The organism is Microcoleus sp. MON1_C5 (assembly GCF_036701875.1).
GTDB lineage: Bacteria > Cyanobacteriota > Cyanobacteriia > Cyanobacteriales > Microcoleaceae > Microcoleus.
Genome location: NZ_JAUBRN010000019.1, coordinates 57,672 through 105,162 on the forward strand (window position 1 = coordinate 57,672; position 47,491 = coordinate 105,162).

The window sequence follows — 47,491 nt, forward strand, 5'->3', positions numbered from 1 at the left end:
ACCGCCCACAGAACGGCCGTAAAGAATAATTTGGTTTGCAGGTACTCCCAACTGTTGCGTTAAATAATTGTAAGCAGCATCAATATCACGATAAGTATTATACTCAGAAGGCTTTCCCTGACTCGTGCCGTAACCTTGATAATCATAGCCAAACACAGCAAACCCGCTATCTCGAATCTCTCTGAGTAGCCACCAAATGCCGTCCAAGTCTTCCGCATTTCCGTGACTGTAAAGTATGGTATATTTAGCTTGCGGGTTAGGAAAATGAACAGTAGAAATTTTCACGCCATTAGCTGAGCTAACTTTGATAACTTCCCTGCTCTCACTCTGACTAGATGGGGGAGGTTGAAAAATTAGTCGTTCTGAAAAAAAGAAACCGTAAAAACACAGAAATGCGTAAATAAAAATTATAGATCGCATCAGTCGTTTGACAGAAAATTCTCCAAAAAGCAAGCGTTTAATATTTTTTTTGTTCCACTTAGTCATTACTAAAGGCTCATAGTTGAATAAGATTTAACTAATACTTTTTTATTGTGAGAAAAGACATGGCACTAACATACCCCGATGACCTGAAATACCTAGACACTCACGAATACATACGACTCGAAGGCGAAATTGCCACGATCGGCATTAGTGCTTTTGCAGTTGACCAACTCGGCGATATCGTGTTTCTAGATTTGCCCGAAGTGGGTGCAGGGTTGGAAAAGGGCGAAGCTTTCGGTACAGTCGAGTCAGTGAAAGCGGTTGAAGACTTGAAAGCACCAGTTACCGGTACAGTCGTAGAACGCAATGATGACATTATAGAGTCTCCCGAAAATTTGGCCGAAGACCCCTATGGCGCTGGGTGGCTGCTGAAAGTGCGCGTTGACAACACCAGCGATGCAGACGAGGCTTTCTCGGCCCCGGAGTATCGCAAAATGGTGGAAGGGGAGTAGTTATGAGTTTTGGGTTTTGAGTTGGAATTTGGGGCTAGGGTTCCTTGATTCCTGCACCATCCGCTAGGGGTTGAAACCGACGGGGCTTTTAGCACAAGTCGTCTAAAGATGACTGAAATACTAAGCTGTGGCGCGGGGAGTTGCGATAAGTGCAGCTTAATCTAAAGTTGTCTGAAGACGACTTTAGCTGTGAGACAGGGATTTCAACCCCTGGCGGACTTTGATAGACGCAGAAAATCTTCCTTGTTTTCTTAGCAAAATGTTACAAACAAAGAAGAAAAGTCAATTCAGGAGAATCCGCCTTGGTACTCTACAGCCCTCAACTTGAGCCCAACCAGCAGCAAAACCTTTCATCCATTGATGGTTTTGCGGGCCGGCACATTGGCCCGACACCCAGCGAAATCCAGCAAATGCTGGAGGTTTTGGGCCTTTCGGGCCTCGATGACTTGATTGACAAAACGGTTCCTGCGGCGATTCGCATTTCTGCACCCCTACAACTTCCTGCAGCGCAAAGCGAGTACAGCGCTTTGGCAGAATTGAAAGAAATTGCTGCAAAAAATCAGGTATTTCGATCGTACATCGGCACTGGATATCACGACTGCATAACTCCCCCCGTCATCCAGCGGAATATCCTAGAAAATCCCGGCTGGTATACAGCTTACACTCCCTACCAAGCCGAAATTGCTCAAGGGCGATTGGAAGCTTTGCTGAACTTCCAAACCATGATAATTGACCTCACGGGTTTGGAAATTGCCAACGCTTCTTTGCTGGATGAAGGGACAGCGGCGGCGGAAGCGATGGCGGTGAGTTACGGCGCCAGCAAAAATAAGGCAAAAGCGTTTTTTGTTTCCCAAGATTGCCACCCTCAAACTATTGAAGTTGTGCAAACTCGCGCTAAGCCGCTGGGAATTGAGGTAATTGTCGGCGACCATCACAGCTTTGAGTTCGATCGTACAATCTTCGGCGCTCTCGTGCAATACCCCGCCACAGACGGCGCAATTTACGACTATACCGATTTTATTCGATCGGCACACGAAGTCGGCGCATTAGTCACAGTTGCCGCCGACATTTTGAGCCTTTGCTTGCTCAAACCCCCCGGCGAATTCGGCGCGGATATAGCCGTAGGAAGCACTCAGCGCTTCGGAGTGCCGATGGGATTCGGAGGGCCCCACGCAGCCTATTTCGCCACGCGAGAAGAGTTTAAACGGCAAGTTCCGGGGAGAATCGTCGGCGTTTCTAAAGATGCTAACGGCAAATCTGCTTTGCGTTTGGCTTTGCAAACTCGCGAACAGCACATCCGCCGCGAAAAAGCAACCAGCAATATTTGTACTGCTCAAGTTTTGCTGGCAGTGATGGCTAGTATGTATGCTGTTTATCACGGCCCGTCTGGACTGAATGACATTGCTGAGAAAGTATGGAATTTAACTGCACTTTTGGCATCCGGTTTAAGAAGTTTCGGATACAAAATTTGTTCTCAACATTTCTTCGATACTTTGCGGGTAGAATTGGGAGACAAACCGCTGTCAGAAATTCTAGAAGCTGCTAAAGTTCGGAAAATAAATCTCCGAGTTTTCGATAACTCGACAGTAGGAATTAGTTTGGATGAAACTGTAACCGTTGAAGATGTGCAAGAGTTGTGGAAAATTTTTGCTCAGGATAAGGATTATATCAGGGCTGACGGGCAGAATTCTCTCAACATTGCGCTGGATGCAGAGGCATTGAGTTCATATTTGACATTACCAGATTTTTGCGATCGCACCAGCAGCTATCTCGCCCATCCAGTTTTCAACAGCTATCATTCAGAAACTGAACTTTTGCGCTATTTGCACCGTTTAGAAGCCAAGGATTTATCGCTGAACACATCGATGATCCCATTGGGTTCTTGCACAATGAAATTGAATGCAACAGCAGAGATGATGCCGGTGACTTGGGGGGAATTTGGCAAGATACATCCCTTTGCACCGCGCGATCAAACTCGCGGCTATCAAATGATGTTTGTGCAACTAGAACAGTGGCTGGCTGAAATCACAGGTTTTGCGGGAATTTCTTTGCAGCCAAACGCTGGTTCCCAAGGCGAATACGCGGGTTTGTTAGTTATTCGTCAATACCACGAACACCAAGGCGAATCTCACCGAAATATCTGTTTGATTCCCCAGTCAGCCCACGGTACAAATCCGGCTAGCGCGGTGATGGCGGGGATGAAAGTAGTTCCAGTCGAGTGCGATTCTCAGGGCAATATTGATGTAACTGACTTACATAAAAAAGCCGAAAAACACAAAAATGAACTGGCGGCTTTGATGGTGACATATCCATCAACGCACGGCGTTTTTGAGGAAGAAATTAAAGAGATTTGCGAGATTGTCCACAACTGCGGCGGACAAGTTTATATGGACGGCGCAAATATGAATGCTCAAGTTGGTTTGTGCCGCCCCGGTGATTTTGGTGCTGATGTTTGTCACTTGAATCTGCACAAAACTTTTTGTATTCCTCACGGCGGCGGCGGGCCGGGAATGGGGCCGATTGGGGTAATGTCTCATTTAGTAGAATTTTTGCCCAGTCATTCTATTCTTAACAGTCAACAGTCAACAGCGAACAGTCAACAGTCAACAGTCAACAGTCAACAAACATCAGTTGGTGCTGTTTCCGCAGCGCCTTGGGGAAGTGCTAGCATTTTGCCTATTTCTTGGATCTACATTCGGATGATGGGAGGAGTGGGTTTAACTGAGGCAACAAAAGTAGCAATTCTTAATGCTAATTACATCGCAAAACGCTTAGAATCTTATTATCCGGTTTTGTACAAAGGGAAAGCGGGTTTAGTGGCGCACGAGTGTATTCTAGATTTGCGATCGCTCAAAAAATCTGCGGCTATTGAAGTTGAAGATATTGCTAAACGGTTGATGGATTACGGCTATCACGCGCCGACGGTTTCTTGGCCAGTTGCTGGTACGGTAATGGTGGAACCGACGGAAAGCGAATCGAAGCAGGAATTAGACCGTTTTTGCGATGCGATGATTGCAATTCGAGCTGAAATTGCGGAAATTGAAAAAGGTAATGTTGACGCCCAAAATAACGTCTTGAAAAATGCGCCGCATACCGCAGAATCTCTGATGGTTGATGAGTGGAATCGTCCTTATACTCGCGCGCAAGCGGCTTATCCGGCACCTTGGACTCGCGAACATAAGTTTTGGCCGGCGGTGGGGCGGATAGATAATGCGTTTGGCGATCGCAATTTTGTCTGTTCTTGTTTGCCAATGGAGGCTTACAGTCAAGGTTAAATAAGTCTCTCCGGGTGGGCAATGGGCACCTTACACATATACTCTTGTGGGGTGCTTCTAGCCCGCCCAAACAATAAAATTTAAATGTATATCGGAACCGGGGGCTTAGGCTTTCCGAATGTACATGAATTACGACGGAAAAGGCGGTAAGTATGGCGATACTTGGGTGCGATCGCTTAGCAAAGATCAGGGACTTTTGTCAATCTACGGAGCCGATCGTACCAGTGATGGTACTCTGACGCTGGTAATTATTAATAAAACCAGCCAAAATTTGACCAGCAACTTGAGTTTGAAAGGATTTAACCCAGCCGCAAAAGCTCAAGTTTACAGTTATAGCGATGCGAATTTGGGGGCGATCGTCCGTCAGAGCGATTTAGGTGTCAGTGAGACTGGATTTCAGGCAACTTACCCGGCTAATTCTATGACTTTGGTTGCGATTCCCAAAGCGTAATACAAAATCCCTCTTATTCTTAGTCCGCGTAGGCGGACTTTGTGTGTGTAGTAGCGGTTTCAACCGCCGAGTATCTATTAAGCATCGACCATCCAAGCAATACACTTTTGCATTTGCTCGCGCATTGTTTCTCGCTCAGCATAATACCTGCGGCCGTGTCCCGGCAACACCCATTCAAAGCCATAATTAGCCAAATTCTCCATAGATTTGATTTGTTCCGGCCAAGAATACCAACAGACTTCGCGAAACCCAACTAGCTGCTGCAAACTTTCCGACCAAGCAAGATGATCGCCGCTGAACAAAAACTTGTTATTGTAAAGCAAAACTGTGTGACCTTTCGTGTGACCGGGAACAGGTATAATCAACAAATCATCTGCGATTTGATGCGGTTCACTGCCCGACAATTGAATTTCTACACTGCGAGTACCTGCGTTAATTTCGTCAGCATGAAGGATGCGATCGCACGCAAAATGATCGTGGTATTGTTGATGATCTGCCACATCGTCGCGGTGAGTCAAGTACAGATAGCGAATGCCACCCATTGCTTCTATTTTTTTGACTAGCGGCGGCACAAAACGGGGAGAATCAACCAAAATGTTTCCTTCTGGGCGGACTATTAAATAGCTGGCGGCGGCGTAGGATTTCTCTGAATGGTAGCCGCAGTGGTAAACATTTTCTGCTACGAGGGCGGGCAAATTTTTCTGAACTTCTTTGATGCTTTTGGGTTTTTCAACAGTGCCTATCGAACTTGTGGGACAAGACAAAAGAGCCGCGAGTGCTCGCCTTTCTTCCATCTCGTTAGTTGGCTGGTGGTAAACCGCAGACTGTTCTCCCTCTTGAGTAAATACTTCAGGTGCCATCCACCGACAAGTATCACAGTCAATGCAGGTACTGTCTACATAAAAATTACCGTTAATATTTTCAGTCCGCCTACGATTAATGTTAGCCATTTTTCTACCTCTTAATAACACATATAAGTTATGGTAACTTACTATAACGAGTACCCCCCACATCCCGCCGGGGTTTAAACCCCCGTCTCACAGCACAAGTCGGTTAAAACTTAAATCTTGCACCATTGTCAAGAACGGGCAAGATCCCCGTTCCACAAAAGATAAATTTTCTTGTGGAACAGGCATCTTCCCTGTTCATAAAAGGCTAATTGAGAATGGTGCAACATATGAGTTAAAACTCACCTCTTGCACCATTCTCAAGAACGGGCAAGATGCCCGTTCCACAAGAGATAAATTTTCTTGTGGAACAGGCATCTTGGCTGTTCATAAAAGGATTATTAACAATGGTGCAAGATATAAGTTTCAATCAACAATTCTACCGCTGCTGGTTTGCTGGAAAAGCACCCGCTTTCACGGCCACAGTGACAGGTTGTCCGCCGCGGCTTAATTCAAGCTGCAGATCGCTGCCCACTGTACTTTTTTCTACAATTTGTTGTACGCTGCCCGCATCGCTGACTTCTGTACCGTTGATTTTCTTGATGACATCGGCAAGGCGAACTCCAGCTTGTGCCGCCGGAGAATCTTTCGCAACTCCCAAAACTAACACGCCTTTATCTTCAGTCAGCCTCAATTTGGTGTTGGGATTTTGATTAAATTCTCTCTTGATTTCGGGAGTAATGCTCAACATCCGAACGCCGAGATAAGGATGTTCGGCTTTTCCTGCTGTTACTAATTGGTCGGCAATTTGTTGTGCTCGATCGATCGGAATAGCAAAACCCAATCCTTGAGCGCCTTGAATAATCGCCGTATTCATGCCGATAACTTGACCGCGCTGGTTCAGCAGCGGGCCGCCGGAATTGCCGGGATTGATCGCAGCGTCGGTTTGAATAAAGCTGACGCGCTTGTCAGGAACACCGACATCGGCGCTAGAACGGCCTGTAGCGCTAATAATGCCCACAGTCACAGTATTGTCCAAACCGAGGGGATTGCCGATCGCGATCGCCCATTCTCCCGGCTCTAATTCTTCAGATTTGCCCAAACTCACCACAGGCAAATTAGTAGCTTCAATTTTAACAACAGCCACATCAGTAACTGTATCTACGCCTAAAACTTTGCCGACAAATTCGCGGCCATCCTTCAGTTTTACCGTCACCGTATCCGCGCGGTCAACGACGTGAGCGTTAGTCAAAATGCGACCGTCAGAACCAAAAATAAAACCCGAACCAGAACCCCGTTCTACTCGATTTCCCGGTTGAATGGGAGATTCCGAACCGAAGAAGCGCCGGAATTGCTCGGGTATCTCATCTGGAACTTGGTTCGTCACCGTGCGAGAAGAATTGATCCGCACCACCGCCGGGCCGACTTCCTGCACAACTTTAGTGACAAAATTAGAGTCTTGAGAGGGCAGTATATTCGCGGGCAATGCTGAGATTGGCGCTGTAGTTGAAGGTTCAGCTTGAATGGCGTTAGAACTTCCAGGAACTTGAGAAGTTATGGCGTTGCACCCAACAGTTGCGGTGGAACCGAGCAAAATGAGGGATAAAAAAGCAAGTTTTTTCGGCAAATAAAAACGGCGAGAACGCACAGTTGTAGCCGGCATATTTTTGGTTGACATAGTATTGATTTGGTGATAGTTAGAGCGAGAGTTATAATTATGGTTTTGCATTTTTAGCACCTACTGTAATTAAATTAGAACTAAAGGTTCTTTAATTTTAATTCAAGCATTGATGAGCTCTGCTTGACTGGTGGGGTTTACCCTACAAGCTGGGGTAGAAACCAGACAGTCGCTGGCAAATTGTTTGTGAAATCGAGCTTTTGAGTGCGATCGAACTGGGTCGGCACTGGCGAATTGCTGTCTGAGCGCGATAATACAAACTACGCTAGCCAGGTCGCATATTCCGCATTTCCGGCAAACTTTTCACAGGATTGATATCCGAAGTCAACAACAATCCTGCACTCAAAAAAGCCAGGTTTCTACGCAAAATATTCGTTGTGAGCGATCGACGTTAACCTACAAACGGGGTTTTTGATCCCGCCTGCATCCAGGAAGGATAGCAGCTAAAGCACCGGAAAGCCTCACCCTAAAGCAGGAAGTAAAAAACCTCTAAAGCCTCAAGCTAAAGTACCAACTAAACCCTAGTCAAAATAGCCTGCAAAAACTCTCTTCTAATCTAAAATTTGAACCTATGGAGGAATTTTACTGCTCCATAGGTTCAATGGAACTAACCGAATCGACTTCCCTCGACTTGTTCCTCGAAATTTCCAAAACATCAACAGTATTCTTAATAAAACCAGCCATCGGCACAGCAACTAACAAACCTGCTACTCCTGCCACCTTAACCCCCACCAGCAGCGCCACTAAAATCCACACAGGATTGAGACCGATAAAACCGCCTAATAACCGAGGAGCAACCCCGCTTTCAATTATTTGCTCAATTACTGTAGCCACAGCTAAAACTGTGACGCCGAGCCAAAAGTTGTTTAATGTGATCAGCAAACTGACAATGCAAATACTGAAAGGTGCCCCGAAGGGAATCATAGTCATTACACCCACGCCCAAACCGAACAGAAGTCCGAAGGGAACTCGCAAAATTAAAAAAGTAACAGTGATAGACAGTCCCATCAAACCAGCCAAAGTTGCTTGGCCGACGAAGTAGTTGTGGAAGCTTCGCGCCAGCAACTCTCGCAATTGAAGGCTCAGCTTGGAGGGAAACCATTTAAATAAGCCTTCCCACACGCGATCGCCGTGCAAGAGCAAGTAGAATGTCACGACTATTGTGAGCAGGAAATTCAAAAGACTGTCTGCCGCACCCAAGCCAAATTTGAGAATTTCGCCAGTGAGAGACTGCAACTGAGCTGAAAGCCGATCGCTCAATTTGGTAGTCAAACCGCTAACATCAATGCGGAGATTGCGATTTTCCGCCCACTTGTTGAACGCTTCAATCTGTTCTGTGCCAGAAACTATCCAAGTCGGCAGTCGGGTGGCAAGTTCAGTAATTTGGTTTAGCAGAATGGGGGCTAGAGTCAGACCTAAAACCACCAATAGCAGTAAAGTCAAAAACAATACCGACAAAACTGCTCGATCGCGCTTCAAGCCGTATCTGTGCAGAAAGCGCACTGGATAATCTAGCAAAAAAGACAGCACTGTAGCCACTACCAAAACTGTAATCAGGGCGCGGAAATATTCAAAGACTAGGAGGGCTAACCAGCAGTTGAGTACCGCTAGGGGAAATACCAGTCCGTAAGTCCACCACTGCGGCAGTTGAGTGAAACGTCTCATCTAAGTTAACCGAGTTAAATTTTGAGATGCAAGATGTGAGATTGACGCTGCTATTCGCCGTTCTCGCTTAAACATTTTATGGTGCATTTAATTTATACCCCACTGCTGAAGATTCCCAGTCGATCGACCAGCAGCGAAAATTTGGTTGCTGGCAGGCACTGCCTGCCACAACCATGTTATATCGTTTCCGCTGGTATGGATATATCACCCGCGAAAAAAATATTTGTTGCTGTTGGCAAGGCAGCAGTTTGCAGCGCACGATTCAACCTTTTTCCCCGTGCCTTTCGAGAGCTAATTGAATTAAACGGTCTACTAATTCCGGGAAAGAAATGCCGTCCGCTGCCCACATTTGCGGATACATACTGGTAGCTGTAAAGCCGGGAAAAGTGTTGATTTCGTTAATCAAAACTTCTCCGGTGGATTCAATGTAGAAAAAGTCTACTCGCGCTAAACCTGCCGCGTCTATAGCCAAAAATGCTTGCACTGCCATTTCTTGGATTTTGGAGACGATCGCACCGCTGACTTTTGCCGGGATTGAGCAGTCGGCTTGTCCCTGGGTGTATTTAGTTTCGTAGTCGTAGAAATCGCTTTGGAAAGTAATTTCTCCCACCGTTGAAGCTTGGGGGTTGTCGTTGCCCAAAACTGCACATTCTAATTCTCTAGCAACCACACCCGCTTCGACAATTATCCGCCTGTCGTAGCTGGCGGCGCTGTCGAGAGCTGCTTCTAATTCAGCGCGCGATCGAGCTTTAGAAATTCCCACAGACGATCCCAAATTAGCGGGTTTTACAAAGCAAGGATAGCCCAAATCAGCTTCAATTTTGTCGCACAGTTTGGGGAAAACGCAAGGATTAGACCAGATTTCTGAACGGTTGACAGCGATGTACTTTACCTGCGGCAAACCAGCCTGAGCAAAAGCCATTTTCATGGCAATTTTATCCATTCCCAGCGCCGAACCTAAAACCCCGGAACCGACAAAAGGAACTTGCATTAATTTCAGCAATCCTTGCACCGTACCATCTTCGCCGTTTGGCCCGTGCAAAACAGGGAACCAAACATCTACGGCATTAAAATTAGGAAACTGTCCAGCGGGAGAGTCGTTTTTTCCTGGTTCTTGCTCTATTTCCAGAGGTTTTCCGCTGGCTAAGACTTGTTGAGGTAATGTTCCCGACAGCCAACGGCCGTTTTTTTGGATGTAAAAGGGCAGAACTTCGTATTTAGAGGCATTTTCGTCAGCAGCGAGGGCACGGGCGATCGCCCGCGCTGAACTAATTGAGACTTCGTGTTCGCCCGATCGCCCCCCGAACAATAGCCCGATCCGCATCGTTGTCATTTTTCACCACTCCTAGGACTTTTCGACAAATATACACGCAGTTAGCGCAGCTAACGCAGAGACGAACCGCTTTAAGACTATTTATCTCCTCTGTTCCACTCTTCCTCTCTCTCCTCTGCGCTCTCTGCGGTTAAAATCCCCCTCCCGCCTGTGAAAAGCCTCAATTACCCCCCCGGCCATTTTCAGTTAAACCGTCCCCAGAATCCACAGCAAACAGCCACATTTAATCGAAAATTGCATCATTTCCCTCCGCATTCGATTCCGGTTTCTTGCCCTGGCTTGAAACAGTTTATTTCCTTCCTCGTCTTTTCGCGCACTTAGATATTCCCGGAGTTCAATACTCCAGTCATGCTTATTTTTAAGAAGAGTTGTTGGCAGCAAAATGCGAATTACTTTCAGCATAATTTGCTGCTGATGTTAAATTACTTCTTCCCACAAATCTAGTTGCGATTTAACACCCTACACTTTATGTTTTGAGTATTGAGTTGGCAAACATTATTTTTGGTTCAACCCAAAACTCAAAACTCCAAACTATTCCACCATTTCTCCCGTCAAACTAAAAGCGCGAATATCTGTAATTTTAACGCGCACAATTTTACCCGCCAATTCAGCAATATCGCCCTTAAAAAATGTGAGACGATTGCCGCGAGTGCGTCCCATCACCTGAGTTGAATCTTTGAGATTTTGGACTTCCACCAAAACCTCTTCAGTGCGTCCGAAATAGCGCTGCGATCGTTCCATCGCCGTTGTTGTGACTACATGATTGATTCGTTGCAGGCGATCGGCTTTCACCTCCTCACTCAACTGATTTTCCCACAAAGCCGCCGGCGTTCCCGGGCGCGGCGAATAAGCAGCAGTATTCACCAAATCGAAACCAACATCTTCGATTAACTTCAAAGTCTTCTCAAACTGGGCTTCCGTCTCCCCAGGAAAACCCACAATCGCATCTGCAGTAATCGAAGCATCCGGCATATAATGGCGAATTGTATCAATAATCCGGCGGTATTTCTCCTGAGTATAACCCCGCGACATCGCCTTCAAAATATCATTATCCCCGGACTGAAAAGGAATGTGAAAATGTTCGCAAACCTGCGGTAATTCCGCACAAGCCTTAATCAATCTTTCTGTAAAATAGCGCGGGTGGCTAGTAGCAAATCTGAGGCGCTCGACACCAGGCACATCCTGCACAAAATAAAGCAAATCCGTCAAAGTATGCTGGTTGCTGCCGTCCGCTTTTGTCCCCGGCAAATCGCGTCCGTAAGCATCAATATTTTGCCCCAACAACGTTACTTCCTTGTAACCTTGACGGCCCAAATCCTCCATTTCCGCCCGAATCGCCTCCGGCATCCGCGACTGTTCAACCCCGCGAACATTCGGCACAACACAATAAGTGCAGCGTTCATTGCAGCCGTAAATTACATTCACCCAAGCAGTCACCTTGCTGTCGCGGCGCGGCTTAGTAATATCCTCCATAATCTCAACCGCTTCAGTCGCCACAACTTGATTGCCCTCAAAAACTTGTTCCAGCAAATCTTCAAGTCGGTTAGCGTGTTGCGGCCCCATTACTAAGTCTAATTCCGGTACTCTCCGCAGCAGCGCTTCACCTTCCTGCTGCGCCACGCATCCAGCTACAATTAAAGTTAAACCCGGTTCTTGGCGTTTGCGATGAGCTTGCCTTCCGAGGTTAGAATAAACTCTTTGTTCGGCATTGTCGCGAATTGTGCAAGTATTGTAGAGAATCAAGCTAGCTTCGTTCGGGTCTTCCGAGAACTCAAAGCCCATATTTTCCAGAATGCCGGCCATCCGTTCCGAGTCGGCTTTATTCATCTGGCATCCGAAAGTAGTGATGTGATAGCGGCGGGGTTTAACGGTCATGGCGAATTGCAGGCAATAAAAAATATAGGTTTTCAACCTTAACCAACTATTATATAACAAGTCTAAACCCTTTGTGAACTTTTATTTTTCTCCGTCTTTTCTCTTTCTCAGCACCCTCTGCTGTTTATTAGACTTATTGCATAAATCTTTAATGGATAGGGGAAACAGCAGATAAACGCAAATGCCCTTGAAGATAGTTTGCGAAGCCATACAATCTTGTCTCTTAAAAAAACTACTTTCACAAATCTGTAGGATGTGTGAGGCGCGGCTAGTAACTTGCGCCACCGACAATCAATCTTAAACCGCGCGTCAGGCACAAAAATGTAGTTGGGGCCGTGGGTGAGTGTTAAAAATCTCACAACAGTTTGAATTCAAAAATTCCTCGCCCTCACGCACCACAGCGAAAGTCGTGATGCTAAGGTTTATTTGGGCGTATTTATCTATTTATTTTGTCTGTAAAAACTGTAAAATTGTTTTGGCAATACCTTGTGCAGCCAAATAAGGAACCCCATTGCCAACAGTTTTAAACATATTAGTCAACGTCATCTTTGCCGGCAGTGCAAAATCTTTTGGCAGTGACTGAATAGCCAGTGTTTCTGCAACAGAAAGCCGACGAAGTTTGTAAGGGTGCAAGTGAACTTCGTTATTGCCGTAACAAGCTGTTGGCGAATAACGCCATCGGTGCAATCGCTTGAAAGATTTTTTTGAATCATCTCCTTCATCAACGGAAGCAAACCGCTTAAGGCCTGCTTTGGGTTGGAAATAGTGTTTGGCATTGGGATGGTTGAGAACGTCATTTTTTTGGAACCAAAATTCTACCGTTAAATCTTGGGGAATGCCATCAGGACAAGGCACGAAACCATCATCTGCAAAGGCTGTTCTATCAGGCCAAGGATGAGAAAAAATTTCTGATGTGGGATATAATACCTGACTTTGCCAAGGAAATAAACTTTCGCCTAACATTTGGCTTTTTTCCTCTAGGGAAATGCCCAGATTTTTGACAAGGTTTTTTCTAAATCCAATCAAAATAATTCTCTCCCTATCTTGCGGGACACCGTATTCTATCGCATTAATTAAACGTTCCGCAAAAACGTATCCCGAATCCGCCAACTGGTTTTTGAGTGCGTCATAAAAAATTTTATGTTGTTTGGTTCTCCACAAACCTTTGACGTTTTCAAACAAAAAGAAATCTGGCTGCTGCTGACAAATCAATTCAATGTAGGAAGCTGAAAGTTTGCCTTTATCTCCTTCCCCACCTCGGTTTTTGCCACCAATAGAAAAGTCAGGACAAGGCGGCCCCGCGATAAACCCCACTATATCGTGATGCTTGCGCGCATCCTGCATCAGTTCCCGCAGGCGAGAAGCTGGTTCTCCCCCTACAAGTCGAGTTACATCTGCTTCCTCTCCTTCGCAATATCCGTATTCTGGTAGCGGCAAATTCAGGCACTGCCGAGAATAGCGGTATGCTTGCATGAAAGGTGGGAAAATTTCATTGACATACGCTACATTAAAGCCGATCGACTCAAAACCCAGATCGAGCAAGCCAGAACCTGAAAAAAATGAGAAAATACAAGGAGGACGGTGCATTGAAGGATCGCAGCAATTTTGAGTTGAGCTTACTATAAATTATGTTGGGTGCCCCGGGCTCGGTACACCCGACTAGAAATTATATTGGGAATTGGGAATTGGTAGAATAGCCGGGGCGGGTTTATTAGATTATTGGTTTGAGGCGATTATTGTGGGTAAAAACCGCCCCTACAGGTATTATTACCACCATTGCCCGCCTCGGAAACGCCAGTGGGGAAACAAAATCCGCATCAGTGTTTGGGATGCCAGATAAATAGCCAGCCACACTAAACTATAATGCAAAGCAAAAGCTCCCAAGTCAAAATCTTGTGCAGGTATCCCCGGCAAACCGATAATTTTGATTAAAAATAGCACAAAAAGTGCTTCCCAAATTCCAGCGAGTAATTGAAACGCGCCGGGCCAATCTCGATCCCAGCGGAACTGCTGGATGTATATATATAAAGCATCCCAGCCGATGCCAAAAATCGCTACATACCCTAAAATCCAGAAAAAGATTGAGCCTGATTGGGAGGTAATTAAACCCAGAAAAAATGGCAGCGTTACTAAAACGCCTACGGTGGCAAATAACAGTAACCGAGTTTGCCAACGGCCGAATAAGGTGGGAGTCATGCGATTTTAGATTTTAGATTGAATGGGAAGGATGTTCGATTTTAGATTTTAGATTTTAGATTTTAGATTGAATGGAAACCTCGTTTAAATCAGTTAAATATGACATTTTTTTTTACCATTTTCAATAACAGGCAAGATGCCTGTTCCACAAATAGTGAGTTTTATTGTGAGGTAGGCATCCGGCCCGCCCGTAAAAAAACTATTGAAATAGTGCAATATCTCAGTTAAATCTATTAAATCTGAGATGTTGCACCATTCTCGCTTAACAGGCAAGATGCCTGTTCCACAATAAAATTCATCTCTTGTGGAACAGGCCGGAAAGCCTGTTCCTAAACAAGTAATTGACAATAGTGCAATATCTCAGTTAAATCCATTAAATCCTGTACATTGCTTGTTGCCGAACTTCGTCCTTCAAGTTAGTCGGGAGATTTATTTAAAATCCACTTCAACCACTGCACGAACGATCGCCAAACGCTCAATTTCCGCACACCAGCAACTCGGTTGGCGGCCAGACTTTCAACCGAACGCAAGGCGGCGTATTGCAAGCCCAAAAAACTGTCTACCGGCGCGTAAGGCCCTCCCAAAGTAATCGCGCCTGCTGCGTATACCCGGCCTTCTGTGTTGCTAGCAGAAGAATTCCGCAATTCGGGTACTTCAAAATCGTTGTTAACACTCAGCCGGCCCAAACCGTTGAGGGGAAGATTGTATTGAACTACCAAATCGTTTAACAGGGGACTGGTTTTTACCTTAGCGTCCAAACCCGTAGCATCAATAATAAAATCAGCTTCTAACTTAATTTGCCCCTTGAGTTCCTTCTCCTGAATGTACGTCACCGTGCGGTTTTGACTGTCGCGCTCGACTCGCTCGACTTCACCGAAGGTAATTTGATACCATCCTTGACTTAAACCTTCTTTGACAATCCGCCGCCAGTCGCTGCGCTGGGCTGTAGTAGTTCCACCCCAGTCTGTGAGCAACTGCGGCCGCAATTCCGGGGCGGCTTGTTCCAAAAGTACGCGGAGTTCCCCGCCCCAGCAAGCTTTTGGCCAGTTGAAAGGTTGAAATTCGTAGTGATTTTCGACTCTTCGCTGAGCGAGTTTAAATTTGTTACCTTGAGGTTTGGGTGATCGCATCAAATGCAATACTTGAATGTTGCGGTTCCGCTGTCGCGCTTCGTAAATTCGCTGCACCACCCGCGAAGCCACAATTCCCCGGCCTCTAATTAACACGCTGCCGCCGCTGGCCTCCAATTTTTCGTAAACGCCGTCGTGGCTTTCATAAGCGTTGACAACCGACTCAAAATCCTGGGTTTTTTCGCGATAAGCTTGCAAGTCGGGCAGAAATTGAATGGCGGGATAGCCGGTGGCTAAGTGTACGTATTTGGCGATTAAAAAAGCGTGGTCGCGCTGATCAGCATTCGATCGAGAATAAGCGATCGCGTACCTGCCGTCATCTGTTTTGCGAATTCCCCGCACTCTACCGTAGCGAAACATCTGATTCCACCCAATTCGATCGACTTCCCTGTCAATAGAATCAAACACATTCCCCGCGCGAGGCGTATAAGTTTCGGCAAAAGTCGGTTCAGCAAACACCTGCCACATCAACTTCAACGACATCCCCAAACGCCCTTTCCGCAATTCCTGCCAAGCTTCCCGCAAAGCATAGGGAGGCCACCCCCAAATGTTGTCTGGACATGAGTCAGAATTCGATCTTAGGCGTTCCCGCAGGGGAATTTGAGAATTCAGGCACAAACGCAGATAGCGGGCGTAAGGCTGCTTTTCCATGCCCAAAACCGCAATTCGATCGATTTTCACGCCGCAAATTCTCAGCAAATCCACCCAAATAAAGCTGCCCAAACCACCGCCAACAGCAGCCCAATCAACTTCTGCCACAGGGAGTCCCCTAGATTCGACCGATCGCATTGACACTTGAGAAGCTTGCAAAAATGCGATCGGCGGAAATTCTCCCCTACTACCTGTTTGAGGAAGCTGCTGCACGATTTGTGGCTTCAATGCGGGGTCTGGCCCATTGGTTTGCGGGTTAAAGAAAATGTGAAAATTGACCGACGGCGTTTCAGGGGAATTCACAGCAAAAGAAATGCCGATCGCGTAGGGCCCAACTTGCAGCATATCCCCGTTTGCCAGCACGCAGCGGGTTTGGCGAATGCCGTTAACAAAAGTACCGTTGCGGCTGCCCGTGTCAGTAAGTAGAATACTGTTGCCTTCGGTGCCAATCACTGCGTGAAAGCGAGAAACTTGACTGCTGCTGAGGGCAATTCGAGAAACTCGTTCCCCGTTGATTGTAGGGGGCATAGCTTCAAAAATTCGTCCCAAAGCGATGGGTAAGTCGAGTATCGGGGCTCGACAATCCCCCGTAGCTGTATCTGTCCAAGTCAGTCGCAGGCGCAAGGGTTGAGAATTCATGATTTTTTAAACATCAGCCGTCGGCTTTGAGCTTTCTGCAAAAAAGATTTTTGAAGTTGAGAGTGTTTAGCGGATAGCCCGATTTTCCCTTTTTCAAACTCTCACGGAGAGATCATCACACTCGCCGCCGCCGCCAAAGAAGTACCGCACCACGGACACCCCGCATTCAACTGCGCGTAAGGCGAAATTCGGCTGCATTTGGGACACTGCAAACCGTATTTTGAAGGCCCCGTCGGCTGAAAGTTACCAGGTGCGGGAGGCCCAGACAGCAAAACTGTCTGCGGCGCGGCTACCTGCACCTCCGTCACATTCACCACCTCGATTTGCACTTGCCCTAAATGGATGTGGCTTCCCGAGTTCAATTTTGCTTCGCCTCGGACGAGAATTTGTCCGTCTACCAGCGGCGGATTGCTTTCCCGCAAATTCCGCACTGCATACTCCTGCAATTCCTGATTAAAAAATATTTCAACGTGCAGCCCCGATACGCTGGGATGCGAAAATACTATATCGCACTTCGCCGGATCGCGCCCTAGTCTCACGGTTCCCGGACTTTTGCTCGGCTGTCCGTTTTCAATTGTCTGAGTTTGACGCACCCCAGCTTCTGTCCATGCTAAAGTTAGCTGGTTTGTCATGATTTTATAGTTAACTCAAAAATATAAAAAAATATTAGCTGATTTATTTTGAGGACGGACTTCCTCACCAAAAAACTTAATTAGAATTATTGACGCCGACTCGATCGAAGTTCTGAAAATATTATCTGCAGCTAAACAAAAAAGCCCTGAGTTCGGGGCTTTTAGTGTTCGTATTGGCTTTTTTTGAGAGACTGAATCGCGCTTGCCAGCTTTTCTTTCCCGCAAAATTATGGACCCCTGTGCAGCTTTGTTAAAAAATTGCCGTTAAAGATTTGCCAGCGATTGCTAAAAACTAATTGCTGTGGGGTTTTCAAATTTGCAAAGCTGTGGGGCGCTAGTTACAAATTTTGGAGGTTGGGCGATCGAACTACCTTGGTAACTTCGATCGCCCCACCTCCTCAAACGTTCACTGTCCTAGTGCTATCTCTCACGCTGCAACTGTGCAATCTTTCATTACAGGGCCAGCCTTGAGAGACTTAAGCTTCGCTCTTGCGGCTTTTCCGACCGCCTTCGCGACCAATTTGAGCCATGTGTTCGCGATTTCTGCTGACAGCTTCCCCACCTTTTTGACCAGCTTGTCTGGCTTCTTCAGGGGTGAATTCGTGTGCAGTTCCTTTCTCGTGTGCAGCTTTTCCGCCCTTGCTAGCAATTGCGCGCTGTTTTTCTGCATCCATAGAAGCGAATCCGCGTTTGCTTTTCTCAGCCATGACTGTCTCCTTGTTTGTTTCTGATTTTTTAGCTCGATCGCGCCTTCGCCTCCCACTGTCGTGGTTACTCCCAGTCAGTGGTGAGATATCCGACGGTAAATTATGAAACCTCATCAGACGAATCTAAGCTTTTGGTTGAACTCGCAGGATGACTCTTTCATAATTTACAAATGTGAACTAAAAATAGTTCACGCCCGGGCACTATAGTTAGAGCCGCCAATGTTTTAAGCTGGTTACTGTCTTTCAATCATTCTATAAACCTCCCCAACTTTTATACCTCTTTCTCAGGTATAGTCATTCTTTAGTTCGCTGGAAGGATGGAAGCGAAAGCTGATTGGCAGTAGACTCAGAGGATTTTTTGAATCGGGCGGCGCCACCTCAAAAATTAAAAGTCCAAAGACGGATGCTTTTTTGGTCTTTTTACTTTTTTTTTGATGCCTTCGGCCCTTGCCACTTATCCCGATGTTAGTTGGTCTGCCGATCGAGTTGTTTCTGGTAAGCGATATTTTGGGGCGCAGCGCAGGACGTACTCGATCGCACTTATCAAGTTTACCTTATGACCTATCGAAACATAAATCGGCTTTACCCCTGTTTGCGTCCTCAGCGCTGCTCCTACTGTTGATCCCTCCAGCACCAAGGGTTCCCAACTGCCCCGGTCGAGTCCGACTTCTGAATGTTCTCCAATAAATCGATTTTTGGCAACTCCGATCGTGGCAATCCCTGTCAAAACCCCCAAATGGCACGCAAGACCGAATCTGCGGGGGTGGGCTAGTCCTTGACCGTCGCACAATATCAAGTCTGGTCTCAAACTGATATTTTCCAAAGCTTCGAGAACTGCCGGCACTTCTCGAAAAGACAGGAAACCCGGAATATAAGGAAAAGTTGTAGGACTGCGAACCACAGCTTGCTGCTGCAACTGTAAGTCGGGAAAGCTCAGAACTGTTACAGCGGCCCGCGATACATCGTTTGCACTGTCGTAGCCGACATCTACACCGGCGACGTAGCGAACTGTCTCCAGTTGATTGGCGGTAATTACCTCTGACCGAAGCTGTTCTTGAATGGCGATCGCCTCTTCAACTGTCTGCGGCCAAGGGTGTCGCTGCAACATTTTGATTTTTCTTTAACCGTTCTCATCTAAGCTTAACTTATTTTCGGGCATTTTTAAACTCAGATTTTTATCGTTTGTAGCTATAAATTCCTAGCTTGCCCAAGGAGTCTTTTTTTCTACTCAGGTGGGTTGAGCAAGGCGGGCCGATGCCAATTCTACAAATAGAGTCTGTAGGTCGGAGAGTGAAATTCTATCTTTCGCTTGTGCTTGAACCAACCCCCAAAGGTTTTAGCGGCAAGCACCTCCAATCTTCTACTCAAAATTTATAAAAAATACCTATTCGAGCCTGATTTTCTAGCTTTCTAGAAAGCTTGCTCTTTCCGATCGCCCTTTTATCGCTTGTCGCAGAGCGATCGAGCTATCTATTTACTTCTGCTTTATCTAAAAAAATCCTCTTTGTCAAGATGATTGAAACATTTATTCATCAATAATCTCAGCCAGCTATAGCAATCCTAAATCATTTGTGTATTTCTTACTCCCTTCCCTTACCAAGGGGAGGGTTGGGGTGGGGTAAAAATTTACGACTCCTGCAAGGATTGCTATACAAGTGCCATTGTTCATCGCCGCTCATCGAGCTAAGAGGTTCCCAGACCCTCGCAAATCTATGACTTTTATGAAAAAAAATCAATGAATTTATGAGTTGTTGCACCCTTAACATGAAGTTATAATCTTAGATAAGATCAATATAAAACTAACATCAAGTAACACAACATAGGTGAATCAACATATGAAAACCATGCAAAGTGTTCAGTACAACCTAGCTCTCTACATCGTCGGTGGCATCGTCTTCATCATCGCCGCCTTAATTTTAAGACCTTTTGCCCTCGTCGGCGCAGGGGAACGCGGCGTCATGATGCGCTTCGGCAAAGTTCAAGACGCGATCTTAGATGAAGGCATCCACCCAATTTTACCGATCGTCACCTCTGTAAAAACTATCAGCGTGCGGGTACAAAAAACAGATTTGAAAGCAGATGCAGCATCCAAAGATTTGCAAAGCATTACTACAGATTTGGCAGTCAACTGGAATGTTGACCCTGCCAAAGTAAATCAAGTTTTCCAACAAGTGGGAGACGAAGAACAAATTGTTACCAGCATTCTGAGTCCGGCAATTTCTGAAGTTCTCAAAGCAGCAACTTCTAAAAAAACCGCAGAAGAAATTATTACTAAGCGCACGGAACTAAAAAACGAAATAGACAACAGCCTCAAAAAGCGCTTGGAACCTTACGGGGTCATTGTCAGAGATGTTTCGTTAATAAATTTTGGCTTTTCTCCAGAATTTAGCAAAGCCATCGAAGCCAAACAAATAGCAGAACAAGAAGCTAAACAGGCAGAATTTACAGTTAAAAAAGCAACCCAAGACGCTCAAGCCCAAATAAACCGCGCTAAAGGTCAGGCAGAAGCTCAACGCTTGCAGCGACAAACTTTAACAGCCGAAATTTTGCAGCAGCAAGCAATTGAAAAATGGAACGGTCAGTTTCCGACAGTAATGGGAGGAGGCGGAACTTTGCCATTAATTAATATTGCGCCGCCGAGTTCTCAAGCTGCAACTCCTGCTAAATAAGCTGCTGCAGATCGTGATTGCCAGGGCGTGGGGAGAGAGTCCGAGGGGGAGAGAGTCTGAGGGGGAGAAGAATTCAGGGTTTTGCACTGCGGAAGTGAAGACGTGCTTTTTTAAATGCCCAACAGCAAGGGTAGAAAATACAACTAACCACAAAGGTGAAATCCCGCTTACTTAAATGCGGAGATACAATTTACGTTGCGCGAGTCGTGAAAAACGTTAGAGTAAGAAACAATTCGGAAATTGTAAAGGTTTGCTTGAAAGTTCGGCTGATGGGAGATCGGGAGAACCAGTCAATTTCTAATTTAGGTGGAGTGGGGGGTGTAGGCGATCGCCATACTGCGTCAGAAGCCCTGTGGCTGCGCGATCGAGCTTTGGCTGCTACTAGCAGCGGCATTGTGATTGCTGACGCCAAGGCACCCGACTGTCCGATAATTTATTGCAATCCGGCCTTTGAACGGATGACGGGTTACTGCGCCCGTGAAATCTTGGGGCGTAATTGCCGATTTTTGCAAGGCCCGGATACCGATCGAACTACTGTAGCTAAGATCCGCGACGCCTTGCGCCAAGGTCTAGAAATCCAGACACCAATCAAAAATTACCGCAAAGACGGCACTCCATTTTGGGCCAAATTATCGCTATCTCCCGTGCGAGACGATAACGCTAATTTGACTCACTTCGTAGGAGTTCAATCTGACTTGTCGGAACCACTCTGTGAAGTGCAGCAAGCATTGCAGCAAGCTAACGACCAACTGCAAACGATTTTGGAAGCAGTTCCGGGAACAGTATCTTGGATTAGCTCGGATTTGCGATATTTGGGGGTTAACCAGCACTTAGCCAAACTGCATGGTTTGCGGCCGTCGGCTTTTGTCGGTCAAGATATTGGTTTTCTGGGCGCTAGCTCGGATTTTAACTCTTTTGTGGTGGAGTTTTTTGCCGGCGACGCTACGGAAGCGGTTAAAGAACTCAACGTTAAGGTACAAACCGACGGGGGAGAGTCGGAGGGGTACTATTTGATTGTGGCTCAAAAGTACGATCGGGGCAAAGCAGCTTGTCTGGTAGGGATTGACATTACCGAGCGCAAGCGGGCAGAAGAAGCTCTGGTGCTGACTCGCAAGGCGGTGGAAAGTTCGAGTGACGCGATCGGCATCAGCGATGCGAACGGCACTCACATTTATCAAAATCAAGCGTTTTCTCAGCTATTTGAATGGGACACGGCAGAGGAATGTAAACTAGCCGGAGGTATATCGGCAGTTTTTGCTGACCCCGCAGTCGCCCGGGAGGTACTCGACACGATCGCCCAGGGTTATTCTTGGTTTGGTGAAATTACCAAGCGCACTAAAAGCGGTAAAACTTTGCAAGTGTTGCTGCGGGCCGATGCTATTAAAGACCGCACGGGGAAAATTGTCGGTCTGATTTACATGAATACCGATATTACCGACCAAAAGCGCACCGAACAAGAGCTGCGGCAAAGCGAGAAGCGCTTTCGATCGTTGATTGAAAATGCTAGAGACATTATTGTGATTCTCGACGAGAAAGGCTTTTGCCGCTATGTATCTCCTTCCCTAGAGCGGATTTTGGGCTACCCGACGGCGGAAGTCCTGGGCCGGTCTATATTTGACTTGATTCACCCTGACGAATTGCTGATAGTGGATCAAGTGTTCAAAGGTGTCATGCAAATGCCGAGAGTTAGCCAGGGAATGGCGGAATACCGAGTGCAGCACAAGGATGGTTCCTGGTGCGTGTTGGAAGCGGTGGCGACGAATTTGCTCAACGAACCTTCGGTGCGGGGAATTGTGGTCAACTGTCACGACGTGACTGAGCGCAAGATGGCTGAAGAACAATTGTTGCACGATGCTTTGCACGATGCGCTGACAGAGTTGCCGAACCGTGCTTTGTTGACTGACAGGTTGGGGCAAGCTTTTGCCCGCGCCCAACGGCATCCGAGCTATCAGTTTGCGGTGCTGTTTCTCGATTTGGACAGGTTTAAGGTGATTAATGACAGTCAGGGACACCGCACGGGCGATCGCCTGTTGGTGGCTGTGGCTCGCCGTCTCTTGACTTGTTTGCGGCCGGGGGATACGGTGGCTCGTCTGGGAGGAGATGAGTTTGTGATTTTGCTGGATGAAATTCACGGTGTTGATGAGGCGATCGCCCAAGCAAAGGAAATTCTCAAAACGATCGAACGACCGCTTTATTTGGAAGGTAATAAAGTTTTAATTACTGCTAGCATCGGCATTGCTTTGAGTACCGACAAATATCAGTGGCCGGGAGATATTTTGCGCGATGCTGATATTGCGATGTACCGCGCCAAGGCTCTCGGTAAAGCTCGCTACGAAGTTTTTACCAGTGCGATGCACACTCGGGCTGTGGCTTTGATGCACTTGGAACACGATTTGCGGGAGTCGGTTGAAGAACTAAATTTCAAATATCCCATAGTGGATTTCGCCTGTGGGGCGGCCGAAAACTCGCCGATGAGTGAAATCGATCGGAGATTGGAGCGTCCTAAGTCGCAATTGACTACTTTAAAATTGGAATGTCCTTTTACTGTTTATTATCAGCCGATCGTTTGTTTAAAAAGCGGATCGGTTATCGGATTTGAGGCGCTGGTGCGCTGGCTGCACCCGGAAAGGGGTTTAGTTTCCCCGATGGAATTTATTGCGATGGCGGAGGAAACAGGGTTAATTACGCCTTTGGGTTTGTGGGTTTTGAACGAAAGCTGTCGCCAAATTATTAAGTGGCAGAGTTTGAATTTATCTGTGGAAAATTCGCCGCTGACAGTCGCAGTAAATCTTTCCGGGAGGCAGTTTGCGGAACCCGAGTCGATCGAGCAAATTAAGCAAGTTTTGCTGGAAACAGGTGTTGACGCTCGCTGTTTGAAGTTGGAGATTACTGAAAGTGTGGTGATGGAGGATGGAGAAGCGGCCGCGGCGATGCTTTCGCATTTGAGAGACTTGGGTATCGGGCTGTGTATTGATGATTTCGGCACTGGTTATTCGTCTCTGAGTTATTTGCACAAGTTCCCGATTAATATTTTGAAGGTCGATCGCTCTTTTGTTACCCGCATCGGGGAAAGGGGCGAAAATTTGGAAATCGTGCGGGCGATCGTCATGCTGGCCCGCAGTTTGGGGATGGAGGTAGTAGCAGAAGGGGTCGAAACCGCCACCCAATTGGCTCAAATGCGGGCGATCGGCTGCGAGTACGGTCAGGGGTACTTTTTCTCTAAACCTCTCGACAGTGAGGCAGCTACAGCCTTGTTGAGGCGATCGCCCAAATGGTAAACAGAACCAAATATTTAATTTGTATTTTGAAAAATATTAAAACTATGGCGAGGTGCCCTTATTGGAAAGTCAATAAGGGCGATCGATCTTTTAGTAATCGATGTCTTGAGTGTTAAAATTACAATTGAGTATAATAGCAAACTATAGAGATAGGTAAAAATATATGTCTCAATCTATTGTGCCAGCAGTCGCAGAAAAAGAGTTCGATACTTCGCCCACATTAACTTTTGAAGAATACCGAATTTATCAAGGAGAATCTGATGTAAAATATGAACTGTACAAAGGCAAATTAATCCCGATGCCAACAGCCACAGTTTTACACATCAAAATTTGCGAATATTTAGTTTACCAGTTGCAGCGTTACCTAGCCGCTCACAATCTCGACTTAGTAGTAAAAACTGGCTTGGGAGTGAGAACCGATGAAGATAAGTCTCGGATTCCCGATGTAGTTGTCTGCACTCAAAGTCTTTTGGAACAAGCTGCGGCTAGACCAGGTGCAGGCATCCTCGAATTTGATGAAAAGCCGCTGTTAGTGGTAGAAGTAGTTAGCGAAAATCGCCGCGAAGATTACGTGATTAAACGCGGAGAATACGAATTAGCTAATGTGCCGGAATATTGCATAGTTGACCCTAAAGCTGGTAAGCAAAAAATCAGGCTTTTTGCATTGATTGAAGGTGAAGATGGTTACACGTATACAGATTTCTTGCCTGGTGAGGAAATGGTGTCTGTAGTATTTTCCGATCTGGTTTTATCGGTGGATGAAATACTAAACCCGCCATTGGTAGAGGAGTTAGTTAAGGCAGACAACGCTCAATTGCGGCAACTTGAACAGGAAGCTGCAATGGAACGTCAACGCGCCCAAGAGCAGGGTCAACGTGCCCAAGAGGAGCATCAACGCGCTGAAAGGTTGGCGGCGAGGTTACGGGAGTTGGGCGTAGATCCTGATGCTGTGTAGGAAATTGGATAAAGTGCGCGCGGCGAAGCTATACCGTAGGGAATCGCCCTTGACGTATCTCAATCATCTAGCGGCAAATCGCGCAGGAAATAAAAGCGATCGCGCCCTAAATTCTCGCCTTTCACTCGCCCTGCATAACCTGTCAGCGGAGAAGAAAGTTCCACTAACATTTCGTGCAACTCTTCGCGGGACAACTTCTTGGGTGGGTTAGACATTGAATACGCACCGCTAAGAGCATCCACACTTGCTTGTTCAGAACCAGAATTTTCGTGATACTTTTTCAGAATTGAAAGAACGTGCGATCGCACTTTAATTTCTTGTTCCACTTGCTCAATATATTTAGCAACTTCATCATCAGATTGCCCCGGTTTTAAGTATTCTTTCAGTTTAAATAAGTCCACCGAGTTAGGATATTTGCTTTGAAGTTGAACCAGTTTTTCCAGCGTCTCAGGGTTCATAATTGCCATACCGTGTACTTTTGCTGCATCCATAAGTTGAGGAGTTGGAACGCCAGGACCAATAATCAACTTAGTTGCTTTTGCGAGTGTTTCTTTATCTTTGAGCCGTAGCGTTCCTAAATTCAGCAATTGAACTGCTGTATCGTTAGGGATTTTTTTACCGGCTTTGCACTCACCAACTAAGGGGTAAGGTTTGGAGCATAATAAATCTAAGCCACCAGCACCACCTTTGTGAGCATAATCTATGGTAAATCCCAAAAACTCAAGGCTATCGCGCACTACAATTTCAAAGTCGGTTCCTGCTTGATAGTTGCTTTTGTCTTTATCTAGTTCTTTGGTGCGATTTCCCAAAGCTGCTATAGTCTTTATCCAAGCTAAATCCGGTTTGATTGGTTTTACAGGCTTATCGCTACTCCCACCTAGAAATATATTGATTTCGGCCTCTAGTTGTTTGGCTTTTGGGTTGGTGGTGGATAAATGCACTAATGCACTTTGCAACTCTTCCAATTCTGGATGTTCAGGAGGCTCAAATGTTTTCAGCTTGTGACTGCGTTTAGCAAAGATAGACTCGCTCAACACAGGCGTTGAATCAGTAACAGTTAGAGATTTTGGCAAAGATACAAAATTGCCGCTGGGATGCACAGGCATTTCCAGCGGCTGAGGTAGCATATAAACGCGAAGATGAGTTACAAAAATATAACGTCGTTGCAGGAGAGTTTGCTGTAATCCCTCTGTTGTCCAGACTGTTAATTGGGACAAAGCCTCTAATGATTCTGGCTCGTTTAGTATTTGGCAGAATTCGCACTTAGCCCAAGCTTTTATCAAAATCGTCTCAGAACTTAACTGAGAAAATGAGGTTTTAGCAATTGGTAAAAAACTCGATCGGTAGTATTGCTCATGGGGGAGCAAATTAATCGAGATATTAGCTGGATATAGGGCAAATGACCTACCAGGCTCGATGAAAATTCGAGGCATGGCTGCAATCACTCGCCCTTCGATTAAGGCTTCCACATCTGGGGCAGGTAACTGCAAAGCCGTATCAACAAAAACAGAATAACTCATCCACTTATTGACCTAATAATTTATCAAGTGCTTCGTCGAGGTTGTTAATTTCCGTTGTATCAGGTATGAAGGTACTTTCAGCTATCTCATTTTCATCAACCAGCCCATCAGGAATCTGACCCGACGGCTCGCTAAGAATGTCACAAATTAGAGGATTTTCAGCCGCGAGCTTTTTCTGAACAATAAACTCCAGTATTTGGTCTTCGGTTACCTCGTAATCTGTGCGAGCATTGTTGACAAAATAAATAGCTAAGAGAGGCTTGATATCTTCACTTGCAAGCTTGACAAATTCTCCACCTAGTTCTTGAGAACGAAGTTGATCCAAACACTGTTTTCCTACTGTCTTCGGTTTAACATCTTTAGAACGAACTAAACAACCACGAGTCATATCAAACTTTTGATAATCAATTAATCGCTTTAATGCAGCACTGACAAACTTTGCCCCAGATTCTTGAACAACTGCTACTACTATCTTGACAGACCTTCCATCTTCTTTGCCTCGAATTCTAAAGTGGAGATAACCTTTGTCTGCAGCTTTAGTTTGTACCTTTTCAATCTCCTCAACTTGCACTCGTTCCACAGTCTCCCCTTTGACTGCAAGGAAGGCGAAATATAGAGCCTCGGCTAAAATATTGCTATCGTCAAAATATTTCTCGATTGTTTCCTCAAGTGCATTCAGTTCGTTGTTAAAAGCAAGTTCAACTTGATGGAGTGGATCGGCTGCTGTTGGCGGTGGAGTAGGATCGTCAGGTACTTTCCAATTCTTAGCACACTCTTCTAAAACCTTTCTGACAATTAATTTTTCTTTTCCCAGTTCTCTTAATTCACCTTCATCGAAAGGATAAACGGGATAAGGGGGAGTTAAACCTTTACTGTCATAAAATTCTTTGAGCCATTGAGAAACTAGAGTCACTACATCATCAGCATTCAGATACTTTAAATCAAAAACCTTTTCACCCATTCTAGCTGTGACTGACTCGGCCTGGGGTAATGCTCTAATTTGAAATTGCCAAGTTTCATCAAACATAGCTGTCATTAAGACACCTCGTTTAATTTTACCGTACAGGTCTTTTACTAAGAGCGCGACGACCTGCGCCCTGCTGAAACCAGCTTCATTCCGATCTACACTCTCTAACTCATCAAAGCCAATTACTAGAGTTCTGTAATCACCGATTAAGTCTAAAATTTGGCAGACAGTCTGAAAGGCTTCACCTTCTTTATCCTCTTCTGTAGAATTTGGTAAACCCATGGCATCAGCTTGTGCCTGTGCCAAGGCTTTTCCAGACAGCCAGTTGGTTGCAAAGCTCACTTTATCTGAAGAAAGTGTCCACAGAATAGCCTGGATTAAATAAGGATTTTCGATGTTTGACTTCAGTTGAAGCACTTTTTCAGTTAAGCGATCGACTAATTTAGGATTTTCAGCTAATGCCCCCGAAAATTGCTTGATTAAATTTTGAGGTATGTAAGTTTTCCCGAATGTCTTATTGATCAAAGCAGTTGCTAATTCTTGCCACTGCATTACGCCTTCGTTACCAATCTGTTTCAGGCTTAAAGACAAAGTGTTTAGAAAGTTAGCGTGGACTCGGTTTAAGTTTCCATAGTCTACTTCGCTCATATAAACAAAGAAAGAACCACCTTCATCTAGAAGGCGGCTGCGAATCCGACTGATTAGGTGGCTTTTCCCTAGACCTTTTTCAGCTTTGATCGTGATGCCATTAACTGTACGATACCCGGCGCGGATTTGCTCGATCGCCTGAAACACAGCATCAGAGGCATGAGCATTGATAGAAGGAACGTCAGGAAAACTTGGCTTCCAAATATCATTGCTCCTGACTATTAACGATCTGTCAAAAGGGTTTTGACTTGCAATAGCTTTATTGAGGTCGGCGATTGAGGAGTGAAAGTCATTCATCGTTTTGTGTGCGTGTGAAGATAAAGGAGCGAATGCACTACTAACTCAAATCAATTAGGTTAAACGCTTGACATAACAGCGCAAACCGTTCACTTTTGTGGTGATAGAATCTTCGATTTTGTCGGGGGCGCTGTCTTCTACACTGCCACCTATAAGTTGGAGAATATCTTGAGCCTGCATTTCCAACAGCCACTCATTGAACTCCGATCGCCCTACCATTTCCCCGATCGCCCGACGCATCCGATAAATCGGCACTAAATCGTCTAAGTTATAATCCCGGTTCAAGGTGTCATACACATCAAGCGCCACAGCCTTAAAATCGTCATAGGATGCGATCGTCCCTACATCCGCCTTCCCCTTCTCAACCGCAACACTCGCCGCACTATCCTGATGTCGAATCCACTTCAACAAAGAATTTCCCAGACGAGTACCAATTTGAGAACCATCAAACTCAAACAAAGAATCCTTACTTTTGAGCCCCTGCGCTAAAACTTCTTTCCCTTTAGCGCTCAATTCCACCAGCGTCACCCGATTTACCAGCGAATACTCGATCGCCCCAGTCGCCTGCAACTCGCCGAGCACTTCCACATATCTCTGACTCGTCTCATTAGTCCGCACAATCCGCTTAGTCAAATCCCCCTTTTTCACCTTCATCCTGCCGCCGCCCAAATCCCACAAATTCAGCAGTACCCGAACTTTTGCCTTCGCATCCCACACCGCTTGCTCTTCCGGAGTCAAAGTGTTAGACACCGGAATTTCATCTTTCTCAGACATATTCAGACCTTTAAATACTTGTTCTTAGTATCAAATTTTATCATAAATCTTGCTGCCAAACCTCTCCACTTTTCCGTAAAATCCCGCGCGAGGCTGTACGCAACTTCGACCAATTTCATTTCAAAATAATTGTGATTGACTAAAAGGAAATCGTTTGATAAAATACCTAATCTAACGAGCGATCGCACTTCAAATTCTCCACAGCAAATGCGATCGAACAATCTGAAGCACAGCCCGCTTTTCTCCAGCAAACTCAACAAATCTAGCGATCCCAACCGCAGCTAACAACCTGTAACCCAGCTTAACTGCGACTTTAGTTCAATGCCAGGTTCAGCCTTTAGAAAGACGAATTCAACCTCAACCTCTTGTTACATTGCAATGGCAATCAAAACATTGAACAACCTTTTACCCATGAAAAATATTCCCGACCAAATTTCCGACATCAAAGAAAAACTTCCAGATTTGACTCCCACCCCTCCTGGTTTGAAAGCTCAAGCATCTAGCCACGACCTCAAAGCCCGTTTAGATTGGGGCGAACCCGGACTCACAATCATCGACGCTCGTGATTTTGAAAGCTTCACCAAAAGCCACATTACCGGCGCGGTAATGATGCCAATGGACGAATTAGTCGGTCGAGCACAATCGAGTTTAGAACCCATCCGCGATATCTACATCTACGGCGAAAACGACCAACAAACCGCCGAAGCGGCCAATCTTCTCCGCGCAGCAGGCTTTCAAAAAGTGGCCGAACTAAAAGGCGGGATTCCTGCTTGGAAAGCCATTGACGGCCCCATGGACGGCTCTGGCGAACACGATACTCCTGGCCCCGACGCCTACAACGTTTTTTCTCGCTTGCAACACCACGCCGAAGCTCAGAAAACGAACAAATAACCTCAGATTGGCGGCAGGATTCGCCCACAGAATCTGACACTTAATAAACCCGGTATCGCAAAAGTTACCGGGTTTTTCAATCAGAACTTATACCCCAATACGCTTGGGTTAAAACTGTTTATTCCCCGGAGATCCCCCTAAATCCCCCTTAAGAAGGGGGACTTTGAGTAACTTCTTGTCCCCCCCTTATTAAGGGGGGCTAGGGGGGATCGGGCTTAACTGAACCATATTGACTTATACCAAATCCTGCCTCAATTTTCTTAGTCTCTTACAGAGTGACTTCCTTTGTATAGCCTCGCTTTCAACCGCCGACTCTTAAATTTCTGCCATCCAAATATGCCTTAACTTCGCCAAACATGAGGCGGTTTGCATCAAAAGTAATCCGTTTAACAGCTTCATCAAAAGAAAGCCAAGCAGAATTTTGAACTTCCTCCTCTTGCAAAACAACTTCCATCGAATTGACAAAACCTAAAAAATAAGTGACAGTTTTTTCAATCGGCTCCCCATCTTTCACAAAAGAATAGTGTTCCGTAAAACTCGGCTCATCCAGCATTTCAAAATCCGATATACCTGTTTCCTCCTCAAATTCCCGCCTTGCAGTTTCCGCAGGAGATTCCCCGGGGTTCGCGTGACCTTTCGGAAACGCCCAATGTCCCGCTTGATGTTGAATCAACAAAAACAAAGCATCAGCTTCTTTTCCAAAAATCGGCACAATCCCAAAACATTCATCTTTCATTTTTCTGATATTTCCTATTAACTATTATGTTTTTTTAGTCCGCGTAAGCGAACTAAATTTGGAGAGATGCAGTTTCATATCAAATCCGTTAGCATCGGAATAGTAAATTCGAGTTCACTGTTGACGGTTGACTGTTGACTGTTGACGCCGTGAACAGTCAACCGTCAACCGTCAACATCATTCCGGTGTAACCGGAAATGATATCAATCGCCGAGTCTCTGAAATTCCCACCCTAACCGAGTCTGCTGTTCGTAAACCCGCTTCAAAGTATTAACATCCCTCGCTGAAATAGGCGGAGGATTTCTCACCTGAGAAAAATAAAGCACATCAGTTTCCATCAAACTGTGACCCCAAATTCCCAAAGCGTGGCCCAACTCGTGCCGCGCCGTCGCCGGAATATACTTACCCACTTGATTCGGATTCAAATAAACCGAAAACCGATGAGATAACACAGTTTTATCCCCATCCCGACGGGCGTACAATTCATAGGTAGCCTCTCCAGAGCGCGATCGCAAAACCCCTTGACGCAAAGGCGGAGCCCGACGTAAAATCCTAATATCAGCCACCTCCGAACTATCCACCACTTCCAAAGGCAAATAAACCCCCCATTCCCGCACCACATCCAACACAGCCGCCACCCATTCTTCAGACTTATTAGCATCAACTGGACGCTCAACATAAACCTGAATCGGAAACTTAGACCACAACAAATGACCGAAATTCGGTGGCTTAACCTGGTCAAAATAATCACCACTATTTGTGGAATCTTGCCAATTTGCTAGCGTTGGCGGCAAAGGGTGAACCTGTGGATTCGGCAAACTATTCGGGAGAGAAGAAAGAGTCGCCGCCGGAGTATTAACCTGAGTAAAAATTATGAAGCTAAAACAACATAAAGCCAATCCCAAACCAGACAGCAATCGAGGTTTTACTGTCACTTTCCACAACCGCATTTTTCTGACTGCACTTAAATTTCATTTTTAGGGCGGGCTAGAAGCCCACCCCACAATAATTTATTTATGTGGCACGGGCGTCTCGCCCGTGAGCTATCTGCGGTTAAAAATCCAAATCTTATAACTTAGGCGCCAACCAACCAGCACTCAAAATCACAGTCAAACCCATAAAAACAATAGACAGACCCCAAGTAATCCGGTTCAGACTCGTTTCTGCACTCTTGGCGCTGGTAAACAATTGAGCTTGTCCGCCAATCCCTCCAATACCATCGCCTTTAGGACTGTGCAGCAACACAAAAATCACAAGTCCTAAAGCAGACAAAGACCAGATAACTTGTAACACAGAAACAATATTCATAATCAGGAGTAATTGGTAATTAGTAATCGGTAATTTATTATCCTATCAAATTCGGTCGATCGCACACAATTTATGCAGAGACACTCCCCGAGCCCACTGGTGTCAACTTAACGTCAAACCCGCAGTCCGGCAGGGAATGAATTCCCTCCCTCAAAGCGAAAGTCCTCTTAAGAGGACTGAAAAGAAGAATTTTTGCTACTGCTGAATCCAAGTATGATTTGGCCTGATGGGGTAATTCTAAGTGCTTACCCTGTCAGCGCTGGGGCAACCACGGGGGGATTGCCCCTACAAATTTCCTACCCCAATTCAGCAACGCCGAATTTTTAAACTCATTAGTCCTCTTGAGAGGACTTTCGCTATTAGACAGGGAATTCATTCCCTGGCGGACTACCGGATGGGCGGGAGGACTGGGCGGATGACAGCTTAAGTTGACACCAATGCACGGCGCCTTTGTCCCTACTACAATCGGACTCGCACCGGAGTGCGATTGGCACGAACTTCAAACTCAGCCGATCGAATCATCGATCGTCCCGTCATCTCCGGGGGCTGAGGCAACCTCAACAGCTCCAGAATCGTCGGCGCAATATCCGCCAAACAACCATCCGTCCTCAGAGGAACATCCGTTCCGTGACCCGGAATCTTCCGACCTTCACCTTCTACCAGAATAAACGGCACGGGGTTAGTAGTGTGAGCCGTCCACGGATTCCCATCCTCGTCAAACATCTGCTCAGCATTTCCGTGGTCAGCAATAATAATTGCCGTTCCCCCAGCTTTACTAATGGCGCTCAACAGCCGCCCCAAGCATTTATCCACAGTTTCGCACGCAATTATCGTCGCATCCATCATCCCCGTATGACCAACCATATCCGGGTTAGCGTAGTTAATCACCATAAACGAATAGATGCCTTTTTCCAAAGCCGTCACCACTCCATCCGTCACTAGGTCCGCCGACATCTGGGGCGCCTCATCGTAAGTCGCCACCATCGGACTCTGCACTAACTCCCGGTGTTCCCCGATAAAAGGCTCTTCCAGACCCCCATTAAAAAAATAAGTCACATGAGCGTACTTTTCAGTTTCCGCTGTCCGCAACTGCTGCAAACCATGGCTAGAAATCACCTCGCCCAGAATATTGTTCAAATTTTGCGGTTCAAAAGCCACCATTACCGAGAGTTTCGGGTCGTACTGAGTAAAAGTCGCAAACGCCAGGGACTCAATTAACGGCCGTTCAAACCCCTTAAAATCAGGTGCCACAAAAGCCTGAGTCAATTCTCTCGCCCTGTCCGGGCGAAAATTAAAGAAAATTACCCCATCCCCGGATGCCACCGCCCCCGGAGAAATCCGAGTCGGAACAGCAAACTCGTCCGTCACTCCTTCAGCATAGGAGCCCTGCAACACATCCACAGCCGATCGACCGTCAGGAGCACCCTCAGTCGTCATCACCTCGTAAGCGCGCTGCACCCGATCCCAGCGCTTGTCCCTGTCCATCGCGTAGTAGCGGCCGCTGATGGTCGCAATCCGACCGACCCCTACCTCTGCGATATAACTTTCAATCTTGCCTAGAGCTTCGACACCCTCTTTCGGAGTAGTATCACGACCGTCTGTAATCGCGTGAATGCAAACCTCAGAAATTCCCTGTGCTTTTGCTAATAGCAGCAAACCCTTAATATGACTGAGATGGGAATGAACCCCACCTTCAGAACAAAGACCAGTCAGGTGCAACTTGCCGCCCGTAGCGCGGACTTTCTGGCAAAGCTCAACCAGCGCCCGGTTGTTGAGCAAAGAACCATCTTCCACTGCATCCGAGATCCGCACCAACTCTTGAGGAACCACGCGGCCCGCGCCCAGATTCAAGTGACCCACTTCTGAGTTACCCATTTGCCCGTCTGGCAGCCCTACCGCCCGACCCGAGGTGTGAATCAGAGTTCTGGGATAAGCGGCCCAGAGACTGTCCATCACGGGTGTTTTTGCCGCGGCGATCGCATTTCCGTCTTGTTCTTCACGATAACCCCAGCCGTCTAGAATAATCAGCACTACAGGAGATACAGACGCTTGTGCCATGTGAATACCTTATTTACAATAATTAATTTCTCGATCGTCATGATGGCCGATTTTGCGGAACATCTGCCGCTAATCAGTTTACATATTTTCTACGCTCCGGCTGAACAATGCCAACCAATATTCCCTCAGCCACAGCATTTTGGGAACTTATTTCGATCGGCTTGGCGAATTGTTTAATTGATTGCCTTGGCTTGTACTGTGAATCGTTGTCGGAGACTGTTACCGATCTCACCAACAGCAGCCGTGCTTTTTTGGCCGGATTTCACGGATAGTTTAACCGTCGGTGGCTCTTGAAACACTAAGAACAATACCACACTTGGTTGCATTTTGCTACCGCCTCAACCAATAAATTTAAAAGCCTTGAGTCGGCTGCGAATAACTTTATAGGACACGAGTTGAGCAAAAATCGCTTGCCGACTCCGCTCACTTTTAGCGGACATAAAATTCTACAACATCTTTTTTAATTTTGACATCGTAATTGCCAAAGAAATCGTGACCGAGCAGACCTATTGGCATTTGTTTGGCGATCGCCACTTCGACATTTTGGATCACAGCACCCCCAACCCGGATCGATCGCACCAGACCGATCGGGAACTCGACAACGCTACCGTCAGCGATCCCCGCTCTCACGGTACGCACCGGCCTCACTCCCAGCGCAGTAGCCATCCGCTGAGAAATCAAAGTACCGCTCGCCCCGGTATCGAGAATCATCTCAAAAGTCTTGTTGCCGTTAAATACCACATCAATCACCGGCGTCCCGCCTGCGCGACGCTTGATTTTAGCTTGAAATACCTGTGGATTCCCCCGTGGCTTAGGCGGTTGATTTGCTGGGGGTTTGGCACCAGGATTGGATGGGTTCCAAAACTGAGAGTACAATTTGCCAGTTGCGAATTCCGATCCCGTTATAGTGCGATTCCCTTCGGGATAGCTCCGCTTCACGAGCGGCTGGGAACTCACATCGGGCACCAATGTCATCACCTGGGTTTCTGGCTGACGTGAATCAGAATGCACCTCGCCCCCCACCGATCCCAGACCAACCAAAACGGTCGCAAAAACCAAGCCAGATCGCCAAATTCGCTTGAGAATCACTTTTGCCATGATCTAAATACCTTGATTGATTCAATATTTCCCACAACGACCGCCATTGATATCCTAACTTGCTCGCCCAAAACCCAGCGCCCGAAGAGCCCGATGAGATCATGAGGAAAACTTGGCAATTTTCAAGCGATCGCATAACATCGAACACAGATAAACTTATAAACGGCAACAGGCTGTAATTGCAGAGCCTTGTTGGAGATCTTGAAATTAAGCAGTTAGGGGCGATCGGCAATGTACAAACTTTTATATTTGGCGACTATAGGACTACTAGCTTTCTCGATCGGAGGATGCGGTGGCGACGAGGCCAGCAACACACCCAGCCCCAGCCCCAGCCCCAGTGCAGCCTCTCCATCTCCGGCCGCCTCTGCCAGCCCCACCCCAGGAACTCAGACTTTCCAGTCTCCAATAGTAGCCGCCCAGCCTCCAGGGTTAATTCGATCGACCAACCCAGAGGAACGAGCGAGACAGGCTCAAACAAATATCGGCGACAAAAAGGACAGGAATCCAACGCTTCCGCTTCAGCCGGTGGCCCAAGGCCCTGTGACAGCGAATCCCTCTCAGTTAGACCCCTTTGGGCCGCTGCCGCCGATCGCATTACAAATCCCTGCAGGAGCTAACGGAGCGGGTGGGATTAGCTCAGAACTCCCCAAACTGCCACAGCGAGAAGTAGCCGTGCTACCCGAGCTTCCCGAGTTATTGGCTCCCCCCCCACTTAACAGGCCTGATCAGACGGTTACTATCCCCAGGCCACCCACAGCCGGTCGAGGGGGCACTCAGCAACTACGAAATCCACGATCGGAAGGCCCTTTACTTCCCGGAGGTGAGGGGGGGCAAATTGGCTCGCCGCCCCAAGTTCCAGGGCTAACTGCTCCTCGGTTAGGTGGCGGTGGCAGAAATGGTTCCTTACCCGGAGGCACCGGGGTGCAAATTGGCTCGCCGCCTCAAGTTCCAGGGCTAACTCCTCCTCGGTTAGGTGGCGGTGGCAGAAATGGTTCCTTACCCGGAGGCACCGGGGTGCAAATTGGCTCGCCGCCCCAAGTTCCGGGGCTCGCTCCTCCTCAGTTAGGTCGTACTCGTACATCCCCGCCGGGACTCGAACCCATTGCAGCTAGACCCATAGGAGTGCCGGATCTGCCGGAACTGCCCGTAGACAAGCGCCCGCCCCAATGGAGAGACCCCAATGCCAGGGCAAGAAGAGTTACTGGCACCCGTCCTCCTGCAACTGGGCCAATAGCAGTTAGACCCCAAGGTGCGCCGAATCCGCAGCCTCGCCAGCCTCGCCGTGCGGGTTCCCCGCGCCCGCCCCAGCCAATAGCAGCTAGGCCTATAGGAGTGCCGGATCTGCCGGAACTGCCAGTAGACAAGCGCCCGCCCCAGTGGGTAGACCCAAATCCCCCGCCTCCTCCCGTGATCCCAGTAGTTCCGGCACCGCCGCCACCGCCTTCTACTGACATCGCTACAGGCACTGAAGTCAGCGGGGTGGTAAAAGTCGGCAACGAGACGCAAGTGATTGTCAAAGTACCGAATGAACCAACCAGTCGATATGTCAAAGTCGGGCAGCGGCTGTCTAACGGGCAAGTGTTGGTGAAGCGGGTCGATCTCAAGCAAGGAGCAGATCCGATCGTGATTCTGGAGGAAAACGGCGTTGAGGTAGCCAAAGGTGTTGGCGAAAAACCCGCAAATCGCCAATCACAACCAGCCAATGCAGTTATTAGCCGTCTCCCCAATCCGAATAGCTCAGCGCGACGCTGAAAATTGACAGTAAAGCAGGAAAAATGCTAAAGGCAAAAATTAGAGTTTTTGCCTTTTTGCATTTAGGGCAGATCTCGAACCTGAAGGTAAAATTAGTACAGGGATTAAAAAAGAGAGGACTTTTCATTGAGTATTAGCTTCTAGAAAATCCCTATTAGTAATTGAAGTTAAAGGAGATTGATCATGCTCGGTTCAATTCAAAAATTAGGGATGGCGATATTAGTTGCTTCTTGTATCGGCAGCGCCACTAATCTCTTGAATCCGCAGCCATCAATGGCTCAACCAAAACCAGAAGAAGGAAAACGCTCTCCCTTCTGCCAAGGCAACCCTCCTACGGGAAGAGTAAAATGCAATTACGAGGGAGGCGATAACTACGAGGGAAATTTCGTCAACGGCCTGCCCGATGGCAGCGGAGTCTACGTGTACGCTAATGGTGATCGCTACGAAGGAAATTTTCGGAAGGGAGTGCCAAATGGTAGAGGGACATTCATTTTTAAAGATGATGCCCGCTACACAGGCGTGTTCCAAGACGGCACAATGAGATCTGGGACGGTCGTTTTTGCCAACGGCGAGCGCTACGTCGGAGAGTTCGCAGTCGTCAGGAACGTTCAGACTGATGCCATTAGCAGCCAACCCTCAGGGCGGGGTCAATTTTTTTATACTAATGGCGATCGCTACGAAGGACAATTTTTTGCAGGTTCGCCCTTTGGCCCGGGGATATTGGTGCGGGTAGACGGCACTCGCTGTTCCGGCAGGTTTTTCAATCAAGAACTTGACGCTAGTGTCTCCTGCACTTTTCCCAACGGTACGCGCTATGAAGGAGAATTGCGAAAGGGAGTGCCTCACGGTGTCGGGACCATGATCGATGCTAGCGGTAGGCGCTTTCCGGGGGTATTTCGCAATGGCAAGCCCGGAGTTTCGTAAAGGATAAATGATTGAGGTTTTAAGCCAACTTTTGACAACAAATGGGACAAAAGACAAAGGACAGAAGAAGATAATATCTAACAGCGCATAGGAGAAAGTTGATTGATGATTTCCCGTTCTTGGATCAGTGGAATTGCTTTATTAGTTGCATCAGTGTTGGGAATTGGTAGTTACGCGACTTATCCCTTGCCCTCAATGGCACAAGGAACAGAAGCTAAAACCGGTCGCTGCGTGCCAGCTATCGCTACAGGTAGAGTTAGGTGCGATTATGACAGCGGTGATAGCTACATCGGACAGTTCGTTAACGGTTTGCCCAGTGGCACTGGGGTATACGTATATTCCAACGGCGATCGCTATGAGGGGCAGTTCCGTCTGGGCAAACCAAATGGTCGAGGACAATTTATATTTAAGGACGACGCCCGCGTGGAGGGCATATTCCGAGATGGCAAAGTTAGTTCCGGGACAGCTATTTTTACTAATGGCGATCGCTATATAGGGTCGTTTTCTCTCGATCAAAAAGTAGGCGTGCCCACGGGACAAGGGCAATTCATTTTTGCTAATGGCGATCGCTTTGTGGGTCAATTTTTAGGGGGCAAGCCTTTAGGTACGGGAGCGTTCACCCGCGCTGACGGCAGTCGGTGTTCGGGACAGTTCTATACTCAAGAACTTGATGGTAGGGGTAACTGTTCGTTCTCCAACGGTATCCGCTATGAGGGAGAGTTACGCAAGGGATTGCCTCACGGCAAGGGCACAATTATCGATACCAGAGGTCGGCGACTTCCGGGAGTATTCCGTGAGGGCCAGCGACTAGAGCAATAAATTGGGAATAAGTGCTATCTGTTAGTAAGGGCAGGTTGAAGGCTAATATTTTTTGCACACAACCTGCCATTGCTAAATTTTAAAGTCACAACTATTGATAATTTATGATCGGCTTTTTCTCAACCGAATTGCTAATGTTAAATATCCACTTAATGGAGTTAATGGAGGCGTTTTAATATGACAACTGCTGCTTCTGCTTCCGGCCGCACTGGCCAGTTTCCCTTCGACTTTGCCCCGCAGCGGACTCAAGATGCTGATTTGTTGCGACAACTCAATTTTGTGCCCGGCTTGAAGGAAATATTGGCTTTGCGACAAGTTCATGCTTTGGAACACGCTACGGTTTGGGTACTTGGCCAATCGATTGGTGCGACGACAGCAAGAACCGATAATGAGTTATTGGGCGGGATGTCCACAGACCAAGGGTTTTATCTTTATGGGCACGTCAACATTGTACAGTTGCATCAGGCAGTACGCGAGGCTTTGCAGCGGATTGCAAGCGGAGAGTGGGATTTAGCTGTACATCCCCGCTGTGGCACGAATTTGTCGGTGGCAATGCTGCTAACGGCTGGACTTGCTGTTGGCATCAATTTAGCCCTGCCTCGGGGGCCCATTCTGCAACTTTTAGGTTTGGGTGCAGCGGCGGCTGCTGCGGCTCAGTTAGCTCCTGATGTGGGAGCTCTGGCTCAGCGTTACGTCACAACTGCTATTCCGTTTAATTTGAGTGTTGTTGATATTACTGTAAGTCACGACTTCTGGGGACGCGAAGCTCATTTTGTTCGGGTGCGTTGGGTTGAATAGCTGCTGCGGGAGGAGAAGAGTAGGAGAGGGGGAAAGTTGACAAAATCTTTTTTCTTCCCTCAACTTCGAGCCGTTAAATTCCCTACACGGCTTTGTTGCCGAACTTCCTTCTTCCTTCTTCATCATTGTGAGATCATCGGTACTATTCAAAAGTTAATTGGGGCGACTTATCAACTTGCTTTTATTCGATAACTGGATACTACATACTAATATCTATATTTTCCATATTTTTATAACTTCATATTATATTCAAATTTCATCTTTACCGCTAATGTGTCAGCTATAAAAAGCTCGAATTTACTTCCTAGGCGACTTGTCAGAAAATAGCAGGATAAGGTAAAATCGCTTATTAGAATTTTTAGCGGCAAAGTCAATAAAAAAAATGTGCAAGTTACCGATCGATAAAACCTGGCTGCCAAGTCTACTGGCTGTCAGCTTAGCCATAGCAGGCAACAGCTTTTTGCCTTTTTTAACCCACTATGCGAGTTTTGCTAGCGAAATATCCCCAACTAACGAACCAGAAAGAGTTCCTGACGGCAAGATAGTTCCAGTTAATGGCAAAGTCAATGTTAGATTAACGAATAAAACCAACGATAGACTATTTTTTTACGTGGTTGGACAGACTAACCGCCAGAGTTTAGCGGAAAATTCAACAGTCGCGCTGCCAGCATTGACACTACCGGCCTCAATTGTATTTAGGCGGCTAGATGGCGCATTATTGAAACCCAGTTTGAAACCTGGTGGCGAAGGAACTCTAGAGGTAAGATTAGACGAGACAAATGATTTAGGTTTGGATAAAACATCTTTAAGGATTCGGAATGACGGCGCACTTTTTCTCAGATAGACAACAGTCAGTCTCGTTCAAATTTGAGATTTTAGATTAACTCCACAGCCGTTTGCGGGGGGCTAAAACTTTTTTCTAAACCATGATTGCTCTCCACAACTTAAGTCCGGGGCTTGTATCCGTATTTGGGTGAGTCAGAGGATAGTTGAATCATGTAAAATCAACTTGACGAGCGCCGCGACAGCTAAACCTCACTCTTCAATACACCATCCGAGTTCCTATGTCAATCAAAAAGATTCTTTCCATAGCGCTGTTAATTTTTATCCCCATTTCCATCGCCGCTGAGTATTTGCACTGGGGTTCCCTTGCCGTTTTCATCACATCCGCTTTAGGCATTATACCTCTGGCGATTTGGTTGAGTACAGCAACAGAAGAAGTGGCGATCGTTACAGGCCCCTCCATAGGCGGCTTATTAAATGCCGTCTTCGGCAATGCTACGGAATTAATTATTGCAATAGTTGCCCTGAAAGCTGGCTTAATTGACATTGTAAAAGCCAGCATAACCGGTACAATTATCAGCAACTTGCTCTTAGTCATGGGATTTTCCATGCTGCTAGGAGGAATCCGCTACAAAGAACAGGAATTTAAACCGATTATCGCGCGGGTGAACGGTTCCACAATGACTCTCGCAGTGATTGCAATTCTGCTGCCGACAATGGTAATTTACACCTCCAATGGAGTCGAACCCGCAGCCATTCAGAATCTTTCCTTAATAACTGCGATCGTCCTAATTGCAGTTTACGCTCTAACTCTCCTATTTTCATTAAAAACTCACAGCTATCTTTACGAGGTTGGGTTACTTGAACTAGAGTCAGAAAATCCTCAAAATGCCAAAGAGGAATCTACTACGCACAAACCGAATTTGTGGCTGTGGATAGGAGTGCTAGTTGCCTCAACTGTTGCCGTTGCTTTTGAATCAGAAATTTTCGTTGGTGTTGTCGAAGAAACTACCAAAGGATTGGGATTGACGCCGCTGTTTACAGGGGTAATTCTGTTGCCGATTGTTGGTGGCGCGGCCGAATATGTAACTGCGGTAGGAGTTGCGATGAAAAACAATATGGATTTGTCAGTTTCTGTCGCAATGGGTTCGAGTTTGCTAGTTGCTTTGCTGGTAGCGCCGGTGTTGGTAATTATCGGATTAGTGATTCATCAGCCGATGGATTTAAACTTCAATCCGTTTGAAGTAGTTGCAGTTGCCATCGCAGTGACAATTGCCAATCTAATCAGTATCGACGGGCGCTCTAATTGGCTTGAAGGAGTGCTGCTTTTAGCAACATACATCGTGTTAGGAGCGGCATTTTACTTTCACCCCATTACTTGAACTAACAATTTTTTTGGAGGGGCAATCCCCCGTGGTTGCCGCTCTTCCCTGGAAAATAACTTATCTTGTTTCTGGTTTGCTATTCCTCTTTGTCTTCTGCTGTTAATTAAAAAAATAATTTTAGGGCAGAAAGTGATTACGGACAGCGACACTGTTGAACAGGAAAACACTCTCGTCTGCAACTTCTTTTTCTGCCTTTACGGTCGCGACAATCATAACTATTTCGACATTCTACCTTATGTTCACAAATTTGCTCACGGGGAAAAGTACCTAAGTTTTGTATAGAAACTTGAGCCGTAAGCGAACCTTGTTCTATAACTTGGTCATTTTCTTTGATTTCATAGAGAAAGTTATTTTCTCCCTCTAAAACCGAAAAAGTTCTTGTTTTGTGACTGTTACCCAACTTAAATCCAAAATCCTCGGAGAACTCACCTTTATTGTAACTTCTGTCTGTGTAGGGATAGGGATTACTTTCCATGCCATCAGTCACATTTTTAATCATCACCCTCCTGTTAGGGGCGGGAGGAGTTTTGCTGGAGACAAATCGAGCGCTTTGCGAATCAGGGGCGATCACAGTACCGGCACAAGTACCTACATATTCAACGCGCTTAAATTGAATCAAATTAATATTAAAAGTGTTTTCGTTTTTGACCCTAAATTGTGCGTTGTTAGTCTGCTGAGCGCTGACTGTGAAAGCTGCTAGCGTCAAAAAAAATGCCCCCAGCAAAATAGCTATAAATTTGATTTTTGGTCTCCCCGTAACAAATAGGGCGTGTTTCATCTCTCTACCTCTAATGTAAATAGATAGCCTTTTGTTAACAAGTTATTATTTTAACTTGAGAGCAGATATGTTGTCAAAGTCGCTCGCATAGTTTTCTAGTGAAGATTTGAGTCCTTGATGCTGAGTTGCGAAAGGAAAAACAGACGTCCTGACTGCGAAATTTGTAGAGCCAGGAATGAAGTCCTGAGTATGAACTTAACTACCAAGTTACTCGATCGCGCCATCTATCTAAAATCTTGTCCCCGACTCCCTGTACCCGTGCCACATCCTCCAAAGAGGTGAAAGGTTGCTGTTGCCGCGCTGTAATAATTCTCTCGGCTAACTTCGGGCCAACCCCGGGCAAGGTTTCTAATTCTTCCTGACTGGCTGTATTTAAATTAACTAACTTTTTAGCAGCAATTTGAGGTTTGGCAGCCGCAGATTTTGATGCTGCTTGTAGTGAATCGCACTCTTTTTTCTTAGCATCAATTCTCTGTTTGATTCGGGCGGGAATTCCCAAGGTTGCACCTTTGTAAAGCCGATCGAACTCCCGCTCAAAATGGGCTGCAACTACGGGACTCTCGATCGCCAGCAGCGTCTCGTCATTCCCGTGATTTGCAGCCTCACTCCAGTTGTGAGAACCTGTAAGCACCGTTTTGCCGTCCACAACGCCGAATTTGTGGTGCAGGCGATCGCCCATTGGTAACAGCGGTACTCCCACCGTAGTCAGCGGCTTTCTCCAAGGGCGATTGTCAGTTTCTAACCCGCAATCTTGCATCAAAGTCGCCCCCATCATATCCAACCCTTCACTATAAGAGCGATAAATAAAATTAGAGTCAATTAAAGCTCGCACCGCAACTCCCCGGCTAGCTTCAATTTCCAAAGTATTTGACAACCGCTGAGCCGAAAATACAAACAGCGCCAAATCAACCGACTTTTTCGCACTACCCAAAGTTCGATTTATCAAACCGTTGGCGCTTTTTTCCCAAGGCAAAGTCGCAGCCGTCGGCGAAAATTGCACCCCAACTGTCGAATTCCCTACTCTTACTTTTTGCACTTGACGAAACGGCTTTTTGATGCCAAACTTGCTGTCCGGTTTGCCTTTGGGCCCGTCGCCCCACATGATGTTAAATTCTTGAGTAAATAGTTGCGCTACTTGAGCATTTTCAATTTTTAGCAAATTGTTCGCATTGCCGCGACTTGCTGGTGTCTTGAAATCGCCATGTATATCGCTTGTGGTAAAATTAGCCGAAGTAACGATTACGGTTTTGCCGTCAATCACCACAAATTTGTGGTGCATCAAACCGCTGCCTTTACTGCCGTCAGCAGTATCGTCAATTACCGGAATACCCGCATCCTTGACAATTACCAAAGCATCATTTTGCTTGATTTCCTCGGCACTCAATTTACCGTCTTTATTGCGATCGGCAAGTTGCACAAATTCGGTATAACGATCGCGCTCTCTTTCCGGTAATTTCGCTAACTCCTGAGCTGTAAAATCGCTCCAAGGGCGACTATAGATATGTTCGACAATTAATCTCACTTTAATTCCCGATCGCTGTCGATCGGCCAAAACCCTCGCAATACTGGGCAAGCGAAACTCCTGAACCGCTACATCTACGGTCGATCCAGCACTGGCGATCGCAACAGCGATCGACTTTTCTAAATCATCCCCAGGTCTAGTTTGCTGGCGGTAAGGCTCTGTATAACTCGAAGCGATCGACTGATTGAAGTATACTTGCAACAAGGGGTCTTGAGGCAATGGAGCCAGGCTGAGAGGTAAATTCTGCACGTCTTGCTTTGTTTGTCCGCAGCCCACCAGATTGAGCGCCACCAGCCCCGCACAACACAAACCGACTAAATGATAATACAATACAGCCACAAAATTTTAAAAAAATAGAGGTTATTAGCCTTCCCACAGTTCAAAGCTATTGCATCAAGTAAAGTTACAACCTATTAAATTTATGCAAGGGAATAGATTTTACGTCTTGTAGAACTGCCTCGATGCCGGAAGCATCACTGGTAGGGTAGCAGCATTCAGGGGCGTGGGTCAAACCCGATACCGCTGCTTTATGGCTAAAAGAAAAACAATTTTTCCGTGCGGTCACAAAGGATATGGTAAAGCGTGCCATCGCTGCACGCAAGAGTTGGTGGCGCACCAGCATTACGTTGAAGTGCTGGCAGAAAAACAAACCAAAAAACAAGAGAGGGAAGCATCATTTGCTAGAGATATCATCGATCTCAGAGGTCTGCCCGACCACGTAGTCACTAAAGCCCGGGCAATTATAGCAGCTTTGGGCGAAAATAAGAATTACAGAGATTTCGGCGGCAAACGCCTGCGTCATAACCGTTTGATAATCAGTATTCCTGTAACTCGCAACTACAGAATGCTTTGTGAAGATTGCGGCACTTTCTTAATTCCCCAAAAAGTTTTGTCGCACGAAGACTACAACGTCTGCAAACCAGGAAGTTAGTCATCGGTTATTGGTTATTGGTAGCCACTCACAACAGTCAGCAGTCAAGAGTCAACAGTCAACATTCATTAATTAGTTATTTATCATGCAAATTTACCTCGACTATAGCGCCACAACACCCGCACGCCCAGAAGCAATTCAAGCCATGCAAAAAGCCCTGACTCAGCAGTGGGGAAATCCTTCCAGCTTGCACGAGTGGGGACAAAGGGCGGCGACAGCTTTAGAATTAGCAAGAATGCAGGTTGCTAGCTTGATTAACGCGCTACCGGAATCGATGATTTTTACCAGTGGCGGCACTGAAGCGGACAATTTGGCAATTATGGGAATTGCGCGTCTTTATACAAAGCCGCAGCATATTATTATCTCCAGCGTAGAGCACTCCGCAGTAGCAGAACCGGCGCGACAACTCGAACAGTTGGGATGGGAAGTGACGCGGCTACCAGTGGATAAATTTGGGCGCATTCACCCTTTGGATTTGCAAGAGTCGCTGCGATCGAATACAGTTTTAATTTCAATCATTTACGGACAAAGCGAAGTTGGCACGCTGCAACCAATCGAAGCATTAGGACAAATTGCTCGCGATCGCAATATCATGTTTCATACCGATGCAGTTCAAGTTGCCGGCAAGCTGCAAATTGACGTGCAGAAACTGCCCGTAGACTTGCTTTCGGTTTCCAGTCACAAACTTTACGGGCCACAAGGTGCAGGCGCGCTTTACGTGCGTCCGGGAGTAGAATTAATGCCAATGTTGGGGGGCGGCGGCCAAGAATTGAAACTGCGTTCCGGGACGCAAGCGCTGCCGGTAATTGTCGGTTTTGGAGTGGCGGCGGAGTTAGCATTGCAGGAAATAGATGTGGAAACGCCGAGGTTAATTGCATTGCGCGATCGACTTTTTGACCGATTATCCCACGTACCCAGTTTAGTACCAACTGGCGATCGATATTACCGACTGCCCCACCACGTGAGTTTTTGCATCGTCTCCCCATCCTGTCGCCCTTACCAAAAGAGAGACACAGAGCAAATCACAGGCAAAACTATGGTGAGACAGTTAAATTTAGCCGGAATTGGCATTAGTTCCGGTGCCGCTTGTAGCAGTGGCAAACTAACTCCCAGTCCGATATTATTAGCAATGGGATATGACGAAATCGGGGCAGTTGGTGGAATTCGCTTAACTCTAGGACGAGAAACCACAGAAGCTGATATTGATTGGACAGTAATTGCGATAGAGCAAATTTTGGATAGATTAATGCCCAAGGTAGCATTGTGTAGGAATTAGAAAACTGGGCGGTTGAAGATTGGGCGGTTGGAAAACGCCGTCTTGTCTTCAGTCCGCTTGGCATGGACATCGTTTGTGTAGAAGCGGTTTCAACCGCCGTCTGCATCTCGTACAACAAGCCCCAAAACCCACAACCATGCTACAATAAACCCGATATTATTCACAACTCCCCATAATGGAAGAAAGCCGCGCCCAAGCCTACCTAGAACTAATTCACACCCTCCTGAATTGCCCCAACGGCGAAGAACCGCAGATATTACAAGATAACTCAGAATTGTTGGATGTCCACTTTCTGGAAACTTGCGAGTTGGTAGCAGAAAAAATGGCACAGCAAGGAGGACAAAACGGCGCTAATTTCCTGCGGAATCTGATTGCTCAGCTAGCACAATTAATCGATACCAACGATGGCGATAACTCCGAAGGTGAAAATCCCCAAGAGTATGCAAACTTTATTCTAGAATTATTGCAAGCAGAAGATGGTAGCAATAGCAATACAGCAGTAATTCACTCGATGCTAGCTGAACGAAAACATCTCCTCAATGCTCGTTTTTCGGAGATTTTAGAGCAAGTAGTCGAGAGGTTAGTTGGTGGGGAAAATGCAAAAACTGTTGATTCAATTGTCAGCCTCGTTGAAGACTTGAGCATTAATATTAGTAATTTTGCCGGTGGGAATAGAGCGGATAATATTGAAATTGCCCTTGCTGCTTATCAAGTTGTTTTAAATAATCGGCAACCGGGAAGCGAAAAGTTTGCTCAAACTCAAAACAACTTAGCTGCTGCCTACATTACCAGAATAAAGGGCTCGCGGGCCGAAAATGTGGAAATGGCGATCGCCCTTTATGGCGCTGCTTTAACAGTATATACCCTTGAGGCTTTCCCGGAAGATTGGGCAATGGCTCAAAATAACCTAGCTGCTGCTTACGCCAACAGAATCAACGGTTCGCGGGCGGAAAATATCGATCGCGCGATCGCATTTTTTGAGGCTGCTTTAACTGTTCGTACCCCTGAACAGTTTCCTGAAGATTGGGCAATGATTCAATATAATCTAGGTAATGCCTATAATGACAGAATCAACGGTTCGCGGGATGAAAATCTCGAAAAGGCGAGATCCTTTTATCAAGCAGCATTAACAGTATATACCCGTGAGGATTTCCCTGAGTATTGGGCAATGATTAAAAAGAAGCTGGCTAATGCTTAACCCTCTTTTGTCACTCTACGCAGAGGAAAACGTGCCATAAGGGATATTGAGGTTTTGAAAAATTGAACGAGT

At 46.5% G+C, this 47,491-nt stretch carries 39 protein-coding genes (1 of these 39 running past the window's edge); 16 read left to right on the forward strand and 23 right to left on the reverse strand.

Going from position 1 to position 47,491, the window contains the following annotated elements:
• A protein-coding gene (locus tag QUA71_RS11880) for an alpha/beta hydrolase (RefSeq protein ID WP_333285103.1) crosses the window boundary here: on the reverse strand, window positions 1-486 show its 5' portion. The gene continues 348 nt to the left of window position 1, outside the view; the window shows 486 of its 834 coding nt (coding positions 1-486); the start codon lies at window positions 484-486; the stop codon falls past the left edge of the window.
• A 59-nt stretch (window positions 487-545) separates the two neighbouring features.
• Here QUA71_RS11880 and gcvH point away from each other — a divergent pair, with 59 nt between their 5' ends.
• The 3 genes from gcvH (at window position 546) to QUA71_RS11895 (ending at window position 4,661) form a co-directional block, all read left to right on the forward strand.
• Window positions 546-935, forward strand: a complete 390-nt coding sequence (gene gcvH, locus QUA71_RS11885; protein WP_333285105.1) for a glycine cleavage system protein GcvH — start codon at window positions 546-548, stop codon at window positions 933-935.
• A gap of 302 nt (window positions 936-1,237) precedes the next feature.
• Window positions 1,238-4,210, forward strand: coding sequence for an aminomethyl-transferring glycine dehydrogenase (gene gcvP, locus QUA71_RS11890; RefSeq protein WP_333285107.1), 2,973 nt, complete (start codon window positions 1,238-1,240; stop codon window positions 4,208-4,210).
• Window positions 4,211-4,334: 124 nt separating this feature from the next.
• Complete coding sequence (locus QUA71_RS11895) at window positions 4,335-4,661, forward strand: hypothetical protein (RefSeq protein WP_333285108.1); 327 nt, start codon at window positions 4,335-4,337, stop codon at window positions 4,659-4,661.
• Window positions 4,662-4,738: 77 nt separating this feature from the next.
• Here the strand turns inward: QUA71_RS11895 and QUA71_RS11900 are convergent, their stop codons facing one another.
• The 12 genes from QUA71_RS11900 to nfi form a co-directional block, all read right to left on the reverse strand.
• Window positions 4,739-5,611, reverse strand: a complete 873-nt coding sequence (locus tag QUA71_RS11900) for an MBL fold metallo-hydrolase (RefSeq protein WP_333285110.1) — start codon at window positions 5,609-5,611, stop codon at window positions 4,739-4,741.
• Between the two features lie 376 nt (window positions 5,612-5,987).
• Entirely contained in the window at window positions 5,988-7,226 is a 1,239-nt protein-coding gene (locus QUA71_RS11905) for an HhoA/HhoB/HtrA family serine endopeptidase (protein ID WP_445243775.1), read from the reverse strand.
• 582 nt (window positions 7,227-7,808) lie between these two features.
• Window positions 7,809-8,891: an AI-2E family transporter gene (locus QUA71_RS11910; RefSeq protein WP_190659562.1), complete on the reverse strand. Its 1,083-nt coding sequence runs from the start codon at window positions 8,889-8,891 to the stop codon at window positions 7,809-7,811.
• 262 nt (window positions 8,892-9,153) lie between these two features.
• Window positions 9,154-10,224 carry a D-alanine--D-alanine ligase family protein gene (locus QUA71_RS11915; protein ID WP_333285114.1) on the reverse strand — a complete coding sequence of 357 codons (1,071 nt, stop codon included), beginning with the start codon at window positions 10,222-10,224 and terminating at the stop codon, window positions 9,154-9,156.
• Between the two features lie 186 nt (window positions 10,225-10,410).
• Window positions 10,411-10,626 (reverse strand): hypothetical protein, encoded by a 216-nt coding sequence (locus QUA71_RS11920; protein WP_333285116.1) that lies wholly within the window; start codon window positions 10,624-10,626, stop codon window positions 10,411-10,413.
• Window positions 10,627-10,755: 129 nt separating this feature from the next.
• Window positions 10,756-12,099 (reverse strand): tRNA (N6-isopentenyl adenosine(37)-C2)-methylthiotransferase MiaB, encoded by a 1,344-nt coding sequence (gene miaB, locus QUA71_RS11925; RefSeq protein WP_333285118.1) that lies wholly within the window; start codon window positions 12,097-12,099, stop codon window positions 10,756-10,758.
• Window positions 12,100-12,543: 444 nt separating this feature from the next.
• Entirely contained in the window at window positions 12,544-13,686 is a 1,143-nt protein-coding gene (locus QUA71_RS11930) for a DNA cytosine methyltransferase (RefSeq protein ID WP_333285120.1), read from the reverse strand.
• A 180-nt stretch (window positions 13,687-13,866) separates the two neighbouring features.
• The gene (locus tag QUA71_RS11935; protein ID WP_333285121.1) at window positions 13,867-14,295 is read right to left on the reverse strand and encodes a hypothetical protein; all 429 of its coding nucleotides are present in this window, start codon (window positions 14,293-14,295) and stop codon (window positions 13,867-13,869) included.
• Between the two features lie 416 nt (window positions 14,296-14,711).
• Window positions 14,712-16,715, reverse strand: coding sequence for an FHA domain-containing protein (locus QUA71_RS11940; protein ID WP_333285123.1), 2,004 nt, complete (start codon window positions 16,713-16,715; stop codon window positions 14,712-14,714).
• Window positions 16,716-16,816: 101 nt separating this feature from the next.
• Window positions 16,817-17,347: an FHA domain-containing protein gene (locus tag QUA71_RS11945; protein ID WP_333285125.1), complete on the reverse strand. Its 531-nt coding sequence runs from the start codon at window positions 17,345-17,347 to the stop codon at window positions 16,817-16,819.
• A 476-nt stretch (window positions 17,348-17,823) separates the two neighbouring features.
• The gene (locus QUA71_RS11950) at window positions 17,824-18,054 is read right to left on the reverse strand and encodes a KGG domain-containing protein (protein WP_006631632.1); all 231 of its coding nucleotides are present in this window, start codon (window positions 18,052-18,054) and stop codon (window positions 17,824-17,826) included.
• 454 nt (window positions 18,055-18,508) lie between these two features.
• Window positions 18,509-19,162, reverse strand: coding sequence for a deoxyribonuclease V (gene nfi, locus QUA71_RS11955; RefSeq protein WP_333285127.1), 654 nt, complete (start codon window positions 19,160-19,162; stop codon window positions 18,509-18,511).
• A gap of 727 nt (window positions 19,163-19,889) precedes the next feature.
• Between nfi and QUA71_RS11960 the strand changes: the two genes are divergently transcribed.
• The 3 genes from QUA71_RS11960 to QUA71_RS11970 all read left to right on the forward strand — a co-directional run bounded on the left by QUA71_RS11960 (window position 19,890) and on the right by QUA71_RS11970 (window position 24,956).
• Window positions 19,890-20,723, forward strand: coding sequence for a prohibitin family protein (locus QUA71_RS11960; RefSeq protein WP_190659539.1), 834 nt, complete (start codon window positions 19,890-19,892; stop codon window positions 20,721-20,723).
• Between the two features lie 269 nt (window positions 20,724-20,992).
• On the forward strand, window positions 20,993-24,001 hold the full coding sequence (locus tag QUA71_RS11965) for an EAL domain-containing protein (RefSeq protein WP_333285129.1): 3,009 nt from the start codon (window positions 20,993-20,995) through the stop codon (window positions 23,999-24,001).
• A gap of 163 nt (window positions 24,002-24,164) precedes the next feature.
• Window positions 24,165-24,956 carry a Uma2 family endonuclease gene (locus tag QUA71_RS11970; protein WP_333285131.1) on the forward strand — a complete coding sequence of 264 codons (792 nt, stop codon included), beginning with the start codon at window positions 24,165-24,167 and terminating at the stop codon, window positions 24,954-24,956.
• A gap of 59 nt (window positions 24,957-25,015) precedes the next feature.
• On the opposite strand, the gene QUA71_RS11975 is transcribed toward QUA71_RS11970, so the two are convergent.
• The 3 genes from QUA71_RS11975 to QUA71_RS11985 all read right to left on the reverse strand — a co-directional run bounded on the left by QUA71_RS11975 (window position 25,016) and on the right by QUA71_RS11985 (window position 29,162).
• Window positions 25,016-26,476 carry a DUF1802 family protein gene (locus QUA71_RS11975; protein ID WP_333285133.1) on the reverse strand — a complete coding sequence of 487 codons (1,461 nt, stop codon included), beginning with the start codon at window positions 26,474-26,476 and terminating at the stop codon, window positions 25,016-25,018.
• Window positions 26,477-26,480: 4 nt separating this feature from the next.
• Complete coding sequence (locus QUA71_RS11980) at window positions 26,481-28,238, reverse strand: hypothetical protein (RefSeq protein WP_333285135.1); 1,758 nt, start codon at window positions 28,236-28,238, stop codon at window positions 26,481-26,483.
• 204 nt (window positions 28,239-28,442) lie between these two features.
• On the reverse strand, window positions 28,443-29,162 hold the full coding sequence (locus tag QUA71_RS11985) for a hypothetical protein (protein ID WP_333285137.1): 720 nt from the start codon (window positions 29,160-29,162) through the stop codon (window positions 28,443-28,445).
• Window positions 29,163-29,540: 378 nt separating this feature from the next.
• On the opposite strand from QUA71_RS11985, the gene QUA71_RS11990 reads away from it, so the two are divergent.
• Window positions 29,541-30,053, forward strand: a complete 513-nt coding sequence (locus tag QUA71_RS11990; protein WP_333285139.1) for a rhodanese-like domain-containing protein — start codon at window positions 29,541-29,543, stop codon at window positions 30,051-30,053.
• 301 nt (window positions 30,054-30,354) lie between these two features.
• On the opposite strand, the gene QUA71_RS11995 is transcribed toward QUA71_RS11990, so the two are convergent.
• The 5 genes from QUA71_RS11995 to QUA71_RS12015 all read right to left on the reverse strand — a co-directional run bounded on the left by QUA71_RS11995 (window position 30,355) and on the right by QUA71_RS12015 (window position 35,253).
• A complete protein-coding gene (locus QUA71_RS11995) occupies window positions 30,355-30,789 on the reverse strand; it encodes an NUDIX domain-containing protein (protein ID WP_333285141.1) in 435 nt (144 codons plus the stop codon).
• 203 nt (window positions 30,790-30,992) lie between these two features.
• Window positions 30,993-31,739, reverse strand: a complete 747-nt coding sequence (locus tag QUA71_RS12000; RefSeq protein WP_333285143.1) for a peptidase — start codon at window positions 31,737-31,739, stop codon at window positions 30,993-30,995.
• Between the two features lie 118 nt (window positions 31,740-31,857).
• Window positions 31,858-32,097 (reverse strand): preprotein translocase subunit SecG, encoded by a 240-nt coding sequence (secG, locus tag QUA71_RS12005; protein WP_190659521.1) that lies wholly within the window; start codon window positions 32,095-32,097, stop codon window positions 31,858-31,860.
• A 459-nt stretch (window positions 32,098-32,556) separates the two neighbouring features.
• A complete protein-coding gene (gene gpmI, locus QUA71_RS12010) occupies window positions 32,557-34,155 on the reverse strand; it encodes a 2,3-bisphosphoglycerate-independent phosphoglycerate mutase (RefSeq protein ID WP_333285146.1) in 1,599 nt (532 codons plus the stop codon).
• Window positions 34,156-34,584: 429 nt separating this feature from the next.
• On the reverse strand, window positions 34,585-35,253 hold the full coding sequence (locus QUA71_RS12015) for a retropepsin-like aspartic protease (protein ID WP_333285148.1): 669 nt from the start codon (window positions 35,251-35,253) through the stop codon (window positions 34,585-34,587).
• A gap of 231 nt (window positions 35,254-35,484) precedes the next feature.
• Here QUA71_RS12015 and QUA71_RS12020 point away from each other — a divergent pair, with 231 nt between their 5' ends.
• The 6 genes from QUA71_RS12020 to cax all read left to right on the forward strand — a co-directional run bounded on the left by QUA71_RS12020 (window position 35,485) and on the right by cax (window position 41,711).
• On the forward strand, window positions 35,485-37,005 hold the full coding sequence (locus QUA71_RS12020) for a hypothetical protein (protein ID WP_333285150.1): 1,521 nt from the start codon (window positions 35,485-35,487) through the stop codon (window positions 37,003-37,005).
• 183 nt (window positions 37,006-37,188) lie between these two features.
• Complete coding sequence (locus QUA71_RS12025) at window positions 37,189-37,929, forward strand: MORN motif-containing protein (RefSeq protein WP_190739072.1); 741 nt, start codon at window positions 37,189-37,191, stop codon at window positions 37,927-37,929.
• A 105-nt stretch (window positions 37,930-38,034) separates the two neighbouring features.
• On the forward strand, window positions 38,035-38,748 hold the full coding sequence (locus QUA71_RS12030; RefSeq protein WP_190659507.1) for an MORN motif-containing protein: 714 nt from the start codon (window positions 38,035-38,037) through the stop codon (window positions 38,746-38,748).
• 177 nt (window positions 38,749-38,925) lie between these two features.
• On the forward strand, window positions 38,926-39,546 hold the full coding sequence (locus tag QUA71_RS12035; protein WP_190659505.1) for a DUF6391 domain-containing protein: 621 nt from the start codon (window positions 38,926-38,928) through the stop codon (window positions 39,544-39,546).
• A 382-nt stretch (window positions 39,547-39,928) separates the two neighbouring features.
• On the forward strand, window positions 39,929-40,390 hold the full coding sequence (locus tag QUA71_RS12040; RefSeq protein ID WP_333285154.1) for a hypothetical protein: 462 nt from the start codon (window positions 39,929-39,931) through the stop codon (window positions 40,388-40,390).
• Window positions 40,391-40,610: 220 nt separating this feature from the next.
• On the forward strand, window positions 40,611-41,711 hold the full coding sequence (gene cax / locus QUA71_RS12045) for a calcium/proton exchanger (protein ID WP_333285156.1): 1,101 nt from the start codon (window positions 40,611-40,613) through the stop codon (window positions 41,709-41,711).
• 136 nt (window positions 41,712-41,847) lie between these two features.
• Here the strand turns inward: cax and QUA71_RS12050 are convergent, their stop codons facing one another.
• Window positions 41,848-42,492 (reverse strand): hypothetical protein, encoded by a 645-nt coding sequence (locus tag QUA71_RS12050; protein WP_333285158.1) that lies wholly within the window; start codon window positions 42,490-42,492, stop codon window positions 41,848-41,850.
• 199 nt (window positions 42,493-42,691) lie between these two features.
• Window positions 42,692-44,353, reverse strand: coding sequence for a DUF655 domain-containing protein (locus tag QUA71_RS12055; protein WP_333285160.1), 1,662 nt, complete (start codon window positions 44,351-44,353; stop codon window positions 42,692-42,694).
• 190 nt (window positions 44,354-44,543) lie between these two features.
• Here QUA71_RS12055 and QUA71_RS12060 point away from each other — a divergent pair, with 190 nt between their 5' ends.
• The 3 genes from QUA71_RS12060 to QUA71_RS12070 all read left to right on the forward strand — a co-directional run bounded on the left by QUA71_RS12060 (window position 44,544) and on the right by QUA71_RS12070 (window position 47,419).
• Complete coding sequence (locus QUA71_RS12060) at window positions 44,544-44,945, forward strand: DUF7682 family zinc-binding protein (RefSeq protein ID WP_190659497.1); 402 nt, start codon at window positions 44,544-44,546, stop codon at window positions 44,943-44,945.
• Window positions 44,946-45,030: 85 nt separating this feature from the next.
• Window positions 45,031-46,221, forward strand: coding sequence for a cysteine desulfurase family protein (locus tag QUA71_RS12065; protein WP_333285162.1), 1,191 nt, complete (start codon window positions 45,031-45,033; stop codon window positions 46,219-46,221).
• A gap of 175 nt (window positions 46,222-46,396) precedes the next feature.
• Window positions 46,397-47,419 carry a hypothetical protein gene (locus QUA71_RS12070; RefSeq protein WP_333285164.1) on the forward strand — a complete coding sequence of 341 codons (1,023 nt, stop codon included), beginning with the start codon at window positions 46,397-46,399 and terminating at the stop codon, window positions 47,417-47,419.
• Window positions 47,420-47,491: the final 72 nt, after the last annotated feature.

Bases quoted from the DNA above. Each gene is read 5' to 3' on its own strand.
- QUA71_RS11945 (WP_333285125.1), bottom strand. From the start codon at position 17,347: ATGACAAACCAGCTAACTTTAGCATGGACAGAAGCTGGGGTGCGTCAA.
- QUA71_RS12065 (WP_333285162.1), top strand. From the start codon at position 45,031: ATGCAAATTTACCTCGACTATAGCGCCACAACACCCGCACGCCCAGAA.
- miaB (WP_333285118.1), bottom strand. From the start codon at position 12,099: ATGACCGTTAAACCCCGCCGCTATCACATCACTACTTTCGGATGCCAG.
- QUA71_RS11905 (WP_445243775.1), bottom strand. From the start codon at position 7,226: ATGTCAACCAAAAATATGCCGGCTACAACTGTGCGTTCTCGCCGTTTT.
- QUA71_RS11990 (WP_333285139.1), top strand. From the start codon at position 29,541: ATGGCAATCAAAACATTGAACAACCTTTTACCCATGAAAAATATTCCC.
- QUA71_RS11960 (WP_190659539.1), top strand. From the start codon at position 19,890: ATGAAAACCATGCAAAGTGTTCAGTACAACCTAGCTCTCTACATCGTC.
- QUA71_RS11895 (WP_333285108.1), top strand. From the start codon at position 4,335: ATGAATTACGACGGAAAAGGCGGTAAGTATGGCGATACTTGGGTGCGA.
- secG (WP_190659521.1), bottom strand. From the start codon at position 32,097: ATGAATATTGTTTCTGTGTTACAAGTTATCTGGTCTTTGTCTGCTTTA.
- QUA71_RS11935 (WP_333285121.1), bottom strand. From the start codon at position 14,295: ATGACTCCCACCTTATTCGGCCGTTGGCAAACTCGGTTACTGTTATTT.
- QUA71_RS11970 (WP_333285131.1), top strand. From the start codon at position 24,165: ATGTCTCAATCTATTGTGCCAGCAGTCGCAGAAAAAGAGTTCGATACT.
- QUA71_RS12025 (WP_190739072.1), top strand. From the start codon at position 37,189: ATGCTCGGTTCAATTCAAAAATTAGGGATGGCGATATTAGTTGCTTCT.
- QUA71_RS11930 (WP_333285120.1), bottom strand. From the start codon at position 13,686: ATGCACCGTCCTCCTTGTATTTTCTCATTTTTTTCAGGTTCTGGCTTG.
- QUA71_RS12060 (WP_190659497.1), top strand. From the start codon at position 44,544: ATGGCTAAAAGAAAAACAATTTTTCCGTGCGGTCACAAAGGATATGGT.
- QUA71_RS11915 (WP_333285114.1), bottom strand. From the start codon at position 10,224: ATGACAACGATGCGGATCGGGCTATTGTTCGGGGGGCGATCGGGCGAA.
- QUA71_RS11975 (WP_333285133.1), bottom strand. From the start codon at position 26,476: ATGAGTTATTCTGTTTTTGTTGATACGGCTTTGCAGTTACCTGCCCCA.
- QUA71_RS12050 (WP_333285158.1), bottom strand. From the start codon at position 42,492: ATGAAACACGCCCTATTTGTTACGGGGAGACCAAAAATCAAATTTATA.
- nfi (WP_333285127.1), bottom strand. From the start codon at position 19,162: ATGTTGCAGCGACACCCTTGGCCGCAGACAGTTGAAGAGGCGATCGCC.
- gpmI (WP_333285146.1), bottom strand. From the start codon at position 34,155: ATGGCACAAGCGTCTGTATCTCCTGTAGTGCTGATTATTCTAGACGGC.
- QUA71_RS11985 (WP_333285137.1), bottom strand. From the start codon at position 29,162: ATGTCTGAGAAAGATGAAATTCCGGTGTCTAACACTTTGACTCCGGAA.
- QUA71_RS11900 (WP_333285110.1), bottom strand. From the start codon at position 5,611: ATGGCTAACATTAATCGTAGGCGGACTGAAAATATTAACGGTAATTTT.
- QUA71_RS12000 (WP_333285143.1), bottom strand. From the start codon at position 31,739: ATGCGGTTGTGGAAAGTGACAGTAAAACCTCGATTGCTGTCTGGTTTG.
- QUA71_RS12040 (WP_333285154.1), top strand. From the start codon at position 39,929: ATGTGCAAGTTACCGATCGATAAAACCTGGCTGCCAAGTCTACTGGCT.
- QUA71_RS11940 (WP_333285123.1), bottom strand. From the start codon at position 16,715: ATGAATTCTCAACCCTTGCGCCTGCGACTGACTTGGACAGATACAGCT.
- QUA71_RS11965 (WP_333285129.1), top strand. From the start codon at position 20,993: ATGGGAGATCGGGAGAACCAGTCAATTTCTAATTTAGGTGGAGTGGGG.
- QUA71_RS11995 (WP_333285141.1), bottom strand. From the start codon at position 30,789: ATGAAAGATGAATGTTTTGGGATTGTGCCGATTTTTGGAAAAGAAGCT.
- QUA71_RS12035 (WP_190659505.1), top strand. From the start codon at position 38,926: ATGACAACTGCTGCTTCTGCTTCCGGCCGCACTGGCCAGTTTCCCTTC.
- QUA71_RS12020 (WP_333285150.1), top strand. From the start codon at position 35,485: ATGTACAAACTTTTATATTTGGCGACTATAGGACTACTAGCTTTCTCG.
- QUA71_RS11950 (WP_006631632.1), bottom strand. From the start codon at position 18,054: ATGGCTGAGAAAAGCAAACGCGGATTCGCTTCTATGGATGCAGAAAAA.
- QUA71_RS11910 (WP_190659562.1), bottom strand. From the start codon at position 8,891: ATGAGACGTTTCACTCAACTGCCGCAGTGGTGGACTTACGGACTGGTA.
- QUA71_RS12070 (WP_333285164.1), top strand. From the start codon at position 46,397: ATGGAAGAAAGCCGCGCCCAAGCCTACCTAGAACTAATTCACACCCTC.
- cax (WP_333285156.1), top strand. From the start codon at position 40,611: ATGTCAATCAAAAAGATTCTTTCCATAGCGCTGTTAATTTTTATCCCC.
- QUA71_RS12030 (WP_190659507.1), top strand. From the start codon at position 38,035: ATGATTTCCCGTTCTTGGATCAGTGGAATTGCTTTATTAGTTGCATCA.
- QUA71_RS11920 (WP_333285116.1), bottom strand. From the start codon at position 10,626: ATGCTGAAAGTAATTCGCATTTTGCTGCCAACAACTCTTCTTAAAAAT.
- QUA71_RS12015 (WP_333285148.1), bottom strand. From the start codon at position 35,253: ATGGCAAAAGTGATTCTCAAGCGAATTTGGCGATCTGGCTTGGTTTTT.
- gcvH (WP_333285105.1), top strand. From the start codon at position 546: ATGGCACTAACATACCCCGATGACCTGAAATACCTAGACACTCACGAA.